This window comes from Halomonas sp. PAMB 3264 (assembly GCF_031954245.1).
GTDB lineage: Bacteria > Pseudomonadota > Gammaproteobacteria > Pseudomonadales > Halomonadaceae > Vreelandella.
Genome location: NZ_CP134866.1, coordinates 3593975 through 3651645 on the forward strand (window position 1 = coordinate 3593975; position 57671 = coordinate 3651645).

The window sequence follows — 57671 nt, forward strand, 5'->3', positions numbered from 1 at the left end:
AATGGCGCACATCAAAGTTCCGCATCATTTCATCGATTTGGACGTCTGTTCACGACTCACCGCGATTGACGGATATTGCCCATGCCTTCATTGATGATGCGCCCTGGCCGTGACCTGTTTTGCTCAGCCCCCTGGAGGCTTTCATGAGCGAAACCGGCGCTACGGCAGGCCGTCAAACCAGCTCTTCCCCCAACGCCGCTCGCGGTACGGCGGCAGAGAGTGCTAAAGACAACACCACGCTTTCGCGACTCAAGCAGCAAATGCGCGCAAGCCCCCTGGTGGTACTTCTCGTGGCCGGGGCGGCATCGATCGCCCTGGTCGCTGCGCTGTTCATGTGGGCGGGCAGCCCGGAATATCGGGTGCTTTACAGCAATCTCGACGAAGCCGACGGCGGACGCGTCATTGCCGAACTCGATAGCCGCGCGGTTCCTTACCGCTTCAGCGATAGCGGCCAGGCCCTGTTGGTACCCGCCGACCAGGTGCACATGCTGCGCCTTCAGCTGGCCGAACAGGGGCTTCCCCGCGGCGGCAACCTGGGCCTTGAGCTCATGGACAACCAGGCATTCGGCATCAGCCAGTTTGCCGAGCAGGTCAACTTTCAGCGTGGCCTGGAAGGCGAACTCGCTCGCTCCATCGAATCCCTGGGCCCGGTCGAGCGCGTGCGCGTGCACCTTTCCATGGCCAAACCTTCGGTGTTCATTCGCGATCGCGAGCCCGCCAAGGCATCGGTCGTGTTGACGCTGATGCCCGGCCGCGTGCTTGGCGAAGGCCAGGTCAGCGCCATCGTGCACATGGTCTCGAGCAGCGTACCCGAGCTCGCCGCCCAGGACGTGACCGTGGTCGACCAAAGCGGACGCCTGCTGTCCGCCCAGGTATCCCAGGGCAACGATCTGGACGGTTCCCAGCTTGAGTACATCGCCGAGGTCGAGCGCTCCTATCAACAGCGCATCGAAAATATCCTGACGCCCATTCTGGGCAGCGACAACGTGCGCGCCCAGGTCGCTGCACAGATCGACTTTTCACGCCGCGAGCAAACCTCGGAGCGCTACGGGCCGAACCAGCCACCCAACGAAGCCGCCGTCAGAAGCCGCCAGCTTAGCCTCTCCTTCGATGGCGAAAACCCGCTTGCCAACGGTATTCCCGGCGCGCTGAGCAACACCCCGCCGGGCGTGGCGGCCTCACTGATCAACCAGCCTGACGAAGGCGAAGAGGATGGCGGTGATGGCGAAGGCACCGAAGAAGAGCCGCCGCTCTCCAACCTGCGCCAGGACGATGTCGTCAACTATGAAGTGGATCGCAGCATCGAGCACGTTCAGCAGCGTTTGGGTCAGGTACAGCGTCTTTCCGCCGCGGTGGTGGTCGATTTCAAAAGCGTCGTGAACGGTGATGGTGAGACCGAGCAGGTCGCCCTGTCGCCGGACGAGGTCGCTCAGCTCGAGCGGCTGATCCAGCAGGCGATGGGCTTCTCAGAGGCGCGCGGCGACCAGATCGAAGTGGTCAATACGCCGTTTGTGCGCGCCGCCGGCGACGTCGAAGAGGATATCGCCTGGTGGCAGCGTCCCGAGACGCTGGCGCTGGCATCGACGCTGGGCCGCTACCTGATGGTGTTCATCGTCGCACTACTGCTCTATCTGCTGATTCTGCGTCCGCTGATCAAGCGCTACACCCAGGTGCCCGCCGCCGCGACTGGCGCGCAAAACGGTACCTTCCGCGCAAGCGTTGGAGACGACGACGAGAACGAAAGCGATGAAAACAGTGAAGCCTCGGGGGATAGCGACACCTATGGCGAGCGGCCCAAGCGCCAGCGCAAGACCTCGCTTTACGAGAACAATCTCAAGGATCTGCAGGACATGGCCAAGGACGACCCCCGTATGGTCGCCATGATTATTCGCAGCTGGATGAATGCCAATGAGTAGCGCCATCGCACAGATGAGCGGCGCCCGTAAAAGCGCCATCCTTCTCTTGACGCTGGACGAGGACAGCGCCGCCGAGGTGTTCAAATACCTGAACGCCGCGGAGGTACAGGCGATCAGTCTCGAGATGGCCAAGCTCGATCAAATATCGCACGAGGACATGAAGGCAGTACTCGATGCCTTCCACCGTGAAACCGAAGACTTCGTGGCGCTCAATTTGAACTCAAGCGACCACATCCGCTCGGTATTGACCAAGGCGCTGGGCAGCGAACGCGCGTCGAGTTTGATCGAGGACATCCTCGAGAGCACCGGCAGCAACTCCGGTATCGACTCGCTGAACCTGATGGAGGCCTCGATGGTCGCCGAGCTGATCCGCGACGAGCATCCGCAGATCATCGCCACCATCCTGATCCATCTGGAGCGCCACCAGGCCGCCAACATTCTCGAGTTGTTCGAAGAAAAGCTGCGCAACGACGTAGTGCTGCGTATCGCCACCTTCAGCGGCGTGCAGCCCGCCGCCCTTCAGGAGCTGACCGAAGTACTGACCAGCATGCTGGACGGCCAGAACCTCAAGCGCAGCAAGATGGGCGGCGTGAGAACTGCCGCCGAGATCCTCAACCTGATGAACTCCTCTCAGGAAGAGGGCGCCATCGATACCGTACGCGCCCACAACGAGGACCTGGCCCAGAAGATCATCGACGAAATGTTCCTGTTCGAGAACCTGCTCGACCTGGACAGCCGCGCGATCCAGATGGTCCTTCAGGAGGTCGAAACCAACTCGCTGGTCATCGCCCTCAAGGGCGCACCGGAGGCGCTGGTGGACAAGTTTTTGCGCAACATGTCTCAACGCGCCGCGGACCTGGTGCGCGAAGACATGGAAGCTCGTGGCCCGATCCGGGTCTCGCAGGTCGAAACCGAGCAGAAAGCCATTTTGCAGGTGGTGCGCCGCCTGGCCGACTCCGGCGAGATAGTCCTGGCCGGCGGAGACGACGAGTATGTCTAATTCGTCCACCAGCGAGTTCGATCGTCACGGCCAGTGGCAGCGCTGGCAGATGGATGAATTAAAGCACGACGCCTTTGGTGCCGATAATGAGAGCGGCGCGCCCAGCCCGCACCAGCGCCGAGTCGCCGCCGCACAAAAGGCCGCCGAGCAGGCGCGTCTGCGCGAGCAGCAAGAGCGCGACGAGCTCTTTGCGCGTGTGCGCCAGGACGCCGAGCAGCAGGGCTTTGACGCGGGACTGGCCAAGGGCCACGCGGAAGGTTTCGAGCAGGGCATGAAAGAGGCCCGCGAGCAAGCGCAAAAGACGCTGGACGAACAGATACATCAGGTCGTGGCGCCGATGGAGGCGCTGGCCAAACAGTTCGACAGCGCCCTTTCGCGTCTCGACGACACCATCGCCGACGACCTGGTCGAACTCGCCATGCTGGTCGGGCGCCAGCTCGCACTCGACACGCTCAATGATCGGCCCGAGCAGGTGCTCAAGCTGGTACGCGAGCTTTTGCATACCGAGCCGCCGCTCAACGGCCAGCAGCGGCTGTGGCTCAACCCGGAGGATCACGTATTGGTCGAAGAGCACCTGGGTAGTGAGCTGAGCGCGGCCAACTGGAAACTGCAGCCCGACGATCAGCTCGCCCGCGGCGGCTGCCGGGTAACCAGCGCCCAGGGCGAGCTCGACGCCACCTTCGAGAGTCGCTGGCAGGCCGTGACCGCGCAGATGCGCAAGCGCCACAAGCCCGACACCCCGAGTCAGGATAACGCATGAACAGCGCCTCGATGAGTCATACCCAGCGCTGGCGCAAGGCGCTCACCCGCACCGGCCAACGGGTGGGTCAGCTGCCCAACTACCGTCGCAGCGGCCGAGTCGTGCGCGCCACCGGTATGGTCATCGAGGTCGTGGGATTGCAGGTCGCCGTGGGCAGCGCCTGTCGAATCGAATTGCCGGGCGCCGACGGCCGCTTGGGCGAAAGCGCGCTTCACGCCGAGGCCGAAGTCGTCGGCTTTTCCGGCGACAAGCTCTTTTTGATGCCGTTGGAGCAGATCTCGGGGCTGATGCCCGGCGCGCGAGTATCGCCACTGTCCGACGGTGTCGGCCACAGTGCCCGGCGCTTTCCCATCGGCGAGGAGCTTCTAGGGCGCGTGCTCGACGGCAACGGCAACCCGCTGGATGATCGCGAAGGCACCGAGGAGGTGCCCCGGGCGACGCTTCATACTGCGCCGCTCAACCCGCTGTCACGGGCGCCGATCGACACACCGATCGACGTCGGCATTCGTGCGATCAACGCGCTGTTGAGCGTTGGCAAGGGGCAGCGCATGGGGCTGTTCGCCGGCTCTGGCGTGGGCAAGTCGGTGCTACTGGGCATGATGGCCCGCTACACCCAGGCCGACGTCATCGTGGTGGGCCTGATCGGCGAGCGCGGCCGTGAGGTACAGGATTTCATCGACAACATTCTGGGTCCGGAAGGTCGGCGCCGCTCGGTGGTCGTTGCAGCACCCGCGGACACCTCGCCGCTGCAGCGCTTGCAGGGGGCGGCTTACGCCACCCGTCTGGCCGAAGGCTTTCGCGACAGCGGGCGCAACGTGCTGCTGATCATGGATTCGCTGACGCGTTACGCCATGGCCCAGCGCGAGATTGCGCTGGCCATCGGCGAGCCGCCGGCGACCAAGGGCTATCCGCCGTCGGTGTTTGCCAAGCTACCCGGGCTTGTTGAGCGCGCCGGTAACGCCGAGCGTGGCGGCGGCTCGATCACGGCGTTCTACACGGTGCTGACCGAAGGCGACGATCAGCAGGACCCGATCGCCGACTCCGCCCGGGCGATTCTGGATGGCCATATCGTGCTGTCGAGAAGCCTGGCCGAAGCGGGCCACTACCCGGCGATCGATATCGAAGCATCGATCAGCCGGGCGATGAACGCGGTGGCGACCGACGAGCAGATCAGCCGCGCACGCACGTTCAAGCAACTGTTTTCACGCTATCAGCGCAACCGCGATTTGATCAGCGTGGGGGCCTACAGCCCCGGGCACGACCCTCGACTGGACGAGGCGGTGAATCTTTTTCCAGAACTGGAGCGTTTTTTGCAGCAGCGTATCGACGAACGCGCCACGCTTGAAGAGTCACGCCAAGCGCTGGCGCAGGTAGTAGGAGGCTAACATGCAGCATTCCCAGCTCGATATTCTCACGGATCTGGCGCGGGACGCCCGCGACCAGGCCGGTAAACTTCTGGCCGAAGAGCGCCAAAGCCAGCATCAGACCCAGGCCCAGCTCGACTCGCTCAGCCGCTACCGCGCCGAGTATGCCGAGCGATTGCAAAGTGCCATGCGCGACGGCATCGACCCGGCCACCATGTTCAACTACCAGCAGTTTCTGGCCTCGTTGGACGCCGCGCTCAGTCGCGCCCGCCAAGCGCTGACCGCACAGCAAAAACGCGTCCAGCAGAGTCAGCAGCACTGGCAGCAGGAGCAGCGCAAGCTCTCCTCATTTGATACCCTGGCCTCCAGGCGCTCGCTCGAAGAGCACCGCCGCCAGGAGCGCGCCGATCAAAAAGCCAACGACGAGTTCGTAACGTCCCAGACCGCACGACGCTCGCCGGACGGCGCTCAATAGACGTGCGCAGTGATCGTTCGCAGTAACCATTCGAAGTAACTGTTTGCAGTAACTATTTGCAGTAATACAGAGGAGTTAACCGTCATGACCATGTCGTTACTGCTTCAAACCACTCAGGGCCTGCGCGGCGCACTGTCTGCGCTGCCGGGCGCTGAAACGTCTCAAGGCCTCCCGGGCGCGTCGGAGGGCTTTCAGTCGGCACTGCGCCAGGCCTTCGATACCCGCACGGGTAGCGCCGCGGAACCTCTCGAGACGCCGACGAACGACGCGCTCGAGGCCTTTCGCGATGCGCTGGCCGCGCTCGGCGCCGATGTCGAAGCGCTCGACGACGCCGAGCTCGGCGCACTTTTCAGCGCCACCGAACAGGCGCTCTCCAGCGAGGCGCTTTCGCAGGGTGCTCGCATCGACATTTTTGCTCAGGTGCTCAGCGCCGCTGATGTGACCGCGCCGATACAGGGTAGCGACGCGGCACCGGTACAGAGCGCCGATATCGCGCCGGTTGAAAACCTCGACACGCTGAAGGCCGCCTTGAACGAAGCGTCTGCCGTTTTTGCGGCCCCGGCGAATACCGCACTACCGCTCGACGCGACGCAAAACGCCCAGCGCCAAGCATCTGCCGGCGCGCTGGACGAGGTTCAGACGCGCCTGGCGCTGGTGGCCGCGTTTACCGATACGCCCAAAACGGCCTTCCCGGCGGCCGGCCTGACCGAGACAGCGACCACCAGCGCGGCGCCGGCACTGAGCGACGCCGCTGCACGCGTGCTGAGCGCGGTCAACGCCCTGCAATCGGGTACTGACGCCAACACCAAATCCTGGACGGGGTCCACCGTCGATGCGCGCCCCGCCTGGAGCGGCCAGCCGCTGGCGTCGCTTTATAGCGCGGCAACCCCGCTGGACACGACCGCACTCGATGCCGACGCGGCATCGACAGCGGCATCGCTGCCCACTAGCGCCAGCGCTAGTGCGATGCAGGGCGCGCTTGCGTCAGCCGGCCCGACCGGCGGCGAACCGACGCTGACCGGCGCACCGCCCGCCCCGACGACCACCCCAAGCCCCGTGGCCGGCGCTATCGCCACGCCGGTGACCAGCCCCGCCTTTGCCGAAAAGCTTGGCCAGCAGCTCATTCAGTTGACCCAACGTGGCGGCGAGCAGCAGGTGAAGCTCGAACTGCATCCGGCGGAGCTTGGCCCACTGACGATTACGCTGAAGATGGGCGAGCAGCACACCCAGGCACAGTTCTTCTCCGCCCACGCTCAGGTGCGCCAGATCATCGAGCAGGCGATTCCCCAGCTGCGCGAGGCACTTGCCGAACAGGGTATCGCGCTGGGTAATACCTCGGTGGGCGAGCACGGCCAGTCAAAAGAGCAAGCCTTTGCCCAAGCGAACGGCACCGGTGCTCAAGCCGGCGGCGGTACGGCCGATGACGTGGGCGAGGGCCTCGAGAGCGGCGTGAGCGCGCCGGTGCGCCTCACGCTCGATGGACGGGTCGATCTTTACGCCTAGCGTTATAGGCCCAACCGTTTCAACCCAACGCCTTAAAAAGCTAAGCCAAAAGATAGGCTCACCAGATGAGCCTGTTCATTTATTAAGCGGCCTGCTCATTAGGCATAATGCATGGCATTCGTCATGCGTAAGGACCATGGGAACAGCAAATGGCAGAAGCAAGCGGTAGATCGAAAAAACTGCTTTATATCATGATCGTACTGGTCGCTTTGTCGGCGCTGGGTGCTGCAGCCGCGGTCTACATGGTGCTGGGCCACTCAAACGACGGTGAATCGGCTGAGGTGGAAACCGTCGCCGAGCCCGAGCCGCCGGTCTTTACGCGCATCGAGCCGTTCACCGTGAACCTGGCCGATGACCGCTATGGCTCGCGCCTTTTGTACACCGGTATTACGCTGCGCGTCGGCGGCGAGCAGAGCAAGGCGATCATCGAAGAGCACATGCCCCAGATTCGCAGCCGCCTTTTGATTCTGCTCTCCGGCAAGCAGGCCAGCGAGCTGACCTCGACCGAAGGAAAGGAAGCGCTCGCCCAGGCCATCATCACCCGGCTCAGCGTTCCACTCACTGAGAATCAGCCGCCGCTGGATCTTCAGGAAGTGCTGTTCACCGATTTCATCGTGCAATAACCTCGGGCGCGGGAGCCGTTCATGTCACAGGACGATCTACTGTCCCAGGAAGAAATCGATGCCTTGTTGAAAGGGGTCAGCGGAGACGATGAGCCCTCGAATGCCTCGTCGTCTGCCGCGACGGGCAATGAGCGTATTCGCCCGTACGACCCGGCGACTCAGCATCGGGTGATTCGCGAGCGCCTGCACGCGCTGGACTTTATCAATGAGCGTTTCGCCCGCTATTTTAGAAACGGGCTGTTCAACCTGATTCGCCGCAGCGCCGATATCACGGTGGAGTCGGTGCGCTACCAAAGCTTTAGCGAGTTTTCGCGCAACGTGCCGGTGCCCACCAACCTGAACATCGTCTCAATGAAGCCGCTGCGCGGCTCGGCGCTGGTGGTCTTTCCGCCCAACCTGGTGTTCATGGTGGTGGACAACCTGTTTGGCGGCGACGGGCGCTTCGTGACCAAATCCGATGGCCGCGAGTTCACCAACACCGAGCAGCGAATCATTCAGCGCCTGCTCAATTTGGCGATCGACGCCTACCAGGAGGCCTGGAAGGTGGTCTATCCGCTGGAGGTCAACTTTCTGCGCTCGGAAGTGCAGGCCAAGTTCGCCAACATCACCAACTCGCCCAACGAGATCGTGGTGAACACCAAGTTCAATATCGAGGTGGGCAACCTCTCCAGCAGTTTTCAGATCTGCATGCCCTACGCCATGATCGAGCCGCTACGGGATCTGCTCGCCAACCCGATCAACGACAGCAATCATGACCAGGACGGTACCTGGTCTCGGCGTATGGCCACCGAGCTTCGCCAGTCGGAAGTGGAGCTGATTGCCGAGTTTGCCCGAATTCCCAGCCGCATCGCGCAGGTCATGGGACTGAAAAAAGGCGACGTGCTGCCCATGGAGATCCCTTCCATCGTCACCGCCAGCGTCGACGGCGTGCCGGTCATGGAGTGCGAGTACGGCAGTCAGCAGCAGCATCGTGCGCTGCGTGTGCTCCACGTGATCGACCACGGCGCCATGAACAGCGCATCGTCCCCGGACTTCGTCAAGAGCCCGCCGCGACGCCAAGCCAAGGAACCCACGCATGACTGATCCTAAAAAGCCCGATCAATCCGTATCCGACGACGACTGGGCAAGCGCCATGTCGGAGCAGGACGCCGAAAGCGATACTGCCGGCGACGACGACCCCTGGGCGGCGGCCATGGCCGAACAGGAAGCCGCCGAGGCCGACGCCGACGAGCCGCCGGCGCCTGCGCCGCCGCCCGCCAAAGCGGCGAGTGAGGATATTTTCCGCCCGCTCAGCAGTGAAAGCGGTGGCAACGTTTCGCGCGATCTGGAAATGATCATGGACATTCCGGTCAAGCTCACCGTCGAGCTCGGCCGCGCCAAGCTGACCATCAAGCAGCTTCTGGAGCTTGCTCAAGGGTCGGTCATCGAGCTCGAAGGGCTTGCCGGAGAGCCGATGGATATTCTGATCAACGGCTATCTGATCGCTCAAGGTGAGGTCGTCGTGGTGGAAGATAAGTACGGTATCCGTATTACCGAAATCATCACGCCCTCCGAGCGCATCCATAAGCTCAACCGATGAGCGTCGCCGCCTCCACTCACCAGGCCGGCTCGATCGACGCGCTGGGCTCGGATGCCTTGATGGGCATGGCCACCCTGGGCAAGACCGCTGCGGCGCTGGCGCTGGTCATCGCCATCATTTTGCTCTGCACGGCGCTTTTAAAGCGCGTTCAGCAAAAACGCTTCGATAGCGGCGCGCGCCTCAAGGTGGTCGGCTCCACCGCGGTGGGCGCGCGCGAGCGTATCGTGGTGGTGGAGCTCGAAGATACCTGGCTGGTGGTGGGCGTGGGCGGCGGGCGAATCACCAAGCTGCACGAGCGAGCAGCCCCCATCGACCGCCCGACTCCCGAGGTAAGCGTTTCCACTGGCTTCTCGAAACGCCTGGCGAAGGCGCTGTCGAAACGCTCGCCCCCTACTTCCGAGCCTCCTTCATCGTCATGAGAAATGCCATGCCCTGCTATCGGCTCCCCTTTCGCGAGCGGCTGCCTTCGACACTTGTTCTACTGACGCTGCTGGCGCTGGCGCTTATCGCTCTCGGTGCGCCGGCCCAAGCGCAGCAGCTGCCACCCGGGCTTGTGTCGCAGCCGATGGAAGGCGGCGGCCAGCAGTGGTCGCTGTCGCTGCAAACGCTGTTACTGTTGAGCTCGCTGGCGTTTTTACCCGCGATGCTTTTGATGATGACCAGCTTTACGCGGATCATCATCGTGCTCAGCCTGTTGAGAACGGCCATGGGCACCCAAGCCACGCCGCCCAATCAGGTACTGCTGGGCATCGCGCTGTTCTTGACGTTCTTCATCATGTCACCGGTGATCTCCCAGGTCTACGAGACCGCCTGGCAGCCGCTATCGAGTGAGACGATCAACTTCGAGGAGTTTCTGGTACGCGCCCAGATCCCGTTTCGTGAGTTCATGCTGGCGCAAACCCGCGAGCCGGACCTGGCCATGTTCGCACGCCTGGCCGACGTCGGCCCCATGCAGGGCCCCGAGGATCTGCCGATGCGCGTGCTGCTGCCGTCGTTTGTCACCAGCGAGCTCAAGACCGCGTTTCAGATCGGTTTTACCATCTTCATTCCGTTTTTGATCATCGACCTGGTGGTCGCCAGCACGCTAATGGCACTGGGGATGATGATGGTGCCGCCGGTGACTATTTCTCTGCCCTTCAAGCTGATGCTGTTCGTGCTGGTCGACGGCTGGCAGCTTTTGATCGGCTCACTGGCCGAAAGCTTCTACATGCTATAGGCCGTCTGAGTAACCCTCGGCGACAGGAGCGATCATGACCCCCGAGACCGTAATGAGCATTGCCTACCAGGGCATGCGGCTGACCCTGTTCATGGGCGCGCCGGTACTGCTGGCCGCGCTATTCACCGGCCTGATCATCAGCCTGTTTCAGGCGGCGACCCAGATCAACGAGATGACGCTGACCTTCATTCCCAAGATTCTGGCGGTCTTCGCCGTGCTGGTACTCGCCGGCCCCTGGCTGATCGGCCTGATCACCGATTTCACCCACCGGCTATTCGTCAATATTCCGCAAATGGTGATGTAGCGTGGTCGAGGTCACCTTCGACCAGCTTCAAACCTGGCTGGTAGCGTTTTTCTGGCCCTTCGTGCGCATCACTGCTTTCATGGCGGTGGCACCGCTCTGGGGCCACTCGAGCATTCCCAATCAGGCTAAGGTGGGGCTAGCGGTTCTCATCGTGGTCGCCATTGCGCCGATTCTGCCCGTTATGCCAGCAGTCCCCATGCTCTCCTGGGCGAGCCTTGGCATCATGGTCGAACAGCTTCTGATCGGGCTGGCCATCGGGCTGGTCATGCATATCGTCTTTGCCGTGGTGCAGGCGGCGGGCGAGTTCATCGGCCTGCAGATGGGGCTTGCCTTCGCCAGTTTTTTCGACCCTTCCAGCGGCACCAATATCATGGTGCTCTCGCGCATTCTCTACATGATTACGCTGCTGATGTTTCTGGCGCTTAACGGCCATTTGATGGTGATGGAAACCCTGGTAATGAGCTTTCAGACCCTGCCGGTCGGGTTTGCCGGCATCAACCCCAACGCCTTCGAGCTGCTGGCCCGCTACGCTGGCACCATCTTCGCCTCCGGGCTGTTGCTGGCCCTGCCGCTGGTCGCTTCACTGCTCATCATTAGCCTGTCGCTGGGCATTCTGAATCGCTCCGCACCCCAGCTCACCGTGTTCAACATCGGCTTTCCTGCCTCGCTGACCGTAGGGCTGGTACTGTTGATGGTGCTGGTCACCGATATCGGGCGCTTCCTGCAGCCGCTTTTCAGCCAGGGGCTGGCCTTTATGCAGAGCCTGATCGAAACGATGGCGGATAACTGAGTTCGCCATAAAAAAAGCCACCGCGAACGGTGGCCAAATGGTAATGCAAAAGATGGTGTTGGACGGCTTACATATAGTTGAACAGCGACATGCCGCCCATATCGACAAAGGTACGCTGAGAGGCCTGCAGACCGACCTGACGCAGGCTGTACTCCGAGATCGCCTCAACGTAGTCCAGGTCCACGAGATCAGACATCGTTTGGGTATAGCTCATCATACGGTTGCTGGCGATGGAGTCGATCACATCCAGCTCGTTGAGCCTGGCGCCAGCCGAGGCGCGCACGGTCAGTACGTTGTCCAGCGCGTTGTCCAAGTCGCGCATGGCGGTATTCAACGTGTTGCGAAAATCGGCTTTTTCGACGTTGGTCGTCGCTGGATTTTCGAGCACACGAATGGCCTCTTCCATGGCCTTGAATAGATCGGGCTCGCGCTGACCGTTTTTGGCCTGACTGATGTTGACTTCATCAGCCGCCTCGGAGGCGCCGCTTAACGATACGCTAAGCCCGCCGAACACGAGGCGTTGAGGCGCGTCACCGCCGGTATAGGCGATGTCCGTCATATCCGGGACCGGCTGCCAGCCGTCGTCCTGGGTCAGGCGCTGCACGCTTAGCGTGGGCGTATCGGCGTCACCACCAAACGTGATTCGATAATCGTCACCATAGCCTTCGCCGTTGACATCACTCACCTGCGGGCCACCAAGGATCACGCTACCGGCGTTACGAGCACCGTCCGAACGCACTGCTTCACCAATATAGCCTGCGCCACTGGGGACCTTCTGAAAAATCGAGCGGCCGCTTTCGGCCACCGGCATGTTGCGAGCACTATCGATACGCTGCTCGCGCACGATGTCACTGCCGTTGTATTTCATGGCGCCCTGGTCGTTGGCAACATAGGGCGGCGCGTTATCGATTTGGCCACCGAAGAGATAGCGGCCGTTGCCGTCGGCGGTGTTGGCCTGACCGATCAGCGTCTGGTAGACACCTTTTAACTCACTGGCGATCGACTCGCGATCGGCGTTGCTGAGCGTATCGCTGGAGGCCTGGATCAGCAGTGTCTTGGCGCTGGTGATCGAGTCGCTAACGCTGTTCAGTACGCTTTCGCTTTGAGCAAGCGATGTACGTGCCGAGACACGCGAGTTACCGTACTGCTCGGTCATCGCCATGGACTGGGACACCCCTACCGCCTGCGAGGCCGCCTGCGGGTTGTCCGAAGGATTCACCACCTTGCGCCCGCTGGAGAGCTGCTGGCCAATCCTTAAAAAGTCACCCTGCTGGCGGTTAATGGACGCAGAGCTTTGCTCGTACATGGTAACGCTGCTGATACGCATGGTAGATGCCTCCCTTAGCTGCGCAGATTCAGGATGGTGTCCAGCAAACTGCCCGCGGTATCGATCACCCGCGCATTGGCCGCGTAGAACTGCTGGTAGCGAATCAGATTGGCTGCCTCTTCGTCGAGGTTAACGCCGGACTCGGACTGCTGTACGGCACGAAGCTGGTCGGTCAGCCCTTGGCGCGCTTCCAGATTTACCTGAGTGATATTGGTACGGTTACCGACATCCGATACCAGCGCCCCGTAGGCGCCGCTCAGCGAGGCGCGCCCGCCCACGATGTTTTCTCCCTGAAGGTCCTGAAGCTTGCGCGCGTTACGGTTGTCGCCGCTCGCGGCCTCTTCGCCAGCCGCAATCTTGTCCAAGTCGTTAAAGGCGGTTTCCATACCGGCCCCGGCGCGACGCACGGGCTGAACGTCGAAACGATCGCCGTTAGCGGGCTGGGCGCTAAACTCCATTCGTATGCCGCCGAAGGCGAGCGTGTTGGTAGCGCTATCCCAGCCTTCACTTACATCGACCGCTTGGCCATTGTCCTTGCGGGTAACGCTGGGCTCACCGCTCTCGTCGAATCTGACGGTATAGTCCGTTGCCCGAAGCTCATCAGTAGCCTCAACATCGAAGGCGATGGACGTCACCTCGGCGTCGTTGTTTGGATAGCTGTACGCCTGCGGCTGGCCAATGTTGAAAAAGTCCTGACCGTCCTCGCCGTTGAGATCGATGCCCTGCTTGTGCTGCTCATTGAACGCGACCGATAGCGATACCGCCAGCTGGCCGATCTGGTTCTGCGTCTTGTCCAGCGTTTCAGCGCGAAAACTCATCAAGCCGCCCAGCGAGCCGCCCTTGATGGTGGACTCGTCGAGTTTTATGAGGTTATTGCCTCCGTCGCGATAGCCCACGACGGTGCGCTGAGGATCGCTGTCGGCTTGCACGGCTTCCAGTTTGAAGCTCGATGTCCCCGTGACCAGCGGCTGGCCGTTGGGCAGGCTAACGTTGTACGTCTTGCCGTCCTGAACGTTGAGACGCAGATCCATGCGCTCGTTGAGATCGGACACCAGCTGGTCGCGCTGGTTGAGCAGACCGTTGGGCGCCTGGCCGGTCCGCGCACGGGCCAGCGAGATTTCGCGGTTGAAATCGGCAATTTGCTCGAGGGTGTTATTGATCTGAGTGACTTCGTCGCGCACCTGGTTGTTGACGTTGTTCTGCATGTCCTGCAGATAGCCATCAAAAGAGCGAAACTGTGCGCTCAACGTATCCGCTGCGCCGAGCACGCCCTGACGAGCGGCCGGGTCGGAGGGGGAGCTTGCCAGCGCATCCAACGAGGAGAAGAAGTCCTGAATGAGCGGCGAAAGCCCTGCCTCACGATCCGCCAGAAGATTATCGATCTGGGTGATCTGATTGTTATAGGTTTCCAGCGCGCTCGATTGGGTTTTAGCGTTATTGAGCTGGTTGGCTACGTATGTATTGAACTGACGCTCGATGGCATCCACGCGCACGCCGCCACCCACGCCCGCTTCGCTTAGTTTGGGCAACTCGCGGTTGTAGCCTGGCGTAAACAGGTTGCTGATGTTGTTGCTGGTCGCGCTCAGCGCATTTTGCGCCGCGTTCAGGCCGCTCAGGCCCGTCGAAAACATGCTCATGGTTCAGTCCTCAAGCCGATGCTTCTTTTATCGGCGGCTCGTTAAAAAGCTTTAACGGCGTTAGCGCGCGTCGGCCAAAAATTCCTGCCCAGCCGGTAGCGGCCCCATGGTCTTCATGATGGCAACGAGCTTCTCGGCGTAACGCGGGTCGGTCGCGTAGCCGCCGCTTTGCAGCGCGCGCGCGGCCTGCTCGGCGCTTTGCGCCTCGACCACTCCGGCGTAGCGCGGGTTCTGACCGATCAGGTTGGCGTAGTCGGTGAAGGCGTGCTCGAAGGAGTCATACACGCGGAAGGTATCCACCATGCGCGTGCGCTGTCCGTTGAGATATTCGTGGGTAACGATATCGGTCGTCGCGCCCTGCCAACGGCTGCCCGCCTTGATCCCAAACAGATTGTGGCTGTTGCCACCCTGGTGCGTGGGGATTTCGTGACGCCCCCAGCCGGTTTCCAGCGCCGCCTGGGCCAAAATCAGCTCGGCGGGCACACCGCTTGCCTGACTGGCCGCCTGGGCGGGGCCGGCGAGCGTGGCCATAAACCGCTTTACGTGATCCGGCGCGTTGGCGTTGATGAGGGGCGCGGCGGCATTAGCCGATGTCGGCGAGCGCTCAACGCTCGCCTGCTCCGGTGCAGCCCTGCCCTGGCGAATCGCTTCGAGCTCTCTAAGAAAGCGACCGCTCTCCTGGCCACCGGGGCCAGCGGGCTGTAGCGGGTCGTCGAGTACTCGCGGCGTGCCGCGGGGAATGCCGGCAATCAGCGCCTGAATCTCGTCGTCGTTTTTCCCGCCGCCCTTGATTGCACCCTGGCGGGTAAGCTGCTCGACCAGCACGTCGGCAAGCCCTACGCCCTTCTCGGCGATCACCTGCGACCACTGCTGATCCAGCATCTGCTGGTAGGTGTCGCCGGCACTGCTGTTCAACAGTCCACCAGAAGGCGTCGCGTCGCGCATGCTCTTCATCATCATCTGCACGAACAGCGCCTCGAACTGCTGGGCGGCGCCCTGAGCACCGGCTTCCGGGTCGACACGGGCGTTGTGCTGCAAGCGCTGAAAGCCGCTCATGTCGAAGGCGAGCTGGTTGGACATGCTGGTCATGCTCATCAGATCACCTCGAGCTCGGCGCGCAGCGACCCGGACGCCTTGAGCGCTTCGAGAATCGACATCAAATCCTGGGGTGTGGCGCCGAGTGCGTTCAAGGCGTTGACTACCTCGTTGAGCTGAGCGCCTTCGACGATCTGCAGGAAAGCTTCGCGCTGATTGATGTCGATATCCGCATTGGGTACCACCACGGTCTCGCCCTGGCCCAGCGGCGCGGGCTGGCTGACGCCGAACTGACTATCGATGACGATCGACAGGTTGCCGTGGGCGACCGCGGCCTGGCGCAGCGTCACGGCGCTGTTCATGACCACGGAGCCGGTACGCGAGTTGAGCACCACGCGTGCCGGCGCATCCATCGGGGTGAGCTGAACGTTTTCGACGCGTGCCATGAAGTTGACCCGCAGATTCGCGTCCATTGGCCCGTCGAGCGCGATGACGCCGCCGTTGCGCGCGTAGGCCACCGACTGGCCGAACTCGCTATTGATCGCATTCACCATGAGCTGAGCGGTGCCGAAATCCGGCGTGTTGAGCTGAAGCTCGAGCAAGCCTCCGTTAGCCCCCAAGTTGAGCGGCACTTCGCGCTCAACCAGCGCGCCGTTCGGAATTCGTCCCGCGGCCTGCTGGTTGATTTGCACGCTGCTACCGCCAGCCTGGGCGCCGGCGCCACCGACCAGCATGTTGCCCTGGGCGATGGCGTAGGTGTCGCCGTCGGCGCCCTTGAGCGGCGTCATCAAGAGCGTGCCGCCGCGCAGGCTACGGGCGTTGGCAATCGAAGAAACGACGATATCGAGGCGCTGGCCCGGGCGGGCAAACGGCGGCAGATCCGCGGTCACCATGACGGCGGCAACGTTGCGCAGCTGTAAATTGGTGCCCGGCGGTACGCTCACGCCGAGCTGCGAGAGCATGTTGGTCAGACTTTGGCTGGTGAACGGCGCTTGGGTCGTCTGGTCACCGGTGCTGTCGAGGCCGACCACCAGGCCGTAGCCCACGAGCTGGTTGTCGCGCACACCAGCAAAATTGGCCAGCTCACGTACGCTTTCCGCTTGGGCGCTGCCCGCCAGTACGCAAAAAGCGACCAGCACGACGGCTTTGAGGCGGCGCTTGAGGTTCAATGAAGTCATCATCACTCTCTTCTCGAGCGCCTAGAACGGCGACACGTTGAGGAAGAAGCGCTGCAGCCAGCCCATGTGCTGCGCTTCGTTGATGTAGCCATCGCCCACGTACTCGATGCGCGCATCGGCGACCTGATTGGAAGGAACGGTATTCGCCGCCGTCACCGTTTGTGGATTGACCACGCCGGAGAAACGGATGAACTCGGTCCCCTGATTGATCGCGATCTGCTTTTCGCCACGCACGCGAAGATAGCCGTTGTTGAGCACTTCCAGTACCGAGACGGTGATCGTGCCGGTCATGGTGTTGTTGGCCTGGGTGCTGCCGCTGCCGGCAAAGACGTTGTCGCCGGCGACATCGAAGCCGTAATCTTCCAGAAAGTCGATGATCTCGGGAATCTGAGCGATATCAAGCGAGCCGGAGCCGCTGCGGTTGGCACTCGACTGCGAGTTCTGGCTGGCGCTGACCTGCTCGTTGAGCACGATGGTCAAAATATCGCCGATTGCCCGCGGGCGGCGGTCTTCGAACAGCGGATGGTAGCCGCGCCGCGATTGATAGATCGAGCCGTTGGCCACTGCCGGTGGCCGATCGATGATGTTGATCTGCTCCTGCTCGCCGACCACCGACGCGCGCGGAATCTGCGCGCACCCGGCGGCTAGAAGGATCAACAGCGCCACGGCCAGCTGCGCAAAACGGCGAGAAAGCGCGGTTTTTTTATACATCGAACGCCCTGTGTTCAAGACCGGAATTCCGCAATTACAGCTGGCTCAAGCGCGCCAGCATCTCGTCACTGGTGGAGACCGCGCGGCTGTTGATTTCATAGGCGCGCTGGGTCTGGATCATGTTGACCATCTCCTCCACTACATTGACGTTGGAGGTTTCGACAAAGCCCTGGAAAAGACGCCCGGCGCCGTTGTTACCGGGAATATCCTGGTTCGGCGCGCCGGATGCTCCGGTTTCCAAATAAAGGTTGCCGCCGATGCTCTCGAGTCCCGTCGGGTTAATGAAGGAGGCCACGGTGATCTGGCCGATATCCGCATCCTGAGCGACCCCCGGCTGGCGCACACTCACCGTGCCGTCTTCGCCGATACCGATCGACAGCGCGTTGGGTGGCACGAAGATCGCCGGTTCAAGCGGGTAGCCGTTGGCAGTGACCATCTGGCCGTTTTCGTTGAGCTGAAAGCCACCGTCGCGGGTATAGCCGATCGTGCCGTCGGGTAGTAGCACCTGGAAAAAACCGTCGCCGCTGATGGCTAAATCGCGTGAGTTATCAGTGCGCTCCAGCCCGCCCTGAGTATGCAGGCGCTCGGTGGCCACGGCGCGTACGCCGGTACCGACCTGCATGCCCGAGGGCAGCCGATCCTGAATGTTGTTCTGAGCGCCGGGCTGACGCATGTTCTGATAAAGAAGATCTTCGAATACCGGGCGCGAACGCTTGAACCCGTTAGTGCTGACGTTGGCCAGGTTGTTGGAGATCACGTCGAGCTTGGTCTGCTGCGACTCGAGCCCCGTTTTCGCCGTCCACAACGATTTGATCATGATGGGTATCCTTTAATCGGGCGGCTGGGGTCAGCCTTGAAGTGAAAGCATGCTGTTGGCGCGTTGGGCATTCTCGTCGGCATTGCTGAGCACACGCATCTGCATGTCGTAGCGGCGCTGTACGTCGATCATCGAGACCATCGCCTCCACTGCGCTGACGTTGCTGCCTTCGAGCGCCCCGCTTACCAGCCGCGCCGTCTCATCGGCAGCCAAGACACCGGGCGCTCCCTCGTCATTCAAGGGCGCACGGAAAAGGCCGTCATCTCCACGGGTCAGTGTGGCGACGTCCGGCGTTACCAGCTTGATACGGCCCACATCCACCAGTGCATTGGGCCCCTCTCCGGGCGGAATAGCGCTGATGGTGCCGTCGGCGCCCATGGAGAGCTGCGCCCCCTGGGGTAGCGCGATCGGCCCACCGTCGCCCACGACCGGGCGACCCAGGTTCAAGAGCACGCCGTCACTATCGACCTGCAAATCACCACGCCGGGTATAAGCTTCGGTGCCATCGTCGGTCAATACCGCAAGCCAGGCGCCATCTTGCATGGCGACATCCAGGGTACGCCCGGTTTGCTCGACAGGCCCTTGGGAAAAGTCGCTACCCGGCGTCGTGGCCATCGCTGAAACGCGGGTGTCGAGCGCGCCCGCGCCCAATACGGGTACCGAACGCGCGGCCTGAAGCTGCGCGCGAAACCCGGTGGTGGCAACGTTCGAGAGGTTGTTGCTCATCACCGACTGCTGATCCATCGCGTTTTTGGCACCGCTCATGGCGGTATACAGCATTCTATCCACGCGCTACTCCTCTACTCGGCCCCGCACTTACAGGTTGATGATGGTCTGCAGGAGCTCGTCCTGAGTACTGATGGTCTGCGAGTTCGCCTGGTAGGCGCGCTGGGAGACGATCATGTCGACCAGTTCCTGTGCCAGATCGACATTGGAGTTCTCAGTCGCCCCTGGTTGGAGCAAGCCACGCTGACCCGTTCCTGGCGCGCCGATTAGCTCCTGGCCCGAAGATGACGTGGCACTCCAGAGGTTGTCGCCAATGGGTTGCAAGCCCTCCGGGTTACGAAAGCTCACCAGCGATACCTGGCCTGCCGCACGCGACTGCTCGTTGGAGTAGTTACGTTGTACGGTACCGTCCTGCTGGATGCTGATACCCACCAGCGAGCCCGAGGTGTAACCGTTCTGGGCGATATCATTTACCGTGGAAGTATTGGCAAACTGAGTAGTACCCGCGAAATTGAGATCGATATCCAAATTAGCCAGAATGGTGTTGTTGAACTCACCGCCGTTGATGGCAAGCGCTGCTTCGCCGCCGCCCTGAAGCGTACCGTTCTGGTTGAACGTGAGCGTCGTTAGACCCGGCAGACCGTAGGTTTGTGCATCGCCAGGGCCACCGGACAAGCGCCCATCTACGCGCCAAGCGTTATCGCCGGTTTTTGTGAAATAAAGCGTTAAATTGCGCGCGTTACCCTGAGAGTCGAAAATCGTCGGATTGGAAGAGAAGGTATAGCGATCGGCGCCAATGCCCTCTTCAAGCTCTGCTGCCGTTGGAGCGGCGCCCGTGATAGCGGGCTGGCCACTATTCAGGTTCAACGTCATGTTGAGCTGGCTGGTTGCGCTGGCTTCCAGGTCGCCTGGGTCCACGCTCAAAGGCGCCACATTACCGCCAGACAAAACATTGCCAGCAGCATCAGCCGGATAGCCCATGATCTGCGCACCCTGAGCGTTCACCAGTTCACCCGTCGGCGTCATGGTGAGCTGACCGTTTCGCGAGTAACCGATGCTGCCATTGGACTGCTGAAAACGGAAAAAGCCGTCACCGGAAATCGCCAGGTCGAGATTACGCGATGAGGACTCGATACTGCCCTGACTGAAGTTCTGTAATACGCTTGCGGTACGTACCCCAAGGCCAATCCGGGACTGAGCGTAAACGTCAGCGAACCGCACGTCAGTGCTCTTGAATCCGACGGTTTGCGAGTTGGCGATGTTGTTACCAATGGCGCTGAGTTTTTCGCGCTGGGCGTTCAAACCGCTAAGTGCTTGAGAAAAGCTCATGATGCTCTCCTGCTAATATGAATGTTAAGCGAACGATCAAAGAATCTGCTTGACCTGGTCGAGTCCTACCTGGCCGTAGATAGCGCCCAGATCCAGACGAACGTCACTGCCGCCGTTACCGGGTGACACGCCCTGCACCAGCGCGTAATTCAGCGCGCGCGACTCGAGAAGCTCACCATCGGCATCGGTCGCTCTGAAATTCACCTTGTAAGCGCCATCGGGAACCGCCACGCCCTCGTTGGTCAGACCACCCCAACTAAAGGACTCGACGCCGGCTTTCACCGGACCCAGCTCGCGGGTATATACAACCTCGCCAGACTGGCCGGTGACGGTAGCCACTACCTGCTCGGCGGGTTTGTCGAGCTCGATCCCAAAGGGTGTGGCATAGCTGCCGTTTTCCGCATCGGCACTGACCATGACGTTATTGCCGGGCACCAGTACCGCCTTGTCGATCAGCCCCGCCGCCTGCAGCGCGCGCCCGGCGTCCATCTGTTGGGTAATACCGTTTAACGTATCGTTGAGCTGCTCGATTCCGCTGACGGTATTGATCTGGGCCAGCTGGGAAGTCATCTCCGAGTTATCCATCGGATTCATCGGGTCCTGGTTTTGCAGCTGAGTAATCAACAGCGTCATGAAACTATCGCGCATCTCCTGGGACTGACTGGCGGAGAGATTGGGTCTGCTGCCGTTAGCGCCGTTGATGCTATTGATCACGCTTGAATCGATATTCATGTTTAGCCCTCACCGAGCGAGAGTGTCTGAACCATCATCTGTTTGGTCGTGTTGAAGACTTCGACATTGGCCTGGTACGAACGCGAGGCGGAGATCATGTTGACCATTTCGTGCACCGGCTCGACGTTAGGCTTGGCAACGTATCCATCTTCGTCGGCAGCCGGATGGTTCGGCATATACTCAAGTGGCAGCGGCGACTCGTCTTCGACGACCTCGGTGACGCGTACACCGCCGACACCATAACGGTTGTTTTGGGCCTGGGTTTCGAACATCACCTGCTTGGCGCGGTAGGTTTCACCGTCGGGGCCGGCGATACTGTCGGCGTTGGCCATGTTGCTGGCGGTCACGTTCATCCGCTGCGCTTGGGCGCTAAGCGCTGAGCTTGCGATATCAAAGGCTGAGAACATCGACATCGGGGGTTATCTCTCCTTGCGCCGGATTATTCCGGCTGCATCGCGTTTTTGAGGCCCTGAATGCGGCGGTTCATGATCGTCAGCCCCGCCTGATAGCGAAGGGCATTGTCGGTGAACTGTGAACGCTCCCGGTCCATATCGACGGTGTTACCATCAAGGCTCGGCTGATCGGGCACCCGGTAAAGAAGGTCCGGACTGGTACTTTGCCAAGCGCGCCCCTGCGCCTCGATATGGCGCTCGGAGGTGCGTGCAAGCGCTACCCCACCGCCTTGCTGGGCGGATGCTCCGGTGCTGACCGCCTTTTTTAGCTCGCTGGCGAAGTCGATATCACGCGCCTTGAAGTTGGGCGTGTCGGCATTGGCGATGTTGGCCGCCAGCACGTCGTGGCGCGCCTGGCGAAGGCTAAGCGCGCGCTGGTGAAAGTTGAAGGCGGACTCCAGGTGATCGAACATGCATCCCCCATTGGCGAGGCAAAGATAATTCGGACATTTCTGAGGGTGAATAATAGGGAAGGCAGCATCAGCCTAAAGCATGGAACAAATGCCGTTTACCCCATCATTTCGCATGATTCGAAAAAAGCATTTGAATTAAGCTTTTGGTTACCGGCTACTGTCTGAAGGCCCAGCCACTCTCCTGCTCGAGCGATGACTCACATGCCCTATTCGCCGTCTCTGGCGCGCCCACGGTGGGCCCGCGCGTTAGCGCTTTGCTTGATCGCCGTTCTTTCCATCGTTTGGGGAGGATTGGCCAGAGCGCAGGACCAAGCGCTGGTCGAAACGGTGCAGAACTTTCTCTATCAGCAGGCGCAAACGCTTGGCCAGGAAGTGGTGATCGATGTGGCCCCACCCTCGCCCCACTTGGCGACCTGCATTGCGCCAGAGCCCTTTCTGCCCAATGCAGGCCAGGCGCCTTTAGGGCGCGTGTCGGTGGGGGTGCGCTGCGGCGAAGCGCGCCGGCAGGTACGCTACATGCAGGCTCAGGTCGACGTCATGGGAAGCTACACGGTGGCCGCTCAGGATATCGCGCGCAATACCATGATCACGCCCGCCATGGTGACTCAGCGCCAGGGCAGCCTGGGCGATCTTGCAGGCAACGCATTGACCGACGAAAATGCTATCATTGGCATGGTAACGCAGCGCCCTATCATGAGCGGCGACGCCTTTCAGGCGCACGCGTTAAAGGCACCGGAAATGGTGGAACGCGGCGAGCGCGTCACGGTCATAGCGCAGGGCTCGGGGTTTCGTATTTCACGTGAAGGCGAGGCGCTTGAAGGCGGCGCCCTGAATGCACGGATACGTGTGCGCTTCGATACGCGCGAACTCGTGACCGCCCGCATTACCGGCGATGGCACTGTCACCGTAGATTTTTGAGTCAATGTCTAAAGTCCTCTCCAAGCGCGCCGATACTCTTTATAACGGCATAGAGCCATGGCGTTTAGAGCGCTTCAACGTTGACGATGAGGGCCACACAACGTGAAAATTGATAACCTGAATCCGCTGCTGCGCACCAATCAGACGCAGCAGCGTGACGACACGCAAAAAGTCGGCGGCACACAGTCGTCGCCGGAAGGCAGTACCACTCGCGAGTCCACGCGCTTAAGCCAGATGCACATGGACGACTCCCAGGACATCGATATGGCTCGAGTGGATGATATTCGCGACGCTATACGCGAAGGGCGTCTCGAGATTCGCGCCGACCGTATTGCCGATGGCCTGATCGCTCAGCTCAAAGAGTAATCGCTTATGAGTCTTTCCCGTTTGCTTTTCGATCAGCATCAGCGTCTGGACGAGCTTCTGGAGCTACTCGCCAAAGAGCAGCAGCTGCTGACACAAGGGGATATCGACGGTGAAGCGCTTGCCACGCTCGCCGAGTCCAAGCAAACGGTGTTGGGTGCGTTGGAGCGCATGGAAACTCTGCGTCGCACGACTCAGAACCGTTTGGGTTACGACGATGATGCTAACGGCGCCTTCAAGGCCGCGTCAGATGCCGGCTGTCAGGACAGCTGGGAGCTCTTTCTGGACAAAAGCGAGCGCGCTGGCCGCATGAACGCGTTAACGGGCCAGATGCTCACGGTACGCATGAAGCACAACCAGGACATGTTGAACTACATTCAGCAAATTGCCGAGAAAACGCTTTACCAGCCCAATGGGCGTAACCAGGCACAGTCGAGCCGCCTCAACACCTCTGCCTGATACTTTTTCCTACGCTCCTGTTTTCAAGCCCTCCTTCTCTACGCGCCCGTCAATAGACAAATCCTGTACAAGACGCTTCAATGAGAATGCTCACATTCTACAAGGAAGTGTCGAATGCTCGATCATCTACCTGAAAAGTTTACTGCGGTCATCACCGGCGCCAATGGCGGGATCGGTCACGCGCTGATCAAAGCGCTTCTCGATTCGACCCATGTTGGTAGCATCATTGCCGTTAGCCGCCGCGATACCGATATCGACGATGTGCGCGTTACCTCACTCGCTGCCGATATCACGACTCAATCAGGACTCGATGCGCTGGCCGCCGAGATCGAAGGGCGCCCGCTTCATCTTCTCTTCAATACGGTTGGCGTACTGCACGATGATGGGCACGGCGTTCAGCCGGAAAAGCGGCTGGAGCAGTTCGATGCCGAGGCCTTTGCTCACGTCATGCACGTCAACGCCGCGACCCCGCTCCGACTGTTGTCGGTACTCAACGATTCACTCAAGGGCTCACACCCCACCATCGTGGCCAGCCTGTCAGCACGAGTCGGCTCGATCAGCGACAATGGTTTCGGCGGTTGGTACAGCTATCGTGCCAGCAAGGCCGCGCACAATATGCTGATGAAAACCGCCTCCATCGAACTGGGCCGGCTCAACAAGCAGGCCATCGTTCTCTGCCTGCACCCTGGCACGACCGATACGTCGCTTTCCGAGCCATTTCAGGCACGCGTACCCGAGGATAAACTCTTTACGCCCACTTTCGTCGCCGAAAGCCTTTTGAAGGTCATCGATCAGCGCACGCCCCAAGACACCGGCAGCTTTTGGGATTGGGCTGGAAAGCCCATCGAGTGGTAATAGGGGAAATCAACGGCAGGACTGAATATCTGCATGGTATGCCTTACCTCCAGCAGAAGCAGGCGTTAGCCAGCGATGCGGCGCACCGCGCCTCCGGGGCGGCCGACCGGCTCTCCACCGGCCCTCTCCTTCACGCACAAAAAATCCCCCGCCTCGGGGAGACGGGGGATTTTCGGGATGGGTGCCTGACGATGACCCGACCGGCGTCCCGGCGACCGGCGCCCCGGCGGCCGGCACCCCGGTACCCTCGCACGGGGGTCCTCATACGCCGCTGCCCTTTTCTCGCGCACACAAAAAACCCGGCCAGGGGCCGGGTTCTCTGCACAATAGGTGCCTGACGATAACCTACTCTCGCATGGGGAGACCCCACACTACCATCGGCGCGTTGCGGTTTCACTTCCGAGTTCGGCAAGGGATCGGGTGGTTCACGCAAGCCATGGTCGTCAGGCGTAACTGTCAATGTATATCGGCTGACGGTTTCGTGATCGTCTCGTTCGACATGAAGCCTTTCGCTTCATGCTCGTGCGTATCCGGTTCCTGCTTCGTTGTCACTGCGGGCCGAACCCCTTGGGTGTTATAGGGTCAAGCCTCACGGGCCATTAGTACACGTTAGCTCAACACCTTGCGGTGCGTCCACACCGTGCCTATCAACCAGCTGGTCTCGCTGGGCCCTTCAGGAGGCTCGAGGCCTCGGGGATGTCTCATCTTGAAGGGGGCTTCCCGCTTAGATGCTTTCAGCGGTTATCCCGTCCGCACATAGCTACCCGGCAATGCCACTGGCGTGACAACCGGAACACCAGAGGTGCGTCCACTCCGGTCCTCTCGTACTAGGAGCAGCCCTTCTCAAACATCCAACGCCCACGGCAGATAGGGACCGAACTGTCTCACGACGTTCTAAACCCAGCTCGCGTACCACTTTAAATGGCGAACAGCCATACCCTTGGGACCGACTTCAGCCCCAGGATGTGATGAGCCGACATCGAGGTGCCAAACACCGCCGTCGATGTGAACTCTTGGGCGGTATCAGCCTGTTATCCCCGGAGTACCTTTTATCCGTTGAGCGATGGCCCTTCCATACAGAACCACCGGATCACTAGAACCTGCTTTCGCACCTGCTCGACGTGTCTGTCTCGCAGTCAAGCACCCTTATGCTCTTGCACTCATTGCACGATGTCCGACCGTGCTGAGGGTACCTTCGTGCTCCTCCGTTACTCTTTGGGAGGAGACCGCCCCAGTCAAACTACCCACCACACACTGTCCTCGACCCGGATAACGGGTCGGAGTGAGAACACCAATGATGCCAGGCCGGTATTTCAAGGGTGGCTCCCTCCGAACTGGCGTCCGGAGTTCCTAGCCTCCCGGCTATCCTACACAGGCAACATCAGTATCCAGTGTGAAGCTATAGTAAAGGTTCACGGGGTCTTTCCGTCTAGCCGCGGGTACACCGCATCTTCACGGCGATTTCAATTTCACTGAGTCTCGGGTGGAGACAGCGTGGCCATCATTACGCCATTCGTGCAGGTCGGAACTTACCCGACAAGGAATTTCGCTACCTTAGGACCGTTATAGTTACGGCCGCCGTTTACCGGGGCTTCGATCAGGAGCTTCGCCCGAGGGCTAACACCATCACTTAACCTTCCGGCACCGGGCAGGCGTCACACCCTATACGTCCGCTTGCGCGTTGGCAGAGTGCTGTGTTTTTACTAAACAGTTGCAGCCACCTGGTATCTTCGGCCGGTTCGGGCTCGGGGAGCAAGTCCCTCTACCCTACGCCGGCGTGCCTTCTCCCGAAGTTACGGCACCATTTTGCCTAGTTCCTTCACCCGAGTTCTCTCAAGCGCCTTGGGATTCTCACCCTGACCACCTGTGTCGGTTTGGGGTACGGTCGCACATGATCTGAAGCTTAGAGGCTTTTCCTGGAAGCGTGGCATCAGTGACTTCCTGACCGTGGTCAGTTCGTCTCGCATCTCGGCCTTGAACGCCCGGATTTGCCTGAGCGTTCAGCCTACCTGCTTTCACCGGGACAACCAGCGCCCGGCTCACCTAGCCTTCTCCGTCCCCCCATCGCAATCATGTCCGGTACGGGAATATTGACCCGTTTCCCATCGACTACGCCTTTCGGCCTCGCCTTAGGGGCCGACTCACTCTGCTCTGATTAGCATCGAACAGAAACCCTTGGTCTTCCGGCGGGGGAGTTTTTCACTCCCCTTATCGTTACTCATGTCAGCATTCGCACTCGTGATACCTCCAGCAGACCTCTCGATCCACCTTCATCGGCGTACACGACGCTCCTCTACCGCTCATCCAGAGGATGAACCCGTAGCTTCGGTACCTGGTTTAGCCCCGTTACATCTTCCGCGCAGGCCGACTCGACCAGTGAGCTATTACGCTTTCTTTAAAGGATGGCTGCTTCTAAGCCAACCTCCTGGCTGTCTGAGCCTTCCCACATCGTTTCCCACTTAACCAGGATTTGGGGACCTTAGCTGACGGTCCGGGTTGTTTCCCTTTTCACGACGGACGTTAGCACCCGCCGTGTGTCTCCCACGCTGCACTCACCGGTATTCGGAGTTTGCCTCGGGTTGGTAAGTCGGGATGACCCCCTAGCCGAAACAGTGCTCTACCCCCGGTGGTGATACGTGAGGCGCTACCTAAATAGCTTTCGAGGAGAACCAGCTATCTCCGGGCTTGATTAGCCTTTCACTCCGATCCACAAGTCATCCAAATCTTTTTCAACAGATCCTGGTTCGGGCCTCCAGTTGATGTTACTCAACCTTCACCCTGCTCATGGATAGATCGCCCGGTTTCGGGTCTATATCCAGCGACTGGTCGCCCAGTTAAGACTCGATTTCTCTACGCCTCCCCTATTCGGTTAAGCTCGCCACTGAATATAAGTCGCTGACCCATTATACAAAAGGTACGCAGTCACAGAACAAGTCTGCTCCCACTGCTTGTACGCACACGGTTTCAGGATCTATTTCACTCCCCTCGCCGGGGTTCTTTTCGCCTTTCCCTCACGGTACTGGTTCACTATCGGTCAGCCAGGAGTATTTAGCCTTGGAGGATGGTCCCCCCGTCTTCAATCAGGGTTTCTCGTGCCCCGACCTACTCGATTTCACTGTGCTCGGATTTCGGCTACGGGACTATCACCCGCTATGGTCAGACTTCCCAGACTGTTCGCCTATCGATTGCACAACTTAAGGGCTGGTCCCCGTTCGCTCGCCGCTACTGGGGGAATCTCGGTTGATTTCTTTTCCTCGGGGTACTTAGATGTTTCAGTTCCCCCGGTTCGCCTCGTATCCCTATGTATTCAGGATACGATACCGACCTTGTGGTCGGTGGGTTTCCCCATTCAGAAATGTTCGGGTCACAGGTCGTTTGCCACCTCACCGAACCTTATCGCAGGCTTCCACGTCTTTCATCGCCTCTGGCTGCCTAGGCATCCACCGTGTGCGCTTCATTGCTTGACCCTATAACCCGAAGGAGTCCGGGCCCGCAATGACAACGATTGCCGGATACGCTTGAGACGTATCACAAAACAATTGCGTATCGAGATCACGTCACGATTACAGGAGCCGAAGCTCATGTCACCGTATCGTCATTCGATACTGTCAGCATGATATACATTGTTAAAGAGCGACTGCCATAAGCAGTGACAAGCGTTCTTCACGTTGGAAAAAAGACCCAAAATACCCAAGGGATTTTTCTTTCAGTGTGTGAAAACACAGCGCTTGTCACTGCTCATCAACAGCATTCGATCAGGCAATTCATTGTGGACGTTTACCGCGAGGATGACGCATCGTTTAAGGAGGTGATCCAGCCGCAGGTTCCCCTACGGCTACCTTGTTACGACTTCACCCCAGTCATGAACCACACCGTGGTGATCGCTTTCCCGAGGGTTAAGCTAACCACTTCTGGTGCAGTCCACTCCCATGGTGTGACGGGCGGTGTGTACAAGGCCCGGGAACGTATTCACCGTGGCATTCTGATCCACGATTACTAGCGATTCCGACTTCACGGAGTCGAGTTGCAGACTCCGATCCGGACTGAGACCGGCTTTTCGGGATTCGCTTGCTCTCGCGAGTTCGCTGCCCTTTGTACCGGCCATTGTAGCACGTGTGTAGCCCTGCTCGTAAGGGCCATGATGACTTGACGTCGTCCCCACCTTCCTCCGGTTTGTCACCGGCAGTCTCCCTAGAGTTCCCGCCATTACGCGCTGGCAAATAGGGACAAGGGTTGCGCTCGTTACGGGACTTAACCCAACATTTCACAACACGAGCTGACGACAGCCATGCAGCACCTGTCTCTGCGTTCCCGAAGGCACCCCGGAATCTCTTCCGGGTTCGCAGGATGTCAAGAGCAGGTAAGGTTCTTCGCGTTGCATCGAATTAAACCACATGCTCCACCGCTTGTGCGGGCCCCCGTCAATTCATTTGAGTTTTAACCTTGCGGCCGTACTCCCCAGGCGGTCGACTTATCGCGTTAACTTCGCCACAAGGTGCACAAGGCACCCAACGGCTGGTCGACATCGTTTACGGCGTGGACTACCAGGGTATCTAATCCTGTTTGCTACCCACGCTTTCGCACCTCAGTGTCAGTGTCAGTCCAGAAGGCCGCCTTCGCCACTGGTATTCCTCCCGATCTCTACGCATTTCACCGCTACACCGGGAATTCCACCTTCCTCTCCTGCACTCTAGCCTGACAGTTCCGGATGCCGTTCCCAGGTTGAGCCCGGGGCTTTCACAACCGGCTTGTCAAGCCACCTACGCGCGCTTTACGCCCAGTAATTCCGATTAACGCTTGCACCCTCCGTATTACCGCGGCTGCTGGCACGGAGTTAGCCGGTGCTTCTTCTGTGGGTGATGTCCTTCCTGACGGGTATTAACCGGCAGGCCTTCTTCCCCACTGAAAGTGCTTTACAACCCGAGGGCCTTCTTCACACACGCGGCATGGCTGGATCAGGCTTGCGCCCATTGTCCAATATTCCCCACTGCTGCCTCCCGTAGGAGTTCGGGCCGTGTCTCAGTCCCGATGTGGCTGATCATCCTCTCAGACCAGCTACGGATCGTCGCCCTGGTGAGCCGTTACCTCACCAGCTAGCTAATCCGACATGGGCTCGTCCGATAGCGGGAGCCGAAGCCCCCTTTCTCCCGTAGGACGTATGCGGTATTAGCCTGGGTTTCCCCAGGTTATCCCCCACTATCGGGTGGATTCCCATGCATTACTCACCCGTCCGCCGCTCGCCACCAGGAAGCAAGCTTCCCGTGCTGCCGCTCGACTTGCATGTGTTAAGCCTGCCGCCAGCGTTCAATCTGAGCCATGATCAAACTCTTCAGTTTAAAATCAGTGTGATTCTTGCCTGCCCCACATACGACGACATGACGCAGAGGCGAATCAATCCTGGCTCAAGGTTCAAACGAATTTACCGTGATACCTCGAAAGGTATCGCTGTGTTCGTCTGCCTTGATATAAGGTGACTTGTCACCCTCATCGGCAAACGCCCACATGAATTGCCTGATCAAATTGTTAAAGAGCTTTCGACGAACCGTTCGATGACCTGAACCGCTTGCCCGTCGAGGAAGGCGTATTCTACGCATTCCGGTGAATTTGTCAACCGCTGATTTCAGCGAGTGAAGCGAGCCGTTCAAACCAATCGAACATTGCTCTAACTTCCTGACAAACCGAAGGTTTTCACCTTCATCCACCGCTGGAAACGTTGTCCGTCCCCGGCAGCGGATGCGTACTTTACGGATTTGGTCGGGCGAGTGCAAGCGGTTTTTCGACTGCAGGTGAAAACGACTTTAACCTCACCTTTCTACTACCCAAAAGGTATCCACCTTTATGGTATTGAGCCCCCTGGTTAAACCCCATAACCTTGGCGCTCTCCCGTTAAAGGCGAGGCTTATGATCCACTCACCGCTTTTTCCCTCGAGCCGCAGGCGCCTCGTTTGGATTCTGGCGCTTCTGCTCGGGCTGGTGGTCGGCATGTGGCAGGCCGCCGAGTTTGCCCGGGTGCGCGCGCTCGGTGAGCTGGAGGAGGACGCCGAAAACGAGCTGCGCCTGTCGGCGGCCAATCTCCAGGGCTATCTGCTGCGCTTTGACTATTTGCCTCCCATGCTGGCCACCCGCGAAGCCGTGCGCCGCTTTCTCGCCTCTCCACAAAGCCAAAACCCCATGCCGCTCAACATGCTGCTGGATCGGTTCCGCTTTACTGCTGGGGTGTCCGACGTCTATCTGCTGGACCGGGAAGGCACCACCCTGGCCGCCAGCAACTGGCACCGCCCCAACACCTTCATCGGCCACAACTATTCGTTTCGTAGCTATTATACCCAGGCCATGAATGGTCAGCCCGGACGCTTTTTCGGGCTGGGCACTCAGTCGCTCGAGCGCGGCTACTTCTTTTCAGCGCCGGTTTGGCTGGACGATACCGCCCCGGACGCCACCCCGGATGGAGTGATCGTGATCAAGGTACTGCTCGACGAGGTCGAGCAGAGCTGGGCGGAGCAGGATGCCGAGCTTTTCGTCACCGATGGCGACGACATCATCTTCATGGCCAGCCGCCCGGAGCTTCGCATGAGCGCGCTCTATCCGCTCGATGTTGCCGAGCGAGACATGCTAAGACGCACCCGACGCTACGCCATGGAGCCATTGAACTACTCTGGCATTCGCGTGGACGCTGACGATAACGCCAACGGCCGGCAAGTCAGCTTCGAGCAAGGCCCGCTGACGGGCGAGCACTACCTGAGCCTGACCCAGACCATCACCGAGTTCGGTTGGCAGATGCATATCCTCAAACCGCTGACCCCGGTTGCACGCGCGCAGTGGATCGCCGCGCTGATGGCGGGCGGGCTGTATGGATTACTGGTGCTTGGCGGCGGCGTGGGCTGGCAACGTTGGCGGCTGCGCCGGGAGCGCGAGGCGTTCGCCGAGCGTGAGCGACAGACGCTTGCCCGGGTGCGCGACGAGCTCGAGGTCAGCGTGGCGCGGCGTACCCGCGACCTGGTGGCCAGCAACCAGCGCCTCTCCAGCGAGATCGACGAGCGTCTGCGCGCCGAAGCGAGCCTGCGCCAGACTCAGGACGAGCTGGTGCAGGCCGCGAAGCTGGCCGTTCTGGGCCAGCTGGCGGCCGGCATCAACCACGAACTCAACCAGCCGCTGGCGGCGATTCGTGCCTACGCCGAAAACGCCCGGCGCTTCATCGAGCTGGCCCGCACCGAGCAGGCCGATGCCAACCTTGGTCAGATCGTCGAGCTGACCGAGCGCATGGCGGAGATCAGCGCTCAGTTGCGCCAGTTCTCGCGCAAGAGCAGCGAGCGCCATGAAAGCATCGCCGTTCAAACCTGCGCCGAGTACGCGCTTCGCCTGTTTCAAAACCGCCTGCGCGAAAGCCACACCGAGGTGATCCAGACGATGCCCGCCGAACCGCTCTGGGTCGTTGGAGACCTGGTGCGTCTGGAGCAGGTGCTGGTCAACCTGATCGGCAACGCCCTGCAGGCCACCAGCGGCCAGCCGGCGCCCAAGCTGATACTCAGCGCCGGGAGTGAAGGCGACGTCGTGCAGATTCGCGTCGAGGATAACGGCCCCGGTATCGACGAAGAGCACCTAACGCACATCTTCGAGCCCTTTTTCACCACCCGGGCGCCGGGCAGTGGCTTGGGACTCGGCCTTTCGATCTCTTCGCGTATCATGACGGATCTGGGCGGCAGCCTCGTGGCCAGCAATACCGACCGCGGCGCGTGTTTTACGCTTACCCTCGCCGCCGGTGAGCCGCCCGTCGAACCGCCCGCTCAACCGTTGGAGAGCCGCCATGCATGAGCCCGAGACGCTGCCCGTGATCGTCATCGACGACGAGGCGCATCTGCGCATCACGGCCAGCCAAACGCTGGAACTCGCCGGCTACACGCCGCACTGTTTCGCCTCTGCCGAGCAGGCGCTGGCTGAGCTTCCGCCGCACTTTCCCGGCGTCATCGTCAGCGACATGCGCATGCCGGGCATGGACGGCATGGCGCTTCTACACGCGTTAAAAAAGCGCGACCCGACGCTGCCGATCATTCTCATTACCGGTCACGGCGACATCTCTACCGCCGTGGAAGCCATGCGCGCCGGCGCCTGGGATTTTCTGGAGAAACCCTTCGCCGGCGAGCAGCTCGTCGACGTGGTGCGCCGCGGCATCGAAAAGCGCCAGCTGAGTCTGGAGAACACCCACCTCAAGGCGGAGCTCGAGGCGCAGCAGGCCGCGCTCGGCCCGCGCCTGGTCGGCCGCACCCCGGTGATCTCGCACCTGGCGGCGATGATTCAGCGCATCAGTCAGGTCGAAGCCGATGTGCTGCTGCTGGGCGAAACCGGGACGGGCAAGGATCTGGTCGCCCGGGCGATCCACGAGCGCAGCGCCCGGCGCGCCCATCCGTTCATGGCGATCAACTGCGGGGCGGTGCCGGAGCACACCATCGAATCCGAGCTTTTCGGCCACGAGAAAGGCGCCTTCACCGGCGCGGTGGAGCGACGAATCGGCAAGTTCGAGCACGCCAACGGCGGCACGGTGTTTTTGGATGAGATCGAATCCATGCCGCCGGCGCTGCAGGTGAAGCTCTTGCGCGTGCTCCAGGAGCGCAGCGTCGAGCGTTTGGGCGCCAACGAGACGGTGGCGCTGGACATCCGCGTCATCGCCGCCACCAAGGTGGATCTCAAGGTCGCCGCCGACGAAGGCCGCTTTCGCGAGGATCTCTACTACCGGCTCAACGTGGTGACGCTGCCGCTGCCCGCTCTGCGCGAGCGCCGTGAGGACATCCCACTTCTATTCCAGCACTTCGCCGTGGTCGCCGCCAACAGAAGCGGCCTGGAAGCGCCGACGCTGGATAACCACGCCGTGGCCACGCTGTTGGCCCACGACTGGCCGGGCAACGTGCGCGAGCTTAGAAACCTGGCCGAACGCTACGTGCTGCTCGGCGCGGCCTTCGACTACCGCCTCGATGTGCTGCTCGCTGGCGAAACCGCAAGCGTCGAAGAGCCCACGCTACCTCGCCAGGTCGAGCTGTTCGAAAAGAGCCTGATCAGCCAGTCCTTGGCCCGCCACCAGGGCCGCGTCATCGACGTGTGCACGCACCTGGGCCTGCCGCGCAAGACCTTTTACGACAAGCTGAAAAAGCACGGCCTGAGCGCCGAGGATTACCGCCACAAAAGCGACCCCTGATGCAAAAGCTCGCCCAGCACCCCCCAGGGCGGCACCCAGGGCATCAGAGTCAACAGCGCGATCAGCATCAACAGGTTGGAGACCGGCCGGCGGCTATCGCCGAGTTTTAGCGCCGTGCCGAAGGAGCGCTTGAGCCGCGCCCCTTCCAAATCGACGCTAAACAGCTCGTCGAGCCCCAAATGGATGAGAAACCCCAGCAGCACCGAGGCGCCGTGGGACCAGGCGATCCAGGGCGGCTGCATCAGCGCATTAAAGCTGAGCGCGGCGGTGGCGCCGGCGCAGAGCGCTGCAGCCATCAAGGAGTGCCAGATACCGCGGTGCACGGTGAGTTTGGAAAACAGAATGCTTGCCAGATAGCGCACGCCAAAATAGATGCCGCCGCAGGCAACGAGCAGCATGCCCGGCGCCAACCACGGCTGCAAAAGCAGTACGCCGAGCACCAGCGAGGGCACCGAAAGCAGGTTGAAAATCAAACGGATGGACTTGGAGCGGTCGGCGTCGATATCCGGCAAAATGCCGCCAAAGGCGACCAGCGCAATCATCAAAAGCGCCTGGGAAGGCGACCACCACTGCGCGTGGTAGCCCCCGTACGCGAAAAGCGTGCCGCCCGCCGCCGCCACCGTAATGTGCGTGCGAAAATTCGCCATACCGCGGCACCCTATAAAACTGTATAAATTAACAGATTATAGACCCGCGCGACACGCTGAGAATAGAAAAAAGAGTGTCAGGGCAACCGTTTAGGCAGATTCGTTATCCGGTTCGGCCAAAAACTGATCCTTCAACTTCACGTAATTGCCTGCCGTATAGGTAAAAAACGCCCGCTCCTTCTCCTTGAGCGGGCGCAGCGCCTTCGCCGGGTTGCCGCCGTAGACATGACCGCTTTCGAGCGTTTTGCCCGGGGTCACCACGGCGCCGGCGGCGATGATCACTTCGTCTTCGACCACCACGCCGTCCATGACGATCGCGCCCATCCCCACCAGAATGCGGCTGCCGAGGGTGGCGCCGTGCAAAAGCGCCTTGTGGCCGATGGTCACGTCATCGCCCACGGTGAGCGCAAAGCCGTCCGGATTGAAGTCGCTGGCATGGGTGATATGCAGCACGCTGCCATCCTGGATACTGACCCGCGCGCCGATACGGATACGGTGCATATCGCCGCGAATCACCGTCATCGGCCAGACCGAGCAGTCATCACCCAGCACGACATCGCCGATTACGACGCTCGCCGGGTCGATGAAGACCCGCTCGCCCAACCGCGGGCTCTGCCCCTTGAACGCTCTCAACGCCTTGCTCATGTGTGCTCCTTCAAGCTGGTCGGTCAGCCCAGCGCCAGCACGCCACCGACCAGCACCACCAACGTTAACGGAATCGATATATAGCGAAGCGTAGCACGCCAGAGCCGGTAGCCACGACTACCCGCCCCTAGCGACTCGACCGCTTGGGATTCCGGCAATACCCAGGCCGCGAAGATGGCGATCAAGAGCCCGCCCAGCGGCAAAAAGACATCCGGCGGAATCGAGCTTAAAAGCTCGAACACGTTGCGCCCCCAAAGCGGGCGGAACTCGCCAAGCGTGGAGAAGGAGAGCGCGGCCAGCACGCCGAGTAGCCAGACGCTCACAGCCACCGCCGCGGTACTGATACTCCGCCGCCACCCCATGCCGGTGAGCGTAGCGACCATCGGTTCGGCCAGATTGATCGCCGACGTCCAGGTCGCCAGCAGCAACAGCAGAAAAAAGCCACTGAGCCAGAGGCTGCCAAAAGGCAGCTCGGCGAAGGCGATGGGCAGGGTGACGAACATCAGCCCCGGCCCCTGGGTCGGGTCGAGCCCCTGGGCGAACACGACGGAGAAAATCGCGATACCGGCCAATAGCGCCACGCAGATATCGAGCAGCGCCACCGCGAAGGCCGCCCGGGTCAGACTCTGCTCTTCGGGCATGTAAGCGCCATAGGCCATCAGCGCGCAGGCGCCCACCGCCAGGGTGAAGAAGGCGTGGCCCATGGCGTGAAACACCACCGTCGGCGTGATCGCTTCAAAAGAGGGCAAAAAGAGCCAGCCAAGCGCCGGGCCGAAACCATCGGTGCTCGCCCCGTAGCCCGCCAGCACCAGCAGCAGGAGATACAAAAGCGGCATCAGAAAGTTGTTCAGCCGCTCCAAACCCTTGGCCACACCGGCGGCGACCACGGTCATGGTGATGAACAGAAACAGCGAGTGGTTGAAAACCAGAAGCCAGGGGTTGGCCAGAAAGGCCTCGAAGCCGGCGCCAATCGCCTGTGGCGACTGACCCTCGAAGGTGCCGTTGATCGAGGCCACCAGAAATTCGATCGACCAGCCGGACACCACCGAGTAAAACGACAGAATGCAGAAGACGGTCAGCGCGCCAAAAAGCCCTAGATAACGCCAGCGCGGACTCGCCTGGCTTGCCCTGGCGAGCGTGGCCAGCGAGCGCACCGGGCTTTGGCGCCCGCCGCGGCCGATCAGAATTTCCGCCATCATCACAGGAATGCCCAGCAGCAGCACGAAGGCGATATACAGCAATAAAAACGCCGCGCCGCCGTTTTCCCCGGCGATATAGGGAAAGCGCCAGATATTGCCAAGTCCCACCGCCGCCCCGGTCATTGCGAGGATAAAGGCGCGTTTGGACCCCCAGCGCTCTAGCGTATCGTTCATCACCTGCTCCTGGCGGACTCGAAAAATGGGTATCGAAGATCGTAGTGAAAGTCGGCAAGCCTAGCAGGCGCCTACGTAAAGGCCAATGGTCAGTCAAACCCACCATGAAGCGCCTCGAGCGCTTTGTGAGCGCCCGCGCAGCCGCCGCTTAATAGCGCCGCCGCCATTGAAAGCGCGGGGCATCGCCCGCACTGTGTCATGATCGCTTTCTGATCGCGCCCTTTCATTTTCAACGAGGTGTCCATGTCCCAAAATCCCCTGCTTGAGACACAAACGCTCCCCCCTTTCGCCGATATTCGCGCCGAGCACGTACTCCCGGCGATCGACACGCTTTTGGACGAAAGCCGTGCGGCCATCGAGTCCCTCGTCGACCAGGCACGTCACACGCCGCCGACCTGGGCGAACTTCGCAGCCCCCTTGGAGGAGGTCAACGACCGCCTTTCCCGCGCGTGGTCGCCGGTCAGCCAGCTCAACAGCACCATGAACTCGCCGGAACTTCGAGAGGCCTATGAGGCGTGCATCGAAAAGCTCTCCGCCTTTGGTACGTGGGTAGGCCAGCACGAAGGCCTCTTTCACGCCTGGCAAGCGCTCAAGCAGGAGCCCACCTGGTCGAACCTCGATGCCGGCCAACAGCGCGCCGTGGACAACGCCCTGCGCGATTTCCGCCTGGCAGGCGTTGATCTGCCCGCGGATAAAAAGGCGCGCTACGGCGAGATCCAGGCGCGGCTCTCACAGCTTTCCAACCAGTACTCCAACCACGTGCTGGACGCTACTCAGGCCTGGCACAAGGATATCGAAAGCGTTGATGAACTGGCCGGCGTGCCGGAAAGCGCCCGCGAGACGCTGAAAGCCATCGCTGAGGCAAAGGGCGTCGAGGGCTACCGCATCACCCTCGATTTCCCGAGCTTTTTCCCGGTGGTCAGCTATGCCGACCGCCGCGAGCTTCGCGAAGAGGTGTATACCGCCTTCGTCACCCGCGCCTCAAACCAGGGCCCGAACGCGGGACGCTTCGACAACGCCGCGCTGATCGAGGAAATTCTCGCGCTGCGCCAGGAGCTGGCCCAGCTGCTCGGCTTCGATACCTACGCCGATCTGTCGCTGGCGACCAAAATGGCGGACTCGCCGGCCCAGGTAGAAGAATTTCTCAACGACTTGGCCCGCCGTGCCAAACCCCAGGCCGAGGAGGAGTTCGAGGAGCTTGGCCGCTTTGCCCGCGAGGAGCTCGGCATCGACACCTTGAAGCCCTGGGATGTCGGCTACGCCAGTGAAAAGCTTCGCGAGGCGCGCTATGCGATCAACCAGGAGCAGCTTCGCCCCTACTTCCCCGCCCCGCGCGTGGTCGACGGGCTCTTCCAGGTGCTCGAGCGTCTTTACGGCCTGCAGGTCGAGGAGGACACGCAGGCGCCGCGCTATCACCCGGACGTGCGCTTTTTCAACATTCTGGAGAACGGCACGCCGATCGCCGGCTTCTATCTCGACCTCTACGCCCGCGAAGGCAAGCGCGGCGGTGCCTGGATGGCCGACTGCCGCGTTCGCCGCGAAGGCGCCGACGGCCTGCAGCTGCCGGTGGCGTTTTTGACCTGCAACTTCACCGCCCCGGTCGGCGACAAGCCCGCCCTTTTGACCCACGACGAAGTCACCACGCTGTTTCACGAGTTTGGCCACGGCCTGCATCACATGCTCACCCGCCAGTCGATCGCCGACATCTCCGGCATCAACGGCGTGGCCTGGGACGCGGTGGAGCTGCCCAGCCAGTTCATGGAGAACTACTGCTGGGAGCGCGAGGGCATCGACCTGCTTTCCGGCCACGTCGAGAGCGGCGAGGCGCTGTTCGAGCGCCTGCTGGCGGCGAAAAACTTCCAGTCCGCCATGGGCATGATGCGCCAGCTCGAGTTCTCGCTTTTTGACCTGCGCCTGCATCACGAACTCAAAGCGCCAAGTGCCGATGACGTGCAGGCGCTTCTGGATGAGGTACGTCGCCAAACCTCGGTCGTACCCACGGTCGACTTCAACCGCTTCCAGAACAGCTTTAGCCACATTTTCGCCGGCGGCTACGCGGCGGGCTACTACAGCTACAAGTGGGCAGAAGTGCTCTCGGCGGACGCCTGGAGTGCGTTCGAGGAAGCGGGTATTTTCGATCCGGCCACCGGCACCCGCTTTCGCCAGCAGATTCTTGAACAGGGCGGCGCGGCGGATGCCGCCGAGCTGTTCGAGGCGTTTCGCGGACGCGAGCCGAGCGTCGAGCCGCTTTTGCGCCATAGCGGTATCCGCGCCGCCTGACGCGCCCTTGCAACGACCTCTTTTCAACGACCTCTTTTCAACGACCAAGGAGCGCGGCAAGCCGCCGCGCTCGGGAGAGACCATGTCGAGTGTGAAACGCTTTATCGCTGGCGTCACCTGCCCGCGCTGCGCGGCCATGGACCGCATCCGCGCCTGGGAGCAGAACGGCATTCGCTATCGCGAGTGCGTGAGCTGCGATTTTTTCGAGCAGCTCCCCATTGAAGACGAAAACTCCTCGGAGCTGACCACCCGGGTCAACCAGGTACGCGAGGAGCAAAAAAGCCAGGACGTCCAGCCGGTGCGGATTCTCGACCCCAAAAGAAAATCCTGACCCGAGCTTTTGTCTGACGCCAGCCTGCCTGACTGGCGCTTACGCCATCCAGTAACGCCTTGACGACCGCGCCTCGCATCCGAGTGGCCTCGCATTCGAGTGGCCTCGCACCCGAGTGTGCGGCTTTTCGCACGCCTGAACCCGGCGTTTGTGTGAACATCCAGCCACATTCCGCTTCTTCGGTTTCGACCAAAGTTGCAGGAAAACGTCGTAACTAACTGAAAACAAATAAAGGGACATTACCTGGCACGAGGATCGCTCTAAACAGGCTGTTTAACCGGGCCATTGCTGCCTTGTTTCAAAAGCCGTTTTACAAAAACCTCAATAACCGCCAGGGAATTCTCGCCATGCGCCAACTCATGCCCAAAACCGCGCTTATGCTCGCAAGCGCCACCCTCGTTGCCGCTGCCGGTAGCGCCAGCGCCGAGGAAGACCGCGCCGGCTGGCCGGACAACTTCACCGTTGGTACCGCAAGTCAGGGCGGCACTTACTTCGTCTACGGCTCCGGCTGGGCCAACTTCATCGCCGATGAGCTGGGCCTTTCCGGCGGCGGCGAAGTGACCGGCGGTCCGACTCAAAACCTGGCGCTGGTGCACTCCGGCGACATGGCCTTCGGACTTACCACCATGGGCCCGGCCGCCGATGCGGTGAACGGCGAAAGCCCGCTGGCGCCGGGGCTCAAGATGGATAACGTCTGCGCACTGTTCCCGATGTACGAAACGCCGTTCTCGATTACCGCGCTTTCAAGCTCCGGCATCGAGTCGATCTCCGACATTCCCGACGGCGCGCGCATCGGCTTTGGCCCGGCGGCCTCCACCTCGGACACCTACTTCCCGGCGATGCTGGAAACCCTGGGCGTGAACTTCGAGCGCCGTAACGGCGGCTGGTCGGATCTTGGCGGCCAGCTCCAGGACGGCCTACTGGACGTCATTGCCTTCGCCGCAGGCATCCCGATTCCGGCAGTGAGCCAGCTCGAAGTGCAGACCGACGTCAACATCATCTCCTTCACCGATGAAGAGCGCGCTACCGTGCTCGACAACTACCCGGTCGCGGAGTACGACATTCCGGCGAGCACCTACACCACGCTCGAGGAGGACTCCCCAGTCGTCTCCATGTGGAACTTCGCCATGGCGGGCTGCGATTTGCCCGAGGACTTCATCTACGAAGTCACCAAGGTGACAATGGAGAACAACGACCGCATGCGCTCGATTCACCGTAGCGCCGAAACCACCGTGCCGGAAAACGTCGTGCACAACACCGTGCTGCCCTTCCACCCGGGGGCGGCGCGCTGGTTCGAAGAGAACGGCTATGAGATCGACGACAGCCTGATCAAGTAAGCCGACCCGCTCGCTTTTTGCCCCTCCGGCGACGCCGCGCGGGGCCGTTTTGCCTCTCCCTTTTACCGATGACTGAAGGTGACCTTGCATGAGTCATAACGCCGACTCCCCCCCATTTGATGCCAAGGATGAAGGTCACGTCACCGCGGCCTCGAGCGCGACGATCGCCGATGGCGTCGACGAGGAAGTGGTCGAAGCCAACCGGCGCGTCTTTACCGGCTGGCAGTTTTTGCTCTTTGCGACGCTCGCGATTCTCTACTCGGGATTTCACCTGTTTTCGCTGAACGTCTACCCGATCGAAACCTGGTCGTTTCGTATCATCCACATCGCCGGCGCCCTGATTCTCGGGTACGGGCTTTTCGCCGGCGCCCGCTTTGCCGAGGCCGGGACCCACGCCTCGCCCGCGTGGCTCAAGGCGCTGGGGGTCGCGCTGCTGATTCCGGCGGCCTATACGCTGGTGCAGGTATTCTTGATGCAGCAGACGCTGGCCGGCGGCGCCATGCGCATCGACCCCGCCGTGGAGAACTGGCACTTCGGCTATCCGCTGATGGCCACCACCGCTGCCGCCATCGTGCTCTCCTGGGGCTTTCGCCTGGAGCGTGATCGCTTCAACCCGGCGGATCTGGTCCTGATGGTGTGCGCGCTGGCAAGCGCCGGCTATTTACTGCTGATGTACAACTCGCCCATGCGTGCCTCGACCGGCACCTCCTTTGCGCCAATCGGCATCTCCTGGGCGGCGATCGCCGGCTCGCTGCTGATTCTGGAGCTGACCCGGCGTGTGGCGGGCCTGGCGCTGGTGGTGATCTCCGCCGTCTTTTTGGTCTACGTTTTCGCCGGGCCCTATCTACCGGGCTTTCTGGGCTATCCGGGGTTATCGGTGCAGCGCTTTTTCAGCCAGGTCTACACCGACGCCGGGATTCTCGGCCCGACCACCGCGGTCTCCTCGACCTACATCATCCTGTTCATCATTTTCGCGGCGTTTTTGCAGGCCTCCAAAGTGGGCGACTACTTCGTCAACTTCGCCTTCGCCGCCGCCGGGCGCGCGCGCGGCGGCCCGGCCAAGGTCTCGATCTTCGCCTCGGGCCTGATGGGCATGATCAACGGCACCTCGGCGGGTAACGTGGTCTCCACGGGCTCGCTGACCATTCCGCTGATGAAGAAAGTGGGTTATCCCGCGCGCAGCGCCGGCGCCATCGAGGCGGCGGCCTCTACCGGCGGGCAGATCATGCCGCCGATCATGGGCGCGGGCGCCTTTATCATGGCGGAAGTGACCGGCATTCCCTATACCGAGATCGCCATCGCCGCGATCATTCCCGCGGTGCTCTACTTCGCGTCGATCTACTTCATGGTCGATTTCGAGGCGGCGCGCAAGGGCATGCGCGGCATGCGTAAGGACGAAATTCCGCGCTTCTCGCGTCTGGTAAAGCAGGTGTACCTGTTCGCGCCGATCATCATTTTGATCGCAGCGCTGTTCATGGGCTACTCGGTGATTCGCGCGGGCACGCTTGCGACCGCCTCGGCGGCGGTAGTGAGCTGGATTTCACCGAACAAGATGGGGCCGAAAGCGATTTTGAAAGCGCTGCAGCTCGCCGGCACCATGTCGATCCAGATCATCGCCGTGTGCGCCTGCGCCGGGCTGATCGTCGGCGTCATTTCGTTGACCGGCGTCGGCGCGCGCTTCTCTTCGCTCTTATTGGGGCTTGCCGGCGTCAGCCAGCTTTTGGCGCTGGTGTTCGCCATGCTGATCAGCATTTTGCTGGGCATGGGCATGCCGACCACCGCCGCCTACGCGGTCGCGGCGTCCGTGGTGGCGCCCGGGTTGATCAATATCGGCATCCAGCCGCTGGTGGCACACTTCTTCGTGTTCTACTTCGCGGTGGTCTCGGCAATCACCCCGCCGGTGGCGCTGGCCTCCTACGCGGCGGCGGGCATCTCCGGCGATAACCCGATGGGTACCTCGGTGGCGTCGTTCAAGATCGGGCTGGCGGCGTTTATCGTGCCGTTCATGTTCTTCTACAGCCCGGCGATGCTGATGGAAGGCTCGGCGCTACAGATACTGCGCGTCGGCGTGACCGCCACGCTCGGTATCGTGCTGCTCTCGGGCATGGTGCAGAAGTGGTTCTTCGGGCCGGTCAACGGCGCGGCGCGGGTGGTGATGCTGGTGGGGGCGATTTTCCTGATCTACGGCGGCATCTATACCGATGCGTTGGGCCTTGCCATCGCCGCGGCGCTGTTTTTGATGCAGCGGCGCCAGAGGGCCAACACACCGTCGACCAGCACTTCGTCATAGAAAGTGAATCGCGTAAAACGACAACGCCCGCCTGGTTCGCCAGACGGGCGTTTTTTATGAGTAGCCGTATCGAGTGACCCGTAGCGGGGGTTTTTCGCCAAGGATGGCGAAAGTAGCGTACAGGGAGGTATTCATAGCGCCCCGCGGAGGGTTACTCGATACGGCGCCCCCCTGCTCAACATATTCTCCGATACGCGTTAGCCGACCAGATTATTCACGACCTTCAGCACCGGAGCGGATTGGTTCAGGGTGTAGAAATGAAGGCCCGGCGCACCGCCGTCGAGCAGGCGTTGCGACAACCGGGTGACGACCTCGGTACCGAAGGCGGCGATCGATTCGTGGTCGTCACCAAAGGATTCGAGCTGCTTGCGAATCCAGCGCGGGATTTCGGCGCCGCAGGCATCGGAAAAGCGCGCCAGCTTGGTGTAGTTGGTGATCGGCATGATGCCCGGAATGATCGGCTGGGTGACGCCGTGAGCGCGGGCGCGCTCGACGAAGTGGAAGTAGGCGTCGGCGGTGAAGAAGTACTGGGTGATCGCCATGTCGGCGCCGGCGTTCATCTTGCGCGCGAAATTCTCCACGTCGCGCTCGAGGTTGGCCGCCTGAGGATGCGACTCCGGGTAGGCGGCCACGGCGATGTTGAAGTGATCGCCGGTTTCCGCGCGGATGAACTCGACCAGCTCGTTGGCGTAGCGCAGCTCGCCGATACTCGCCATGCCCGAGGGCAGATCGCCGCGCAGCGCCACCAGGCTCTCCACGCCCTCTTCGCGGTACTGCGCCAGCAGATCGCGCAGCTGCGCCTTTTCACTGCCGATGCAGGAGAGGTGGGGCGCGGTAGTGATACCGCTTTCGCTCACCCGGCGAACGATGTCCTGGGTGCGCGCCTGGGTAGAGCCACCGGCGCCGTAGGTGACCGAGAAAAAGCGCGGGTTGGTGGCGGCCAGCGCATCGCGCACGTGAATCAGCTTCTCGCGCCCGGCCTCGGTGCTCGGCGGAAAGAACTCGAAGCTGATACCTAACGGATGTTCCTGGCTGCTCATGACGGGCCTCGCGGGGGCTATAAAGGTGATAATGTGGCCTATTGTCGCCGCTGAGCCGGGGCGCGGCTAATGAAAGATTCCACGGCGCTACGTTAATTTGATTCATAGTCGCGGCCTTTAACCTTTGGAAAACCTCATGGACCTCTCCTTTGCAACGCTTGCGGGCCCTTTACTGACACTTCTGAGCTTCGTGGCACTCGGTTTCGTTGCGGCCAAACGGCTCAAGGTGAATCCGCAGCCCATCGCCACGCTGCTGGTCTACGTGATCGCGCCGTTCACCGTCTTTCGAGCGCTGATGAACGGTGACCCGACCGCCGAGTATTTGACGCTGACGCTGGCGCTTTTTCTCTTCACCAGCACCCTGGCGCTGGCGGTCAACGCGCTTGGCCGGCGCGTTTTCGGCCCTCATGAAGCGGCGCTTTTGGCGTTCTCCTCGGGCACCGGCAATACCGGCTACTTCGGTCTGCCCATCGCGTTGATTTTGTTACCGCCAGAGGGAGTGACGCTCTATCTCTTCTGCATGTTGGGCATCAATCTTTACGAGTTCACCGTGGGCTTTTACCTGAGCGCGCGCGGCCAGTTCTCGGTGCGCCAGAGCCTCATCAAGATCAGCCGCCTGCCGCTTCTCTACGCCTTCGCCCTGGCGCTTTTGCTCGGCGCGCTCTCGATACGCCTGCCCGCGCCGGTGATGGAGTCGCTTTCGGTGTTCCCGGCAAGCTACACGCTGCTGGGCATGATGATCATCGGCATGACCTTGAGCCAGGCGCGGCTTGCGGCCTGGGATACGCGCTTCGTGCTGGCGTGCCTAGGGCTTCGCTACGTGCTGTGGCCGACGCTGATGCTCATTGGGGTACTGGTACTCGATGCGCTCCTGGGGCTTTCGCCGACGCTGGCGTTGGCGCTATTGCTGTTGAGCGTGGTGCCGATGGCCTCCAACGTGGTGGTGGTCGCCATGGAGCTTGGGATCGAGCCGCAAAAGGGGGCGCTTGCGGTGCTGACGAGCACGCTGCTGGCCCCACTTTTGATACCGCTTTATCTGGGCGTGATGCTGTCACTCACCGGGCTCGGCTAGAAAGGCGCTGCTCAAAAACCCGCTACGCCGACGGCGCGCAGCTGAATCGCCATGCGCGTAAGCTCGGGATGGCTGAAAAACGCCGCCAGCGCCTCACCGCGCACGGGGCCGACGCCGGGCCGGGCCTGCCACTCGTCGGCACTCAACGCCTTGAGCGTTTCCCAATCCTGCAGGCGCGCGTTTGCCCCCGGCGGCACGCCGAGAGCGTCCAGCCACGTCGCGAAGGAGGCGCCGCGCGCCTGGCGAAACGCGCTCAAGAGCGCTTCGGCGCGCGCCTCCCCGATGCCGGAGACCTGCATGAGCCCCTCGCGGCTCAGTTGCTGCCAGCCCAAAAGCTCGTTCACCGCCCCCGCCTCCAACAGCGCGCGCCAGGTGCCCTCACCCACCCCGCGCATGTTGAGCCGCTCGCCAAGATACGTCAGCCGTGCCAGCAGCTGGTCGAAACAGCCCGGCGTCAGCGAAAAGCAGCTCAAGAGATGATAGCGCTCGGGCGCCGGCGGGGTGAGCTCGGCGCGCTCGCGGGTGTGCCAGACCACCTCGCGCGCCTGAGGGATGGTGAGCCCGGCGAGCTCGACGGCGACCTGGTCGCCGGGGCGCACGTCCCACTCGCGCCAGCGATCGAGCGAGCCCAGCGACACCCGGCCAATGCGCCGCCCGTCGAGCTCGACCGGGTAGAGGTGCAGAAGCGGCGTCACCCGCCCGGTGCGGCCGACGCGAAACTCGACGCCGCGCACCTGTGCCAGCGCTTGGCTTGGCGGATACTTCCAGGCCACCGCCCAGCTCGGCGGCGAGCTCGACCAGCTCTGGATGCCCGGGCGCTCGGCCTGCTTGATCACCACGCCGTCGGTGGCAAATGGCAGCGGTGCGTTGAACCAGGTCTCGCGCCAGTAGGCGGCATCGTGCTGCTCATCGAGGCGGTGGGTATAGGCCGCGGTGTCGAAGCCGAGCGCTCGAAGCGCGTCAAGCCGAGTGGCCATGTCCGTCGGGCCGTCCGGCCAATCCCAGACGAAGAGTCCGATACGCTCGAGCGTCTCCGCGCTCGGCGCGCGCCGGGCCATGACGCCGGCCACCCGCCCCCGGGCACCGCTCTCCGCTGCCTCGGCCTGAACGTGGTCACTCAGGCGCCAATAGAGCTCCCCCTGGAGGATCGCGTCGATGGGCCGGGGCAGCCGGTTGGGCACTGCGGGCAGCTCCAGCGCGCGCGGGGTCCAGTTCTGGCCGCGCTCGCCATCGCCGCGGCTGACCGCATCGATCAGCTCGCCGGCCTCATAGTGGAGCGTGACCGCCACCCCGTCGACCTTGGGCTGAATCCAGAGATTGTCGCGGCGGGTAGTGAAGCGGCGCACGCCCTCCTCGTCGGTTTTTTCGAGCCCGGTCTGCGCCGCCGGGTGGGCGCGGGTGGAAATGGTACGCTCAGCGGACGCAGGCAGAGCAGGCGGGGAAACCGTGCGAGTGGACGTGGTACGCGTGGAGCTCGTCCGAGTGGAATCAGGGCGAGCGGAATCAGGACGAGCGGTAGTAGCGTGTGTAGCGTCGGTTTCCAGAACGTTTTCGAGCGGCCGGTGCTGCGGCGTTTGCCCAAGACAGCGCTGCCACTGCGCCAAACGCGCCGCGGCCTGGTCATACAGCGTATCGCTGACCAGCGCCACGCCTTCGCCGTGGTAGCTCAAATCCCACAGCGCGATCTGCTCGGCCAGGGCCTGGGTTTCGAGTGTGAGCCGCTCATCGGGCCAGGGCGGGCAGTCATCGGCGCGAACCCCAAAGGCCAGCAGGGACAGTACGGCTAGCGTCAACAAAGAGGAAAGCGTACGCCTTTTGATCGTCATGACTCGGCCCCGAGGCTCACTATTCATTAAAAGCCTAGGGCAGCCGTGGGACTTTCGCCCATAAAAAAACGCCCCCGGCAAAGCCGAGGGCGCTGGATCGAACGCGGGGCGGGCCTAGAGGCCGGCGGCGCTTTTGAGCGCGTCCGCCTTGTCGATCTTCTCCCAGGGGAAGGCGGTGAAGGTCTCGACCTGCGTCTCGCCCTTGTCGTCCACCCACTCATAGCGGTGCTCGAAGGGCTCGCGGCCGAAGTGGCCGTAGGCGGCGGTGAGCTGATACATCGGGTGCAGCAAATCGAGCATTGTGGTGATCGCGTAGGGGCGCAGGTCGAAGTGCTCGCGTACCAGCTCGACGATGCGAGCGTCATCGATCTTGCCGGTGCCGAAGGTGTCGATCGAGACCGAGGTCGGCTCGGCCACGCCGATGGCATACGACACCTGGATTTCGCACTTGTCGGCAAGCCCCGCCGCGACCACGTTCTTGGCCACGTAGCGACCGGCGTAGGCCGCACTGCGGTCCACTTTTGAGGGGTCCTTGCCCGAGAACGCGCCGCCGCCGTGGCGGGCCATGCCGCCGTAGGTGTCGACGATGATCTTACGCCCGGTCAACCCGCAGTCGCCCACCGGGCCACCGATGACGAACTTGCCCGTCGGGTTGATGTGGTATTGGGTGTTCTCGTCGAGCCACTCGGCGGGCAGCACTTCTTCGATGATCTCGCGCAGCACCATGTGGCGCAGGTCTTCCTGGGCGATCTCCGGGTCGTGCTGGGTCGAGAGCACCACCGCATCGACGCCGCAGGGCTGACCCTGCGCGTCGTAGCGGAAGGTCACCTGACTCTTGGCGTCCGGGCGAAGCCAGGGCAGCATGCCGTTTTTACGCAGCTCCGCTTGGCGCTCCACCAGGCGGTGCGAGTAATGAATCGGCGCCGGCATGTAGGAGTCGGTTTCGTTGGTGGCGTAGCCGAACATCAGGCCCTGGTCGCCGGCACCCTGATCTTCGGGCTTGGTGCGATCGACACCCTGAGCGATCTCCACGCTCTGCTTGCCGATCAGGTTCACCACGCCACAGGTCGCGCCGTCGAAGCCCACTTGTGACGAGGTATAGCCGATATCGGTGATCACGTCGCGTACCAGGGTTTCCAGGTCGACCCAGGCGGAGGTCGTGATCTCGCCGGCGATGATCGCGACACCGGTCTTGACCAGGGTTTCGCAGGCCACGCGCGCCTGCTTGTCCCGGGCGATGATCGCATCCAGCACCGCATCGGAAATCTGGTCGGCAATTTTATCGGGATGCCCCTCGGAAACGGATTCGGAGGTAAACAGGGAATATTCGCTCATTACGCGCTCGGCCCTCGTACGACGGCTGCCGGCTGACAGCATCAAAAAAATCGCGGCAGGAGGCACCCTGCCGGAGTGGTAACGCGGCGACGCCGCCGCAAACGGTGGAGTTTACACGCAAGCAAGGCGCGTTCCCATAAGGCGTGCCTATAATTTGCCGAGGCCCTTGAAGTCAGCGACAATAGCCCCCTTTCTGGTTTTCGCATCGATATTCTCGCTGTTATATCGATGTTTTCTGATCCCTGTTTTCCGTCTTCAGGCGAGGAGCCCCCCATGCCGTCCCGTTTTGAGCTGGCCAACGCCATTCGCGCCCTTTCCATGGATGCCGTCCAGAAGGCCAATTCCGGCCACCCCGGCGCCCCCATGGGCATGGCGGATATCGCCGAGGTGCTGTGGAACGACTACTTGAAGCACAACCCCGAGGATCCGAAGTGGGCCGACCGCGACCGCTTCGTGCTCTCCAACGGGCACGGCTCGATGCTGCTCTATTCGCTGTTGCACCTCACCGGCTACGACGTGAGCCTCGAGCACCTGCAGTCATTTCGCAAGCTCCACTCGCCCACCGCTGGTCACCCGGAATTCGGCTACGCGCCGGGCATCGAAACCACGACCGGCCCGCTCGGTCAGGGGTTTGCCAACGCCGTGGGCTTTGCCCTGGCCGAGCGCACGTTGGCCGCACAGTTCAACCGCCCGGGCCACACCGTGGTCGACCACCACACCTGGTGTTTCCTCGGCGACGGCTGCCTGATGGAAGGCGTCTCCCACGAAGCGGCCTCGTTTGCCGGCACCCAGCAGCTTGGCAAGCTGATCGCGCTGTATGACGATAACGGCATCTCCATCGATGGCGAAGTCGAGGGCTGGTTCACCGACGACACCGCCAAGCGCTTCGAGTCCTACGGCTGGCACGTGGTGCCCAACGTCGACGGCCACAAGCCGGAAGAGATCAAGGCCGCCATCGAACTCGCCAAACAGAGTGACAAGCCGAGTTTGATCATCTGCAAGACCATCATCGGCTTCGGCGCGCCCAACAAGCAGGGCAAGGAAGAGTCCCACGGCGCCGCGCTCGGCGACGACGAAGTGGCGGCAACGCGCAAGCAGCTCGGCTGGGAGCACGCGCCGTTTTATATCCCCGAGCCGATCTACACCGCCTGGGACGCCCGTGAGGCGGGTAAAAAGCAGCAGGATGCCTGGAACGAGCGCTTCGCGCGCTACGCTGACGCCCACCCGGAACTCGCCCGCGAGTTCAAGCGCCGCATGAAGGGCGAACTGCCCGCCGAGCTCGGCACCGAAGCGCTGATCGAAAAGGCGCAGGAGAAAGGCGAAAGCATCGCCTCGCGCAAGGCATCGCTTGCCGCGCTCAACGCCATCGGCCCGCAGATGCCGGAGCTTCTGGGCGGCAGCGCCGACCTGGCCCCGTCGAACCTGACCTACTGGGAAGGCACCCAGGCAATCACTGCAGAAGACCCGAGCGGCAGCTATCTGCACTACGGCGTGCGCGAGTTCGGCATGGGCGCGGTAATGAACGGCATCGCCCTGCACGGCGGCTTCGTCCCCTACGGCGCCACGTTCCTGATCTTCATGGAGTACATGCGCAACGCCGTACGCATGGCCGCTCTGATCGGTAATCAGGCGATCTACGTCTTCACCCACGACTCCATTGGCCTTGGCGAAGACGGCCCGACCCACCAGCCGATCGAGCAGCTCACGAACCTGCGTACCACGCCGAACCTCTCGACCTGGCGCCCTTGCGATGCCGTCGAGACCATGGCGTCCTGGGATGCCGCGCTCAAGCGCCGCTCAGGGCCCACGGCGCTGGTGCTCTCGCGCCAGAACCTACCGCACCAGGCCCGCGCTCAGTCGCAGCTTGCCGAGATTCAGCGCGGCGGCTACGTGTTGAAGGATGCCGAGGGCACTCCGGAGCTGATTCTGATCGCCACCGGCTCGGAAGTGGCGCTGGCCATGGACGCGGCCGCCGCGCTCGAAGGCCAGGGCCGCGCGGTGCGCGTGGTATCGATGCCCTCGACCGACCGCTTCGACGAGCAGGACGCCGAGTACAAGGAGCACGTCCTGCCACGCGCGGTGAGCAAGCGCATCGCGATCGAAGCCGCCCACGCTGATTACTGGTACAAGTACGTGGGCCTCGATGGCCGCGTGATCGGCATGACCACCTTTGGTGAGTCTGCGCCAGCCGGCGATCTGTTCAAGCACTTCGGTTTCACTGTGGACAACATCGTCGACCAGGCCCGTGAACTGCTGGGCTGATCCCGTCGCGCGCAGCAAGGAGTCGCCGCCCGGATGCCCGCACTAACCGGTTTCTTGTGGCTGGTCGGCTACTACCTGATCGGGGAGGCGGTCATTCGCCTCTCCGGTCTGCCCGTCTCCTCCGGCGTGGTGGGAATGCTGTTGCTCACCGCCACGCTGATGCTTCTTCGCCGCGTCCCGGCCCCTTTGGCCGCCGCGGCCCAGCCGCTGATCGCGCTTTTAGCGATGCTGATCATGCCCGGCGTCGTTGGGGTATTCTTCATCATCGACGACCTCCAGGGCCAGTGGTCGGTAATTCTTGCCGCGCTGGTGCTCGGCACGCTGGCAAGCGTGGCGAGCACTCTCTGGCTGCTCAAGGCTCTGATGGACAGATCATGATGGAAGGTCGCCATGAACGCTGACGGTTTGCTCGAGACGCTCGCCGCGTCGCCGCTGTTCGCCGTGGCTCTAACGCTTGCGGCGTTCATCGTCGCCAACGCCCTGTTCGTGCGTCTGAAACGGCCCGCCTGGCTGCCGGCGGTGCTGATCGCCGCACTCCTGCTCGCCGCCACGCTTGCGCTGATCGATCTGCCCTACCCGCGCTATCGCGAAGGGGCGCTGTGGCTGACCCTGCTGCTGGGCCCGGCCACGGTGGCGCTGGGCATGCCGCTTTATCAGCAGCTACCGCACATCCGCGCGTTGTGGCGCGAGCTGGCCGTTTGCCTACCCATCGCCGCCACCCTGGCCGCCTGCTATGCCTTGGGCATTGCCTGGCTTCTGGGCGCGCCACCGGACATTCTCGCCTCGCTTGCCGCCAAATCGGTCACCGCGCCGATCGCCATCGGCATCACCGAGCAAATTGGCGGCTCGGTGGCGCTGATGCTCGGCGCGCTGCTGGTGACCGGCGTGGCCACGGCGGCGTTCACCGGCCCGGCGGCGAAACTTTTGAAGATCGAGGACGAGCGCGTCATCGGCTTTACCCTGGGACTCAACGGCCACGCGATCGGCACCGTGCGGGCGTTCGAAATAAGCCCCACCGCCGGCGCCTTCGCGTCGCTCGGCATGAGCCTTACGGGTATTTTCACCGCGCTTTTGCTGCCGCTTGCCTGGCACCTGGTAGGAGCCAAGCCATGAAATACGCTAGAATCACGCGAGTTTACGGCCGCCTGGCCGCCACCGCCCCCTAAAGAGCTGCCGCTTATGGCCGAGTCCACACCTGCATTTCGTATCGCCATCAACGGCTATGGCCGCGTCGGCCAGTGCGTGCTGCGCGCGCTCATCGAGCGCGACGACCCCGACCTCGAGATCGTCGCGATCAACGAGCTGTCGGATCTGGATACGATTGCGTATCTCACCCGCTTCGATACCACGCATGGCCGTTTTCCTGCCTCAGTGGAGAGCGACGGCGAGGCGCTGGTGGTGGGCGGGCGGCGCATTCAGGTACTCAGCGAAGCCGACCCGTCCCGCCTGCCCTGGCGAGCGCTTGAGATCGACCTGGTGCTGGAGTGTTCGGGTAGCTTCAAGGACCGCGCCACCGCTGAACAGCATCTCGAGGCCGGCGCCAAGCGGCTTTTGTTCTCGCAGCCGGCGGAGTCCGACGTCGACGCCACTATCGTCTGGGGGATCAACGAACAGACGCTGTCGGCCGAGCAGCGCATTTTGTCGGCGGCGTCGTGCACGACCAACTGTCTGGTACCGCTTCTCACCGTGCTCGACGAGGCGCTGGGGCTCGAGCACGGCGTGACCACCACCATTCACTCGGCGATGAACGACCAGCCGGTGATCGATGCCTACCACCAGACCGACCTGCGCCTGACCCGCTCGGCGATGCACTCCATCGTGCCCGTCGATACGGGCTTGGCCGTGGGCATCAGCCGCTTGATGCCGGCACTCAAGGGGCGCTTCGAGTGCTTGCACGTGCGCGTGCCGACCATTAACGTTTCGGCGATGGATGCCGCGCTCACCGTGAAGCGCGATACCGACGCCCGGGAAGTCAACGCGCTGTTGAAGGAAGTGTGCCGCACGCGTCTTCTAGGCGTGCTGGACTACACCGAGGCCCCAATGGCCTCGGTCGACTTCAATCACGACCCGCACTCGGGCATTCTGGACGCCACCCAGACCCGGGTCGCCGGCAAGCGGCTGGTCAAACTGCTCTGCTGGTTCGACAACGAGTGGGGGTTTGCCAACCGAATGCTGGATATCAGCCGACGCCTGGCGTCGCTCGCGCCGCCTCCAAGCCACTGACGTACCAACGCCCAACCACAAGGAAGCCGTCTGGATGAACGTGCAAACGATGTCCGAGCACTCGCTAAAGGGTCAGCGCGTGCTGATCCGCGAGGATCTGAACGTACCGATCAAGCATGGCCGCGTCACCAGCGACGCGCGTCTGCGCGCCGCCCTGCCGACCATTCAGGCGGCCAGGGATGCCGGCGCAAAAGTGCTGCTGATGAGCCACCTGGGCCGTCCCACCGAAGGCGAGCCCGCCGAGGAGTTCTCGCTCGGCCCGGTCGCCGAGCACCTTGGCGAGCTGCTGGGCCAGCCGGTCATGCTTGCCACCGACTACCTCGACAAGGCGCCGGAACTCGACGACGGTGATGTCGTGCTACTCGAAAACGTGCGCTTTAACACCGGCGAGAAAAAGGACGACGAGGCGCTGGCCAAACGCTACGCCGCGCTTTGTGACATTTTCGTGATGGACGCCTTCGGCACCGCCCACCGCGCCCAGGCCTCGACCCACGGCGTGGCGCGCTTTGCCCCCATCGCCTGCGCCGGCCCGCTGCTCGCCGGCGAGCTCGAAGCGCTCGAGAAGGCGCTGGCCACGCCGAAACGGCCCATGACGGCGATCGTCGGCGGCTCGAAGGTCTCGACCAAGCTCGACGTGCTCAATGCGCTCTCCGAGAAGTGCGACCAGCTCATCGTCGGCGGCGGCATCGCCAACACCTTCATCGCCGCGGCGGGTTATAATGTGGGCAAATCGCTTTTTGAAGCGGATCTGGTCGATCAGGCCAAAACGCTGATGGCGACGGTCAACATTCCGCTGCCCACCGACGTGGTCGTGGCCACCGAGTTTTCCGAGTCCGCGAAAGCGACGGTCAAGCCGGTCGATCAGGTGGCGGACGACGAGATGATCCTCGATATCGGCCCGGACACCGCCGGCCGCCTGGCCGGGCTTTTGAAGGACGCCGGCACGATTTTATGGAACGGCCCGGTGGGCGTGTTCGAGATCGACCAGTTCGGCAAGGGCACCGAGGCGCTCTCGAAAGCGATCGCCGAAAGCGCGGCGTTCTCGATCGCCGGCGGCGGCGACACCCTGGCCGCGATCGACAAGTACGCCATTAGCGATCGCGTCTCCTATATTTCCACCGGCGGCGGCGCGTTTTTGGAGTACGTCGAGGGCAAGGCGCTTCCCGCCGTGACCGCCCTCGAAGCCGCTGCCCGCGGCGCGTAACCCGTTAACACCACCGACCCTCACGATCGACAACCAGTAAGGTGACTTCATGGCTTTAATCAGCATGCGCCAGATGCTCGACCACGCCGCCGAACACGGCTACGGCATCCCGGCCTTCAACGTCAACAACCTCGAGCAGATGCGCGCCATCATGGAAGCCGCCGACAAGACCGACTCGCCGGTGATCGTGCAGGCGTCTGCCGGGGCGCGCAAGTACGCCGGCGCGCCGTTTCTGCGCCACCTGATTCTGGCCGCGGTGGAAGAGTTTCCGCATATCCCGGTGGTCATGCACCAGGACCACGGCACCAGCCCCGCGGTGTGCCAGCGCTCGATCCAGCTCGGCTTCTCCTCGGTGATGATGGACGGATCATTAGGTGAAGACGGCAAGACGCCGATGGATTACGACTACAACGTCGACGTCACCCGCCGCACGGTGGAAATGGCCCACGCCTGCGGCGTCTCCGTCGAAGGCGAGCTTGGCTGCCTGGGAAGCCTGGAAACCGGCATGGCCGGCGAAGAAGACGGCATCGGCGCCGAAGGTAAGCTCGACATGGAGCAGCTTCTGACCGATCCGGAAGAGGCCGCCGAGTTCGTCAAGGCGACCCACGTCGACGCACTGGCCATCGCCATCGGCACCAGCCACGGCGCCTACAAGTTCACTCAGCCCCCCACCGGCGATACGCTTTCGATCCAGCGTATCAAGGAGATCCACGCGCGCATCCCGGACACCCATCTGGTCATGCACGGCTCCTCCTCGGTACCCCAGGAGTGGCTCGTGATCATCAACCAGTACGGCGGCGAGATTCCCGAAACCTACGGCGTGCCGGTCGAAGAGATCGTCGAAGGCATCAAACACGGCGTACGCAAGGTCAATATCGACACCGACCTGCGCCTGGCCTCCACCGGCGCGGTTCGCCGCTTCCTGGCCCAGAACCCGTCCGAGTTCGACCCGCGTAAATTCCTCAAGGAAACCGTGTCGTCCATGCGCGATCTATGTATCGCTCGTTACGAAGCGTTCGGCACCGCCGGCAATGCCAGCAAGATCAAACCGATCAACCTGGAAGACATGTACGAGCGCTACGCCCGCGGCGAGCTGGACCCGAAGGTGAAGTAAACACCTCGCGTTCATGAATCGAGAAAGGCGGCCCTGGCCGCCTTTTTTATTGCCATCACTGATCAAAAACGCTTGTTGCAGCGCAGCATCGGCGTAGTATGGCGCCATCACCGTATCGACCCTGTTTCATCAACTGAAGGTAATCGCCATGAAGCACTCCGCCACGCCGTTCAGCGCTCCCTTCGTTCCCATGATGGGGATCTATAGCGCCACCATGATGGCGCTGGAGCTTTGGAGCACGTCGCTTTCGACGATCGCTCAGCGCCAACACCTTTGGCAAACCCAGCCGTTTTTCAGCCCGGGCATGATGCTCGAGAATCAGCGCATGGTGACCGAAAAGATGGAAGCGAGCATCGAGGCGGGCATGGCGATGCAAAAGGCCTTTTTCGGCGCCATGAATGGCCACTATGCGCCCTGGTGGGTCACCAGTCAGAAAACGATGTCGCCGTATCATCGCCGCAGCCGCGCCAATTCACGCAGGCTTTCACGCTGAGCACATTTTTTTAATCTGCGTTATCCCTCTTGCCGTTTCGTTAACGCCGTCGGGAAGTGAAGGTTTTAGCTGCTGTTTTTTCGATCATCCGATTTTCAAGCGCGCCCAGAGCGCGCTTTTTCACGTTCAGCAGGCTCAAAAAATTATAAAACAGTGTTCACAAAGTCAAAAAAATCCCGTTCAATAGAACTAAAGTCGGCTATTGAATGCCCGATAACCTTGTACCACGGGTTTATTACACGCAGCCAACGGCGCTGCAAGGATCACCGATGCTTCCACTTTTGTTATTCGATTGTGATGGCACTTTGGTTGACAGCGAACCTCTTCTCGCTGAAGAGATGGCGATCGCGCTCTGCGCGGTGGGTCTGCCTTTTAAACGCCAGGACTACATGGGCGAATTTCGCGGCGCCCGCTTTCGCAATATCGTCGCCGAGCTTCAGGCGCGCTTTGGCGCCGTCGACCCCGACCGGCTCGCCACGGCTGAGCGACTCATGCGCGACAACCTCGCTCACCGCCTGAGTCGCGAGCTCACCACGCTGCCCGGCGTCATGGCGGCGCTCAAAAAGCTTCGCCATTTCCCCAGCGCCGTGGTCTCCAATGGCCCGGAGAGCAAGATCCAGTCCGCGCTCAAGGCCGTCGACCTGACGCTTTACTTCGGCAAGCGTTTTTTCAGCGGCTATACCGCCAACTGCTGGAAGCCGGAACCCTGTCTACATCTGCACGCAGCCAGTATCATGGGCTACAGCGCCAGTGAATGCATCGCCATCGACGATGCGCTGGTGGGCGTTCGCGCCGCGCTGAAAGCGGGCATGACCGTGATTCATTTGAACCGCTTCCCCGAGACCGAAACCACGCCGGAAGGCGCGATTAAGATCGAGCGCATGCAGCAGCTGCCGGGGGTCGTGGCACAGCTGGTCGCGGGGCGAAAAAGCGTGGCAATACCCGAGTATTTGTTAGAGAAACAGTATGGCCTCATTACGTGATCAGTTGGGTGGTCTTGTATACTCAACCGAGCAGGGCAGAACCTGCCCCGATTGCCGCGCACCCATCGACGAGTGCCGCTGCGAGGAGCAAAGCGAGCAGGCAAGGCTCGCCTCACTCGACGGTATCGTGCGCATTCGCCGCGAAACCAGCGGGCGCAAGGGCAAGGGTGTCACCACGCTCAGCGGGATTCCGCTAGCCGGCGAGGAGCTCAAGGCGCTTTCGAAAACGCTCAAAAAGCGCTGCGGTACCGGCGGCGCCGTCAAGGATGGGGTCGTCGAGATTCAGGGCGACCACCGCGAAACGCTTAAAACGGCGCTCGAAGCGCTGGGTTATAAGGTCAAACTGGCGGGCGGCTAAACGGCCCGGCGCGCACCGCAGAGCGATTCTGCACACAGGTAAGGCACTGCAATGGTCTGGCTGGAGTATCTGCTACCGCTGATTTTCTTGTTTCCGATGGCGGCCATGGCCAGCGTCGTACTGGCGCTGCGCAGCCTTCACGACGCGCGCGTCGATTCCCCCTTCAACGCCCCGCTCAGAGAACCCGGCCAGGGTCTTCGCACCCGCCTCGATCGTGCCTACTCCGCGCTCTTTCTCAACGGCGCCCTTGGCCCTATCGTAAGCCTTGCGCCGCTCATTTACGGGATGGGCCGTATGCTGTTCGTGGAGCATCAGGAGTGGGGCGAATGGGCGCTCTATGGGCTTATCAGCACCTTGTTGGTCGTGGCATTTTCGCTGCTGCTGATTCGCGACTATCAGCGTATCCGCCGGCTCAAGCTAGGCCTTGCCTGCGAGCTGGCAGTGGGCCAGGAGCTCGAGCAACTGATTCGCCCGCAAGCGCATCCCTACTGCGTGTTTCACGATGTGCCCACCGATCACTTCACCATCGACCACGTGGTCGTGACGCCGCACGGTGTGTTCGTGGTGGAAACCCGCGCGCGAACGCTGGCACTCGGTCCTGACGGCAAGGAACTCAACGAGGTCGCGGTCGAGCACGAACGGCTGCGCTTTCCTCACTGGCAGGAGCGCCGCCCGCTGCTCAAGACGCGCGAAGGCGTTGCCTGGCTTTCCGACTGGCTGGCGCAGCGCTGCGGCGCGGCGGTCGAGGTAAAAGGCGTGCTGGCGCTACCGGGCTGGACCATCGATACGTCCGAGGCGGCACCGGACATCCTCGTGGTCAGCGGTGAGCAGCTCGCGCGCGAGCTCACCGAGTTCACGTCGACGCGTTTGTCCGACGCGCTTCACGACCAGATCATCCACGCGCTGCTGGAGCGCTCGCGCATGGTCGAGCCGCCCCATCTGCAGAAGGCCTCGGTCTAGTCGCCGCGAAGCCGACCGCCCATCTCCTGAGCCAGGTCCACCGCGTAGTGGTCGGTCATCCCGCCAATGAAATCGAGCATGCGCCGGTAGCTGTCGTACAGCGACCAGGAGGGGAGCGGCGTGTTTTCTCCGATCAGTGCCAATACGCGCTGATGCTTGAACGAGCTTTGGCCCGTGTGGTGAAGCTCATGGGCGGCGCCGATGAACGCCTCCAGCAGAATGCCCAGCG

The 57671-nt window shown here is 61.8% G+C and carries 52 protein-coding genes and 3 rRNA genes (1 of these 55 cut by a window edge); 34 read left to right on the top strand and 21 right to left on the bottom strand.

Translation table 11 applies throughout. From position 1 onward, the window contains the following. Positions 1-143: 143 nt before the first annotated feature. The 13 genes from fliF (at position 144) to fliR (ending at position 11530) form a co-directional block, all read left to right on the top strand. On the top strand, positions 144-1916 hold the full coding sequence (fliF, locus tag RN347_RS16425; RefSeq protein WP_263585778.1) for a flagellar basal-body MS-ring/collar protein FliF: 1773 nt from the start codon (positions 144-146) through the stop codon (positions 1914-1916). Beyond that, positions 1909-2916, top strand: coding sequence for a flagellar motor switch protein FliG (gene fliG, locus RN347_RS16430; RefSeq protein ID WP_263585777.1), 1008 nt, complete (start codon positions 1909-1911; stop codon positions 2914-2916). The genes fliF and fliG overlap by 8 nt, the downstream gene beginning before the upstream one ends. Continuing rightward, positions 2909-3676, top strand: a complete 768-nt coding sequence (locus RN347_RS16435; RefSeq protein WP_311958946.1) for a flagellar assembly protein FliH — start codon at positions 2909-2911, stop codon at positions 3674-3676. Before fliG ends, RN347_RS16435 begins: the two co-directional genes overlap by 8 nt. Beyond that, a complete protein-coding gene (fliI, locus tag RN347_RS16440; protein WP_311958947.1) occupies positions 3673-5061 on the top strand; it encodes a flagellar protein export ATPase FliI in 1389 nt (462 codons plus the stop codon). The genes RN347_RS16435 and fliI overlap by 4 nt, the downstream gene beginning before the upstream one ends. A gap of 1 nt (position 5062) precedes the next feature. Continuing rightward, on the top strand, positions 5063-5515 hold the full coding sequence (gene fliJ / locus RN347_RS16445) for a flagellar export protein FliJ (RefSeq protein ID WP_263585775.1): 453 nt from the start codon (positions 5063-5065) through the stop codon (positions 5513-5515). Positions 5516-5599: 84 nt separating this feature from the next. After that, the gene (locus RN347_RS16450; RefSeq protein WP_311958948.1) at positions 5600-7018 is read left to right on the top strand and encodes a flagellar hook-length control protein FliK; all 1419 of its coding nucleotides are present in this window, start codon (positions 5600-5602) and stop codon (positions 7016-7018) included. Positions 7019-7167: 149 nt separating this feature from the next. Further along, positions 7168-7641: a flagellar basal body-associated protein FliL gene (gene fliL / locus RN347_RS16455; RefSeq protein WP_263585773.1), complete on the top strand. Its 474-nt coding sequence runs from the start codon at positions 7168-7170 to the stop codon at positions 7639-7641. A gap of 21 nt (positions 7642-7662) precedes the next feature. Next, entirely contained in the window at positions 7663-8724 is a 1062-nt protein-coding gene (fliM, locus tag RN347_RS16460; RefSeq protein WP_263585772.1) for a flagellar motor switch protein FliM, read from the top strand. Beyond that, complete coding sequence (gene fliN / locus RN347_RS16465; RefSeq protein WP_263585771.1) at positions 8717-9220, top strand: flagellar motor switch protein FliN; 504 nt, start codon at positions 8717-8719, stop codon at positions 9218-9220. Before fliM ends, fliN begins: the two co-directional genes overlap by 8 nt. Beyond that, a complete protein-coding gene (gene fliO / locus RN347_RS16470) occupies positions 9217-9639 on the top strand; it encodes a flagellar biosynthetic protein FliO (RefSeq protein WP_311958949.1) in 423 nt (140 codons plus the stop codon). Before fliN ends, fliO begins: the two co-directional genes overlap by 4 nt. Before the next feature lie 8 nt (positions 9640-9647). Beyond that, positions 9648-10436, top strand: coding sequence for a flagellar type III secretion system pore protein FliP (gene fliP, locus RN347_RS16475; protein WP_409365763.1), 789 nt, complete (start codon positions 9648-9650; stop codon positions 10434-10436). A gap of 34 nt (positions 10437-10470) precedes the next feature. After that, complete coding sequence (gene fliQ / locus RN347_RS16480) at positions 10471-10740, top strand: flagellar biosynthesis protein FliQ (protein ID WP_263585768.1); 270 nt, start codon at positions 10471-10473, stop codon at positions 10738-10740. A gap of 1 nt (position 10741) precedes the next feature. Further along, entirely contained in the window at positions 10742-11530 is a 789-nt protein-coding gene (gene fliR / locus RN347_RS16485) for a flagellar biosynthetic protein FliR (protein WP_311958951.1), read from the top strand. A gap of 67 nt (positions 11531-11597) precedes the next feature. Here fliR and flgL read toward each other — a convergent pair whose 3' ends face one another. The 11 genes from flgL to flgB are packed head-to-tail and all read right to left on the bottom strand — an operon-like array spanning position 11598 to position 21887. Beyond that, on the bottom strand, positions 11598-12857 hold the full coding sequence (flgL, locus tag RN347_RS16490; protein WP_263585766.1) for a flagellar hook-associated protein FlgL: 1260 nt from the start codon (positions 12855-12857) through the stop codon (positions 11598-11600). Positions 12858-12871: 14 nt separating this feature from the next. Beyond that, positions 12872-14494, bottom strand: a complete 1623-nt coding sequence (flgK, locus tag RN347_RS16495) for a flagellar hook-associated protein FlgK (protein ID WP_311958952.1) — start codon at positions 14492-14494, stop codon at positions 12872-12874. A 60-nt stretch (positions 14495-14554) separates the two neighbouring features. Then, positions 14555-15589 carry a flagellar assembly peptidoglycan hydrolase FlgJ gene (flgJ, locus tag RN347_RS16500; protein ID WP_311958953.1) on the bottom strand — a complete coding sequence of 345 codons (1035 nt, stop codon included), beginning with the start codon at positions 15587-15589 and terminating at the stop codon, positions 14555-14557. Then, positions 15589-16707, bottom strand: coding sequence for a flagellar basal body P-ring protein FlgI (locus tag RN347_RS16505; RefSeq protein WP_311958954.1), 1119 nt, complete (start codon positions 16705-16707; stop codon positions 15589-15591). Before RN347_RS16505 ends, flgJ begins: the two co-directional genes overlap by 1 nt. Positions 16708-16728: 21 nt before the next feature. Then, a complete protein-coding gene (locus RN347_RS16510) occupies positions 16729-17418 on the bottom strand; it encodes a flagellar basal body L-ring protein FlgH (protein WP_263585762.1) in 690 nt (229 codons plus the stop codon). Positions 17419-17452: 34 nt separating this feature from the next. Beyond that, positions 17453-18235, bottom strand: a complete 783-nt coding sequence (flgG, locus tag RN347_RS16515) for a flagellar basal-body rod protein FlgG (RefSeq protein ID WP_263585761.1) — start codon at positions 18233-18235, stop codon at positions 17453-17455. Between the two features lie 30 nt (positions 18236-18265). After that, on the bottom strand, positions 18266-19024 hold the full coding sequence (locus RN347_RS16520; protein ID WP_263585760.1) for a flagellar basal body rod protein FlgF: 759 nt from the start codon (positions 19022-19024) through the stop codon (positions 18266-18268). Between the two features lie 27 nt (positions 19025-19051). Then, complete coding sequence (gene flgE, locus RN347_RS16525) at positions 19052-20290, bottom strand: flagellar hook protein FlgE (RefSeq protein WP_263585759.1); 1239 nt, start codon at positions 20288-20290, stop codon at positions 19052-19054. A gap of 36 nt (positions 20291-20326) precedes the next feature. Then, positions 20327-21022 (bottom strand): flagellar hook assembly protein FlgD, encoded by a 696-nt coding sequence (locus RN347_RS16530; protein WP_263585758.1) that lies wholly within the window; start codon positions 21020-21022, stop codon positions 20327-20329. A 2-nt stretch (positions 21023-21024) separates the two neighbouring features. Further along, positions 21025-21435, bottom strand: coding sequence for a flagellar basal body rod protein FlgC (gene flgC / locus RN347_RS16535; protein WP_263585757.1), 411 nt, complete (start codon positions 21433-21435; stop codon positions 21025-21027). A gap of 26 nt (positions 21436-21461) precedes the next feature. Next, entirely contained in the window at positions 21462-21887 is a 426-nt protein-coding gene (gene flgB / locus RN347_RS16540; protein WP_311958955.1) for a flagellar basal body rod protein FlgB, read from the bottom strand. 291 nt (positions 21888-22178) lie between these two features. On the opposite strand from flgB, the gene flgA reads away from it, so the two are divergent. The 4 genes from flgA to RN347_RS16560 all read left to right on the top strand — a co-directional run bounded on the left by flgA (position 22179) and on the right by RN347_RS16560 (position 24482). Beyond that, entirely contained in the window at positions 22179-22805 is a 627-nt protein-coding gene (flgA, locus tag RN347_RS16545; protein ID WP_311958956.1) for a flagellar basal body P-ring formation chaperone FlgA, read from the top strand. A 102-nt stretch (positions 22806-22907) separates the two neighbouring features. After that, entirely contained in the window at positions 22908-23171 is a 264-nt protein-coding gene (gene flgM / locus RN347_RS16550) for a flagellar biosynthesis anti-sigma factor FlgM (protein WP_311958957.1), read from the top strand. Positions 23172-23177: 6 nt separating this feature from the next. Then, a complete protein-coding gene (locus tag RN347_RS16555) occupies positions 23178-23627 on the top strand; it encodes a flagellar protein FlgN (RefSeq protein ID WP_311958958.1) in 450 nt (149 codons plus the stop codon). Positions 23628-23741: 114 nt separating this feature from the next. Then, the gene (locus tag RN347_RS16560; protein WP_311958959.1) at positions 23742-24482 is read left to right on the top strand and encodes an SDR family NAD(P)-dependent oxidoreductase; all 741 of its coding nucleotides are present in this window, start codon (positions 23742-23744) and stop codon (positions 24480-24482) included. A 332-nt stretch (positions 24483-24814) separates the two neighbouring features. On the opposite strand, the gene rrf is transcribed toward RN347_RS16560, so the two are convergent. The 3 genes from rrf to RN347_RS16575 all read right to left on the bottom strand — a co-directional run bounded on the left by rrf (position 24815) and on the right by RN347_RS16575 (position 29818). Then, positions 24815-24930, bottom strand: a 5S ribosomal RNA gene (gene rrf, locus RN347_RS16565). Between the two features lie 130 nt (positions 24931-25060). Continuing rightward, positions 25061-27949, bottom strand: a 23S ribosomal RNA gene (locus tag RN347_RS16570). 334 nt (positions 27950-28283) lie between these two features. Continuing rightward, a 16S ribosomal RNA gene (locus RN347_RS16575) occupies positions 28284-29818 on the bottom strand. The 16S, 23S and 5S rRNA genes sit together here, the layout of an rRNA operon. 565 nt (positions 29819-30383) lie before the next feature. Here RN347_RS16575 and RN347_RS16580 point away from each other — a divergent pair. Both RN347_RS16580 and RN347_RS16585 read left to right on the top strand, forming a co-directional pair. Next, on the top strand, positions 30384-32294 hold the full coding sequence (locus RN347_RS16580; protein ID WP_311958960.1) for an ATP-binding protein: 1911 nt from the start codon (positions 30384-30386) through the stop codon (positions 32292-32294). Further along, complete coding sequence (locus tag RN347_RS16585; RefSeq protein ID WP_263585751.1) at positions 32287-33669, top strand: sigma-54 dependent transcriptional regulator; 1383 nt, start codon at positions 32287-32289, stop codon at positions 33667-33669. Before RN347_RS16580 ends, RN347_RS16585 begins: the two co-directional genes overlap by 8 nt. Here RN347_RS16585 and RN347_RS16590 read toward each other — a convergent pair. From RN347_RS16590 to RN347_RS16600, 3 genes are all read right to left on the bottom strand, one after another. After that, positions 33645-34316: a metal-dependent hydrolase gene (locus RN347_RS16590; RefSeq protein ID WP_263585750.1), complete on the bottom strand. Its 672-nt coding sequence runs from the start codon at positions 34314-34316 to the stop codon at positions 33645-33647. The two genes, RN347_RS16585 and RN347_RS16590, sit on opposite strands and share 25 nt — an antisense overlap. A gap of 90 nt (positions 34317-34406) precedes the next feature. Further along, complete coding sequence (locus RN347_RS16595) at positions 34407-34961, bottom strand: gamma carbonic anhydrase family protein (RefSeq protein ID WP_263585749.1); 555 nt, start codon at positions 34959-34961, stop codon at positions 34407-34409. Positions 34962-34984: 23 nt separating this feature from the next. After that, a complete protein-coding gene (locus RN347_RS16600; protein WP_311958961.1) occupies positions 34985-36334 on the bottom strand; it encodes a sodium-dependent transporter in 1350 nt (449 codons plus the stop codon). A gap of 243 nt (positions 36335-36577) precedes the next feature. On the opposite strand from RN347_RS16600, the gene prlC reads away from it, so the two are divergent. From prlC to RN347_RS16620, 4 genes are all read left to right on the top strand, one after another. Further along, on the top strand, positions 36578-38614 hold the full coding sequence (gene prlC, locus RN347_RS16605) for an oligopeptidase A (RefSeq protein WP_311958962.1): 2037 nt from the start codon (positions 36578-36580) through the stop codon (positions 38612-38614). Positions 38615-38696: 82 nt separating this feature from the next. Next, entirely contained in the window at positions 38697-38945 is a 249-nt protein-coding gene (locus RN347_RS16610; RefSeq protein ID WP_263585746.1) for a YheV family putative zinc ribbon protein, read from the top strand. Between the two features lie 347 nt (positions 38946-39292). Beyond that, entirely contained in the window at positions 39293-40282 is a 990-nt protein-coding gene (locus RN347_RS16615; RefSeq protein WP_263585745.1) for a TAXI family TRAP transporter solute-binding subunit, read from the top strand. 88 nt (positions 40283-40370) lie between these two features. Then, a complete protein-coding gene (locus RN347_RS16620; protein ID WP_311958963.1) occupies positions 40371-42572 on the top strand; it encodes a TRAP transporter fused permease subunit in 2202 nt (733 codons plus the stop codon). A 197-nt stretch (positions 42573-42769) separates the two neighbouring features. Here the strand turns inward: RN347_RS16620 and metF are convergent, their stop codons facing one another. Beyond that, positions 42770-43612: a methylenetetrahydrofolate reductase [NAD(P)H] gene (gene metF / locus RN347_RS16625; protein ID WP_311958964.1), complete on the bottom strand. Its 843-nt coding sequence runs from the start codon at positions 43610-43612 to the stop codon at positions 42770-42772. A 136-nt stretch (positions 43613-43748) separates the two neighbouring features. Here metF and RN347_RS16630 point away from each other — a divergent pair, with 136 nt between their 5' ends. Next, positions 43749-44684, top strand: a complete 936-nt coding sequence (locus RN347_RS16630; protein ID WP_311958965.1) for an AEC family transporter — start codon at positions 43749-43751, stop codon at positions 44682-44684. Positions 44685-44695: 11 nt separating this feature from the next. Here the strand turns inward: RN347_RS16630 and ligB are convergent, their stop codons facing one another. Beyond that, positions 44696-46510, bottom strand: coding sequence for an NAD-dependent DNA ligase LigB (gene ligB, locus RN347_RS16635; RefSeq protein WP_311958966.1), 1815 nt, complete (start codon positions 46508-46510; stop codon positions 44696-44698). Positions 46511-46624: 114 nt separating this feature from the next. Next, a complete protein-coding gene (metK, locus tag RN347_RS16640; protein WP_263585740.1) occupies positions 46625-47845 on the bottom strand; it encodes a methionine adenosyltransferase in 1221 nt (406 codons plus the stop codon). A 273-nt stretch (positions 47846-48118) separates the two neighbouring features. Here metK and tkt point away from each other — a divergent pair, with 273 nt between their 5' ends. The 10 genes from tkt to RN347_RS16690 all read left to right on the top strand — a co-directional run bounded on the left by tkt (position 48119) and on the right by RN347_RS16690 (position 57442). Further along, entirely contained in the window at positions 48119-50107 is a 1989-nt protein-coding gene (tkt, locus tag RN347_RS16645; protein WP_263585739.1) for a transketolase, read from the top strand. A 33-nt stretch (positions 50108-50140) separates the two neighbouring features. Then, entirely contained in the window at positions 50141-50485 is a 345-nt protein-coding gene (locus RN347_RS16650; protein ID WP_263585738.1) for a CidA/LrgA family protein, read from the top strand. 12 nt (positions 50486-50497) lie between these two features. Then, positions 50498-51220 carry an LrgB family protein gene (locus tag RN347_RS16655; protein ID WP_263585737.1) on the top strand — a complete coding sequence of 241 codons (723 nt, stop codon included), beginning with the start codon at positions 50498-50500 and terminating at the stop codon, positions 51218-51220. Between the two features lie 66 nt (positions 51221-51286). Next, positions 51287-52330 (top strand): glyceraldehyde 3-phosphate dehydrogenase NAD-binding domain-containing protein, encoded by a 1044-nt coding sequence (locus RN347_RS16660; protein WP_311958968.1) that lies wholly within the window; start codon positions 51287-51289, stop codon positions 52328-52330. A 34-nt stretch (positions 52331-52364) separates the two neighbouring features. After that, a complete protein-coding gene (locus RN347_RS16665) occupies positions 52365-53534 on the top strand; it encodes a phosphoglycerate kinase (protein ID WP_263585735.1) in 1170 nt (389 codons plus the stop codon). 49 nt (positions 53535-53583) lie between these two features. Further along, positions 53584-54648, top strand: a complete 1065-nt coding sequence (gene fba / locus RN347_RS16670; RefSeq protein WP_311958969.1) for a class II fructose-bisphosphate aldolase — start codon at positions 53584-53586, stop codon at positions 54646-54648. A 148-nt stretch (positions 54649-54796) separates the two neighbouring features. Continuing rightward, positions 54797-55141, top strand: a complete 345-nt coding sequence (locus tag RN347_RS16675; RefSeq protein ID WP_263585733.1) for a hypothetical protein — start codon at positions 54797-54799, stop codon at positions 55139-55141. A gap of 269 nt (positions 55142-55410) precedes the next feature. Next, entirely contained in the window at positions 55411-56124 is a 714-nt protein-coding gene (locus RN347_RS16680; RefSeq protein WP_311958970.1) for an HAD-IA family hydrolase, read from the top strand. Further along, positions 56108-56482 (top strand): translation initiation factor Sui1, encoded by a 375-nt coding sequence (locus RN347_RS16685; protein ID WP_263585731.1) that lies wholly within the window; start codon positions 56108-56110, stop codon positions 56480-56482. Before RN347_RS16680 ends, RN347_RS16685 begins: the two co-directional genes overlap by 17 nt. A 51-nt stretch (positions 56483-56533) precedes the next feature. Next, positions 56534-57442, top strand: a complete 909-nt coding sequence (locus tag RN347_RS16690) for a nuclease-related domain-containing protein (protein ID WP_263585730.1) — start codon at positions 56534-56536, stop codon at positions 57440-57442. Here RN347_RS16690 and RN347_RS16695 read toward each other — a convergent pair. Further along, positions 57439-57671, bottom strand: the 3' portion of a protein-coding gene (locus RN347_RS16695) for a deoxyguanosinetriphosphate triphosphohydrolase (RefSeq protein ID WP_263585729.1). It continues 1099 nt past the right edge of the window; 233 of the gene's 1332 nt are visible here — the last part of the coding sequence; its start codon lies off the right edge, out of view; its stop codon occupies positions 57439-57441. The genes RN347_RS16690 and RN347_RS16695 overlap by 4 nt on opposite strands.

What these genes read in the sequence shown, in the direction of transcription:
- fliF (WP_263585778.1), top strand. Translation starts at nt 144, where the DNA reads ATGAGCGAAACCGGCGCTACGGCAGGCCGTCAAACCAGCTCTTCCCCC.
- fliG (WP_263585777.1), top strand. Translation starts at nt 1,909, where the DNA reads ATGAGTAGCGCCATCGCACAGATGAGCGGCGCCCGTAAAAGCGCCATC.
- RN347_RS16435 (WP_311958946.1), top strand. Translation starts at nt 2,909, where the DNA reads ATGTCTAATTCGTCCACCAGCGAGTTCGATCGTCACGGCCAGTGGCAG.
- fliI (WP_311958947.1), top strand. Translation starts at nt 3,673, where the DNA reads ATGAACAGCGCCTCGATGAGTCATACCCAGCGCTGGCGCAAGGCGCTC.
- fliJ (WP_263585775.1), top strand. Translation starts at nt 5,063, where the DNA reads ATGCAGCATTCCCAGCTCGATATTCTCACGGATCTGGCGCGGGACGCC.
- RN347_RS16450 (WP_311958948.1), top strand. Translation starts at nt 5,600, where the DNA reads ATGACCATGTCGTTACTGCTTCAAACCACTCAGGGCCTGCGCGGCGCA.
- fliL (WP_263585773.1), top strand. Translation starts at nt 7,168, where the DNA reads ATGGCAGAAGCAAGCGGTAGATCGAAAAAACTGCTTTATATCATGATC.
- fliM (WP_263585772.1), top strand. Translation starts at nt 7,663, where the DNA reads ATGTCACAGGACGATCTACTGTCCCAGGAAGAAATCGATGCCTTGTTG.
- fliN (WP_263585771.1), top strand. Translation starts at nt 8,717, where the DNA reads ATGACTGATCCTAAAAAGCCCGATCAATCCGTATCCGACGACGACTGG.
- fliO (WP_311958949.1), top strand. Translation starts at nt 9,217, where the DNA reads ATGAGCGTCGCCGCCTCCACTCACCAGGCCGGCTCGATCGACGCGCTG.
- fliP (WP_409365763.1), top strand. Translation starts at nt 9,648, where the DNA reads ATGCCCTGCTATCGGCTCCCCTTTCGCGAGCGGCTGCCTTCGACACTT.
- fliQ (WP_263585768.1), top strand. Translation starts at nt 10,471, where the DNA reads ATGACCCCCGAGACCGTAATGAGCATTGCCTACCAGGGCATGCGGCTG.
- flgL (WP_263585766.1), bottom strand. Translation starts at nt 12,857, where the DNA reads ATGCGTATCAGCAGCGTTACCATGTACGAGCAAAGCTCTGCGTCCATT.
- flgK (WP_311958952.1), bottom strand. Translation starts at nt 14,494, where the DNA reads ATGAGCATGTTTTCGACGGGCCTGAGCGGCCTGAACGCGGCGCAAAAT.
- flgJ (WP_311958953.1), bottom strand. Translation starts at nt 15,589, where the DNA reads ATGAGCATGACCAGCATGTCCAACCAGCTCGCCTTCGACATGAGCGGC.
- RN347_RS16505 (WP_311958954.1), bottom strand. Translation starts at nt 16,707, where the DNA reads ATGACTTCATTGAACCTCAAGCGCCGCCTCAAAGCCGTCGTGCTGGTC.
- RN347_RS16510 (WP_263585762.1), bottom strand. Translation starts at nt 17,418, where the DNA reads ATGTATAAAAAAACCGCGCTTTCTCGCCGTTTTGCGCAGCTGGCCGTG.
- flgG (WP_263585761.1), bottom strand. Translation starts at nt 18,235, where the DNA reads ATGATCAAATCGTTGTGGACGGCGAAAACGGGGCTCGAGTCGCAGCAG.
- flgE (WP_263585759.1), bottom strand. Translation starts at nt 20,290, where the DNA reads ATGAGCTTTTCTCAAGCACTTAGCGGTTTGAACGCCCAGCGCGAAAAA.
- RN347_RS16530 (WP_263585758.1), bottom strand. Translation starts at nt 21,022, where the DNA reads ATGAATATCGATTCAAGCGTGATCAATAGCATCAACGGCGCTAACGGC.
- flgC (WP_263585757.1), bottom strand. Translation starts at nt 21,435, where the DNA reads ATGTCGATGTTCTCAGCCTTTGATATCGCAAGCTCAGCGCTTAGCGCC.
- flgB (WP_311958955.1), bottom strand. Translation starts at nt 21,887, where the DNA reads ATGTTCGATCACCTGGAGTCCGCCTTCAACTTTCACCAGCGCGCGCTT.
- RN347_RS16555 (WP_311958958.1), top strand. Translation starts at nt 23,178, where the DNA reads ATGAGTCTTTCCCGTTTGCTTTTCGATCAGCATCAGCGTCTGGACGAG.
- RN347_RS16560 (WP_311958959.1), top strand. Translation starts at nt 23,742, where the DNA reads ATGCTCGATCATCTACCTGAAAAGTTTACTGCGGTCATCACCGGCGCC.
- RN347_RS16580 (WP_311958960.1), top strand. Translation starts at nt 30,384, where the DNA reads ATGATCCACTCACCGCTTTTTCCCTCGAGCCGCAGGCGCCTCGTTTGG.
- RN347_RS16585 (WP_263585751.1), top strand. Translation starts at nt 32,287, where the DNA reads ATGCATGAGCCCGAGACGCTGCCCGTGATCGTCATCGACGACGAGGCG.
- RN347_RS16590 (WP_263585750.1), bottom strand. Translation starts at nt 34,316, where the DNA reads ATGGCGAATTTTCGCACGCACATTACGGTGGCGGCGGCGGGCGGCACG.
- RN347_RS16595 (WP_263585749.1), bottom strand. Translation starts at nt 34,961, where the DNA reads ATGAGCAAGGCGTTGAGAGCGTTCAAGGGGCAGAGCCCGCGGTTGGGC.
- RN347_RS16600 (WP_311958961.1), bottom strand. Translation starts at nt 36,334, where the DNA reads ATGAACGATACGCTAGAGCGCTGGGGGTCCAAACGCGCCTTTATCCTC.
- prlC (WP_311958962.1), top strand. Translation starts at nt 36,578, where the DNA reads ATGTCCCAAAATCCCCTGCTTGAGACACAAACGCTCCCCCCTTTCGCC.
- RN347_RS16610 (WP_263585746.1), top strand. Translation starts at nt 38,697, where the DNA reads ATGTCGAGTGTGAAACGCTTTATCGCTGGCGTCACCTGCCCGCGCTGC.
- RN347_RS16615 (WP_263585745.1), top strand. Translation starts at nt 39,293, where the DNA reads ATGCGCCAACTCATGCCCAAAACCGCGCTTATGCTCGCAAGCGCCACC.
- RN347_RS16620 (WP_311958963.1), top strand. Translation starts at nt 40,371, where the DNA reads ATGAGTCATAACGCCGACTCCCCCCCATTTGATGCCAAGGATGAAGGT.
- metF (WP_311958964.1), bottom strand. Translation starts at nt 43,612, where the DNA reads ATGAGCAGCCAGGAACATCCGTTAGGTATCAGCTTCGAGTTCTTTCCG.
- RN347_RS16630 (WP_311958965.1), top strand. Translation starts at nt 43,749, where the DNA reads ATGGACCTCTCCTTTGCAACGCTTGCGGGCCCTTTACTGACACTTCTG.
- ligB (WP_311958966.1), bottom strand. Translation starts at nt 46,510, where the DNA reads ATGACGATCAAAAGGCGTACGCTTTCCTCTTTGTTGACGCTAGCCGTA.
- metK (WP_263585740.1), bottom strand. Translation starts at nt 47,845, where the DNA reads ATGAGCGAATATTCCCTGTTTACCTCCGAATCCGTTTCCGAGGGGCAT.
- tkt (WP_263585739.1), top strand. Translation starts at nt 48,119, where the DNA reads ATGCCGTCCCGTTTTGAGCTGGCCAACGCCATTCGCGCCCTTTCCATG.
- RN347_RS16650 (WP_263585738.1), top strand. Translation starts at nt 50,141, where the DNA reads ATGCCCGCACTAACCGGTTTCTTGTGGCTGGTCGGCTACTACCTGATC.
- RN347_RS16655 (WP_263585737.1), top strand. Translation starts at nt 50,498, where the DNA reads ATGAACGCTGACGGTTTGCTCGAGACGCTCGCCGCGTCGCCGCTGTTC.
- RN347_RS16660 (WP_311958968.1), top strand. Translation starts at nt 51,287, where the DNA reads ATGGCCGAGTCCACACCTGCATTTCGTATCGCCATCAACGGCTATGGC.
- RN347_RS16665 (WP_263585735.1), top strand. Translation starts at nt 52,365, where the DNA reads ATGAACGTGCAAACGATGTCCGAGCACTCGCTAAAGGGTCAGCGCGTG.
- fba (WP_311958969.1), top strand. Translation starts at nt 53,584, where the DNA reads ATGGCTTTAATCAGCATGCGCCAGATGCTCGACCACGCCGCCGAACAC.
- RN347_RS16675 (WP_263585733.1), top strand. Translation starts at nt 54,797, where the DNA reads ATGAAGCACTCCGCCACGCCGTTCAGCGCTCCCTTCGTTCCCATGATG.
- RN347_RS16680 (WP_311958970.1), top strand. Translation starts at nt 55,411, where the DNA reads ATGCTTCCACTTTTGTTATTCGATTGTGATGGCACTTTGGTTGACAGC.
- RN347_RS16685 (WP_263585731.1), top strand. Translation starts at nt 56,108, where the DNA reads ATGGCCTCATTACGTGATCAGTTGGGTGGTCTTGTATACTCAACCGAG.
- RN347_RS16690 (WP_263585730.1), top strand. Translation starts at nt 56,534, where the DNA reads ATGGTCTGGCTGGAGTATCTGCTACCGCTGATTTTCTTGTTTCCGATG.